Raw genomic sequence first — 49,710 nt, forward strand, 5'->3', positions numbered from 1 at the left:
GGAAACTCTTTGAATCTTTCAAGGTTATTCCACTGTTCAGTTGTCAAGGTCGTTTCGTTATCTCTCTTGCGCGACAACTTCTATATCTTATCACAGTCGTTTGCGTTTGTCAATAACTTTTTTACATTTTTTTGAAATAATTTTTATTTCCTTTTGTTTCCACCGCTTATCGCGCGGTGGAATTTAATAATATCACGTTCTTTTCCATATGTCAACATATTTTTACATTTTTTTATCTGGCTTTTCCCACACCCTGATTTTCAGCAGGAAGATGCCTGTGCAATCTATGATTTTTCTGCCTTTGGGCATATCTGCACAGAATAAGCTGTTGTTATACCTGCAAACCAGATGATTTGCCAACCGGTTCTTATTTATATCCGTGAACCAAATAGTATGCATTCTAACAACAGCTTTCCCGACTTTTAGAAAATTATTCCTCTTCTTTTTCCTTTTCCGGCTCAGAGAATTCCATTGTCACTTCTTCTGCCGCATTTTCTTCCATCTCTTCCTTCACAGACTCTGCCGTCTCTTCCTCAAAGATAGATTCGCATTTTGCACCGCATTGATTGCAGTATACGGCATCCTGTTCCACTACTGCTCCGCAGGAAGGGCATTTTTTCTTTCCTTTTAAGTCTGCAATTTCTGACTTCAACTGTTCTATCTGCATTAACGTCTCTGTGATCAGGTTTATTTCTTCAAACAGCGGTTCCTCATCCTCTTTGTGAAGTTCAAAATACTGTTTTCCAATCTCCATATACTGTTTGTCAATGAAATCTTCTTTCGCTTTCACCTCCAGATTCAGTTTGGCAAGCTCCGTGAGATCTTTTGCTTTCTGAGTTACATCTTTCCCTGTTGCCGAAATAGTTTCTCCTAACTTTGTAAAAAATGTCATATATTTTCCTCCTTACGCTGCCGCCTCACCTTAGCGTGTACAAATATATCCCATATATCCGGCATACATTGCAAGCATAAGCACTCCATGGAAGCGGCTGATTTGCTTTCTGCGCCATGCGAACATCCATACAACAGCACTCATTCCAATTAGAATTATATCATCAATCAGATTTTCCATCAAGACTTCCATAGGACTTACTGCACCGGCAATTCCAAGAACCAGCAGAATATTAAATATATTAGAGCCAATTACATTTCCAAGAGCCATATCTGTTTCCCCTTTTCTTGCCGCCACTAAAGATGTCACCAGTTCCGGCAGCGACGTGCCAAAGGCCACTATAGTAAGTCCGATTAATGTTGGGCTTAAGCCAAAGCTTGCTGCTATAGCAGAAGCGGAATCCACTACAAAATCGCCTCCTGCCACAATGGCCCCAAGTCCTACTATAATATAAAGCAGACACTGCCAGTCCTTCAATGCCGCTATTTCTTCTTCCTCGGCCTGATTTCTTGCTTTTTTTGCTTCCATAACCATCCAGACCAAAAATACGGCAAACACCCCAAGCAATATCAGCCCGTCTGTTCTTCCTATCAGCATACTCTGGTTTCCTATCACCCAGAGCAGCACGGCTGCAAGAATCGACAGAGGAAATTCCTGTTTCATCGTAGATTCTTTCACCGGCAAAGGCGCAAATGCGGCACAGGCTCCGCAGACCACCATCAGATTAAAGATATTCGAACCAACCACATTACTGATAGCCATAGTATTGCTCCCTTTTAAAGCCGCCGCCACACTGACGGCGCATTCCGGGGCGCTGGTTCCCATTGCCACAATCGTCATGCCGATAATCATTCCAGGAATCCGCAGCTTTCTGGCAACGCTGGCGCTGCCGTCCACAAAAAAATCGGCTCCCTTTATCAACAGTGCAAATCCAACTACAAGAAATACATAATCCAGCATTTTTCCTCCTAAACCCGGCAGTACAAAAGCAGCCGTACAAGATTTTTTACACAAACAGTTGCAATCATCTGAACAAACAGCTAAAACAGCACCTTTACTTCTGTTCCCACTCCCGGCTGACTTTCCAGCATAATCTCCGCCTTATGCTGCGCTACAATATGCTTTACAATGGCAAGCCCCAGGCCCGTTCCTCCATTTTGCCTGGAACGGCCTTTATCCACCCGGTAAAATCTTTCAAAAATTCTTTCCTGATGTTCTTTGGAAATACCGATTCCCGTATCTTTCACTGACAGCAGCCCTCTTCCATTTTCAGAAATTACTGTCACTGTCACTTTCCCTCCCCGGCAATTGTACCGCACCCCGTTGCTGCAAAGGTTATAAAGCAGCTCGTCAATAAGCTCCCGATTGGCTGAAATCATGCAGGATTTTCCTTTAAGTTCCAGCGTAATCCCCTGTTTTGCCGCCTGCATATCCATCATATCCAGACAATTTTCCGCCGCCTGATATAAATCCACCTGTTCAAAATCAAATTCCTGTTCTTTGGCATCCAATTCTGATAATTTCAAAATATCATTGATAAGCGCCAGCAGACGGTTAGAACAACTGTGAATCTCACCAGCAAAGCGTTTGGAATCCTTTTCTCCAGCCATTCCGCTCTCTATCAGCTCTGCATATCCGGAAATGGCTGTCAGCGGAGTTTTTAACTCATGGGACACATTGGCGGTAAATTCCTGACGCATTCTGGCATGATCCAGTATATTGAAATGCTGTTTCCGGATGGTTTGGATAAAGGGCTGAATTTCTTCATAAACCGATTCCTGATGCCCTCCGTCCAGATTTGACGCAAGCTTCTCAATCGGAGACAGCAGGCGTTTCGTCAAATATCTGGACAAAATTCCGCACAGCAGCACACTGAACAAAGACAACACCGCAATCAGTACTCCTGTATGCTTCAACATCTGAAAGATATTTTCCGAGTCTTTCCCAATTCTTATAATATCGCCGTTTTCCAGCCGTTTTGCATAATAGAACGTATGAACGGAGTTCGTTGCAGACCGGCGGACTGCCGTTCCCTCCCCAAAGTCTCCTGCTTCTTTAATTTCCGGACGGTCTTTATGATTTTCCATTTCCTGCTGATTGACGCTGCTGTCATACTCCACACTTCCGTCTTTTCTGATTAATGTAATTCTCAGCCCGCTTTCTTCCAAAAAAAGCCGGTTTTTCTCCCATTCCTGCGTTTCCTGATGAAATGCCTGTATTATATGAGTATAATCTTTGATGTCGTCATATACCTGATTTTTAAAAATATTATAAAATAACATCATGGAAACAACAGCCGTAATCACAACCGCAAAAGATGACGCCATGATAAACTGCAGGTTTAGCCTTTTCTTCATATTATCTGCCCATCACATATCCTACATTCCGAACGGTTTGTATTGCACTGCCTTCCTCTCCCAGCTTCTGACGCAGCGTCTTAATGTGCATATCCACTGTGCGGCTTTCTCCTTCATAGTCAAATCCCCAGACCTGATCCATGATTTTGTCTCTGGACAAGACGATTCCCTGATTAATCAACAGCATTTTCAGCAATTCAAATTCTTTGAATGTCAGTTGGCAGATTTCGCCCTTTACCGTAACAATCCGTTTCTCTGTATCCACCTCAATGCAGCCGCTGGTAAGAACAGATACTTCCTCCATGCTCTTTGTCCGCCGCAGGAGGGCTTTGACCCTGGAAATCAGTTCCATTATGCCGAAAGGCTTTGTCATATAGTCATCCGCCCCAAGATCCAGCCCCTTAACCTTATCCAATTCTGTAGATTTGGCTGTCACCATAATAATGGGAATTTGAGAAGTTGCACTGTTATGCCGCAAAGCCGACAGGATTTCCAGTCCGTCTCCGTCCGGCAGCATAATGTCAAGCAGTATGAGTCCGGGAATTTTATGTTCCAGGGCCTGACGCAGACTTTTTCCGCAGGAAAATTCCTGCACGTCAAAACCGCTGTTTTTCAGGGCAAACCGTTGGATTTCACGGATATTTTCATCATCTTCTACAATATATATCAGAGGCATATTTATTCCTTTCCTCCAAGCTGGTACTTACTATGAAAAAATTCCTGCATTTCTTCAAAACGCATCCGCGTCGTTCCGGAAAGATTGTTTACATAGTCATGGGCTTCCACGGTATTATCCTCCATCTGAATCATGTACACGGCAAGATTGGAACAGTGATCCGCCACTCTCTCATAGTTCACTGCAATATCAGATAACGCCAGCCCCAACTCTATGGTGCACTTCCCTTTCTTCAGACGCTTGATATGATGCTTTTTCACTTCTTTATTCAGATTGTCGATTACCTCTTCCAGAGGTTCCACCGTCAATGCAAGCTTTGTATCGTTATGAATAAACGCCTGGATAGAACGGTTTAGAATATCTTTTACCGCTCCGCCGAACACTTCCATTTCGTGTTTTGCTTTTCTGGAAAATTCCAGCTCTTTTTTCTTCATGGAACCGGCAATTTCCATCAAGTTCAAAGCATGGTCGCCGATCCGCTCCAAATCACTGATGCTCTGCAGCAAAACAGAGACATTCTGCCCGTCTTTTTCCGTCAGATCCTGACTGCTTAACCGGGTCAGATAGGCGCTGAGCTTATCTTCATATTTATCCAGCATATCCTCCTGCTCCTGCACCAGTTCCGCCTGCTGCACAGAAAAATTATCAAACAGACCTATGGCTTCCTGAATTACAGTTTCCGATAATTCCGCCATTTTCTTTGCCAGGGCAATACACTGCTCAATGGCATACCCGGGGGTTGACAGAAAACGCTCATCCAATACCTTAAATTCATCTTCTCTGCCGGAGCTTTTCAGTTCTTCTTCCGACACCGGAATTGTCAGATAAGCCAGCTTCTCCAGCCCCTTCGTAAAGGGCAGCAGCACCAATGTTGCAAATATGTTAAAAACACTGTGGATTGCGGCAATTCCGGCGGCTCCCACCCTTTCACCGGTAAATCCAAACTGGAAGATTGTATCTGCAATACTGTAGGCCGCCAGAAACACCACCGACCCTATCACATTAAAATAAAGGTGTACAAAGGCCGTCCGTCTGGCCCCCTTATTGGCGCCTACTGCCGAAATCATAGCTGTCACGCAGGTTCCGATATTCTGCCCCATGATAATCGGAATCACGGAACCATAAGTAAAGGCTCCAGTCACAGACAACGCCTGGAGAATACCCACCGAAGCAGAGGAACTTTGTATCACTGCCGTAAGCAAAGCTCCAACCAGAATTCCCAACAGGGGATTGCTGAATTTGGTAAGAATGCCAGTGAATTCTGGTACATCTGCCAGAGGCTTTACCGCACCGCTCATGGTCTCCATTCCAAACATCAGCACTGCAAATCCCAAAAGGATTTCTGAAATATCCTTTTTGCGGCTGCTTTTGGCTCCCATCAGAAGAATAATACCCAGCAATGCCAAAATCGGCGAAAAAGAAGACGGCTTCAGCATACGGACAAAGAAATTTCCTCCTTCAATTCCCGTCAGGCTTAACAGCCAGGAAGTTAAGGTGGTGCCGATATTTGCTCCCATAATAATTCCGATGGCCTGGGACAACTTCATAATCCCGGAATTCACAAATCCTACCAGCATTACTGTGGTGGCGGATGAGGACTGTATGACTGCCGTCACGCCTGCTCCAAGCAGAACTGCTTTCAGCGGATTTGAGGTTAATTTTTCCAAAATACGTTCCAGTTTGCCGCCGGAAAGTTTTTCCAGGCCTCCGCCCATCACATGCATGCCGTACAGAAACAGGGCAAGACCGCCAATCAGCGACAAAAATCCAAATATATCCATTTTTATCCTCCTGCGTAAGTTCATTTTTGTCTTAACGTAGGATTATTCTATACGGTTTCTGTAAATGGAATACATAATCTGTGTAAAATCTGTGTAAAATTTCAAATGCCGGAATGTGTACTTTATCATTTGGATATGTCCAAAATTCAGGGATTTTCCTTCTGGGCCGCAGTTATTTTTTCTTCCGGGCGAAAGAAGCATCTTTTATTCTCTGGTTTACCCAGTCCCGGAACAGCGCATAAATTACAGACATCAGAGGAATAAAAATCAGCATTCCCGCAATTCCCATCAGCTTGCCGCCCACTGTCACTGCAAACAATACCCAAATGGAAGGCAGACCCACGGAATTGCCCACTACATGAGGATAAATCAGATTTCCCTCAATTTGCTGCAGCACCAAAAACAATATCACGAAAAATACTGCCTGCATGGGATTTACCATAAGGATCAGAAATGCTCCCACAACGCATCCGATAAAAGCTCCCACCATGGGAATCAATGCCGTAAATGCAATGAGCACTCCCACCAGCAGCGCATAGGGCATACGGAAAATCGTCATGCTGACCAGAAACATCATGCCCAGAATCAAGGCTTCCAGACACTGCCCTGTAATGAAATTTGAAAAAATCCTGTGGGACAGACTGCAGATATGGCTGATTTTCTCTACTGCCTTTTGAGGAAACAGCGCACAAATCACTTTATTGCACTGTCTGCCCAAAGTTTCCTTCTGAATCAAAAGATACAATGAAAAAACAAATGAGATAAAGAAGGTCACTACGCCATTAATCACTGTCATGGTTGCAGACATGGTATAAGAGACTACACTTCCCGCACCGCTTAAAGCAAAATCCTTCACGCCGTTCAGCCAGCTCATCCAGTCGAATTCCAAAGATTCAATATAAGCTTCTACCACATCCCAGTCACGGAACAGCTCTTCCAGCCATTTCTGCATTTGAGGCAGAAATGTGACCATTCCTGCGCTGATGCTGTCGAAGGTTTTTCCAAGCTGGGGAATCACTACCACAATTACAATTGTAATAACGGCTAATACGCCTGCAAGGGACAGAACCAGACTGAGTGAACGAGCAATTTTTCCATTCTGCGGGAATAATTTCTTTTCTATGGCGGTCATTGGAATATTCAGAATAAAGGCTATTGCACCTCCCAATACAAAAGGAAACAAAATTCCCCACAAGAAGGACAGGAAGGACAGAACCCTGCCCATATTCATCAGCAACGATAAAAGAACCAGCGTAAAAGTGATGATTCCAAGTATTTTCTTGATATTACTTTTGTTCAAATCCATACGTTTTCCTTTCTGCAACTTTCTACCATACGAAAGCATAATATAATTGGTATGTATCATACCATAAGAGGATTCCCTTCCGCAATATAAATGTAGATTTTGCTCTGGTTTTATGCGCTTTACACAATTCCATCTTGACAAATTCCCATCTCCCTCATATAATGGCATAAAATAAAGAGATTTTAAAAGCTGTGACGGGAAGAAGTAGCATGCCGGAATCCTACAGAGAGCTGCCGGAAGCTGAGAGGCGCAGGAAGAACGCAATGTGAATACATCCTTGAGCTGCACACCGAATGGGAAAATCCCGGCGAAAAGCTTTGCCGGATCTCTCACTAGTAGGCTGTGACGGTATGCAACCGTTAATTTGCAAAAGCGCTGTATGGCGCTTAGTAAGGCGGGCTGTGTGAGCAGTCTGTGAATTAAGGTGGTAACACGGGTAGTAACCTCGTCCTTTTTGGGGACGGGGTATTTTTTTATGATTCAGGAGGTAACATTATGACAGTATATGACGAACTGGTTGCCAGAGGGCTGATTGCCCAGGTAACAGACGAAGAAGAAATCAAGGAACTGGTGAACACCGGAAAGGCTGTGTTTTATATCGGTTTTGACCCTACCGCTGACAGTCTCCATGTGGGACATTTCATGGCTCTATGCCTGATGAAGCGTCTGCAAATGGCCGGAAACAAGCCGATTGCGTTAATTGGCGGCGGCACTGCAATGATAGGGGACCCTTCCGGCCGAAGCGATATGCGCCAGATGATGACAAAAGAAACGATCCAGCACAACTGCGACTGTTTTAAAGCACAGATGAGTAAGTTTATCGACTTTTCCGAAGAAAAAGCCATAATGGTAAACAACGCAGACTGGCTGTTAGATCTGAATTACGTCGATGTACTGCGGGAAGTGGGGGCCCATTTCTCTGTAAACCGGATGCTGACGGCAGAATGCTACAAACAGCGGATGGAAAAAGGCCTGAGCTTTCTGGAATTTAATTATATGATTATGCAGAGTTACGATTTCTACGCTTTATTCCAGAAATATGGCTGTAATATGCAGTTCGGCGGCGACGACCAATGGAGCAATATGTTAGGCGGCACCGAATTAATTCGGCGTAAACTGGGCAAGAATGCTTACGCCATGACAATTAACCTGCTTCTGAACTCCGAGGGAAAGAAAATGGGCAAAACCCAGTCCGGAGCTGTCTGGCTTGACCCGGACAAAACCTCGCCCTTTGACTTCTATCAGTACTGGCGAAACGTATCCGATGACGATGTATTGAAATGTATCCGTATGCTGACCTTCCTTCCTCTGGAAGAAATTGACAAAATGGACGCCTGGGAAGGCGCACAGTTGAATACCGCAAAAGAAATTCTGGCCTTTGAACTTACAAACATGATACATGGAGAAGAGGAAGCCAGAAAAGCCCAGGATGCGGCCAGGGCTTTATTTTCCAGCGGCAATGCGGCAGACATGCCGGCTGTGACTTTAACTGATGATGATTTCACGGAAGGCGCCATAGACATTCTGGGACTTCTGGTAAAATCCTCTCTTACCTCCTCCCGTTCAGAAGCCCGCCGGGCTGTGGAACAGGGCGGCGTCTCTGTAGACGGGGAAAAAGTGACGGATATTAAAACAGTATATCCGGCAGATACATTTACAAAGGGCGTGGTACTGAAAAAAGGAAAGAAAAATTTCCGGAAGATTTTGAAATAATAGATAGATGGCATTGCCATCTGCGCCAAGCGCAGCTGCTTGCGGCATCTACTTTTTCGCACGACTGCGCATCCTCCAGCAGGGCCCTTCTGGCAGCCAAGCATTAAATCATATAATTTAAGGGGCTTCCAGAAGGGCCCTGCTAATCCCTGAGCATGGAATTTACAGTTCTTTCATCAATTCCCGCAGTTCTTCTTCAGCCTCCATAAAAACATCCAGCAATTGCGGCTCAAAGCTTCTGCCTCTTTCTTTTTCCATAATTTCAAAGGCCTGTTCCAAGGACATGCCCTTCTTATATTGACGTTCCGACACCAGTGCGTCAAATACATCTGCGATTGCAAGGATTCTGGCAGCAAGCGGGATATCTTCCCCTTTTAAATCATGGGGATATCCGCCGCCGCTCCATTTCTCATGATGGCACGCCGCCATATCTCTTGCAATTTCTACAAATTCTCTGTCTACGATACGATCCATATTGTCCTGGATCAGCCTGCCGCCCTCCTCTGCATGGAGCTGGATCAATTCATATTCTTCCTTTGTCAGAGCTCCCGGTTTCTGCAGAATACGATCAGGAACCGTAAGTTTTCCGATATCATGAAGGGGCGCTGCCTTCTGCATATAATCAATGTAAGTAGGCGTTAATATTTCTTTGTAAAGATCCTTTTCCTGCATTTTGTTTATCAGAAGATTCACATAGGCACTTGTCCGCTTCACGTGCTCTCCGGTAGTTCCATCCCGGCTTTCAATTAAATTTGCCATTGTTATAATAATATCCTGCTGCAATTGGGTAATTCTTTGTAATTGCTGCTCCACCATATGCTCCAGATTCTTCTTATATTCTTCCAGCTCCATGGTTCTTCGCACCCGCTGCAGCATAATCGCCGGCACAAAAGGCTTGCCGATATAATCAACTGCTCCCATCTGAAAGCAGGTCTCTTCTGTTTTCTCCGTACGGTCTGCAGTCAGAAAAATTACCGGAATCCCTTTCCAGTTCTCGCTTTCTTTCAACCTGCGCATAACCTCAATGCCGTCCATCCCCGGCATCTGGATATCCAAAAGCACCAGATCCGGTTCATTATCCTCCAGATAAAGCAACGCATTTTCTCCGGAATTTACCGTCTCTACACTATATTCTTCTGACAAAAGATCCCGCGCAATTGCAAGATTGAGCCTGCTGTCATCTACTACTAAAATTGTTTTTTTCATGAAACCTTCCCTGCTGCTCTGATTATTCCTGCGGTTTTCAATAATATTTTGCCCTGACTCATCTTATGTCTGCAAAAATCCTGAAAGAACCGCCTGATTCTTCATCATAGCCTAAATCTGTTATATCTGGTACCAGTGTATCTCATTTTCTTTTAAGCTTAAGGAAAAACTTTCCCCGTTTCCTTTGTAGACAATGGTTTCCTGAGGCTCATAGGTATTGTTTACCACGCAGAATTTGCCATTTGCAGGATACGCATGAACCTCTGCATTAAAATTACTGCTGAACCATCGGTAAAGATTTCCTTCCTCGTGGGCGCTCCACAGAATCGAACGGTACAGCATTCGGCTGTTTTCAAAGCTGTAAGGCAGACCGCTGATATAAACCGCCCGGCCCTTTCCGAATTCATTGACCGCAAGCTGGACTTCCTTTTCCTTTTCCACAAGAATCCGCGTTCCTTCTAAAGCATAGATATTCTTCTGGCCTTCTCCAAAGTCAATTTCCCCTTTGCAGTCCTCAGTGATAAAATGATCGTGGCTATCCCAGTTGTATTTATCGTAGCCCAGGGTAAAGCCCCGCTCTTCTTCCACCCCAAACACGCTGGCAAGCTGGAAAAACCGCCCGTTTGCCTGATGTCCGCTGGGTTCCCCCACTCCGATAACGCCGCCGCCCTCGTATACAAATTTCTTTACGGCCGTAACGATGGCCTCATCACACCACCATTCTCCGCCGGTATGGGCAGTGTCTGCACCGCCTACGTTGAGCAAAACATCAATGTCATTTAGGATAAAAGGATCTTTTTTGATATCTTCAAAACTAATAAAAGATACATCAAAAGGCGCACCGGATAAGGCTTCAATAACTCCTGCATAAGAATAATTCTGTTTCTGGTACAGGGCGTGGTGAACCATATGGCAGCCCCAGGCGCGCATCTTGCCCCAACAGTTCAAAACGGCAACCTTTTTCACACAATAGGGCACGCAGCCCTTTACATTCTCATACAACACCCGGAACTCCTCACAGACACTCTCTACATAATCCACAAATTCCGGAAAATCCAAAGCCAGCTTCAGATAGCCGCCATAACCGATACGGTCAATGGGCTTTCTTAAAATCGCCCGCCTTGCCGTTACCCAGTTGACCTTCGCTTCCTTTACCGGATCGCCGCCCTCGCAGAAGGTATCCGGAAAAAAATAAGGCAGTAAACGTCCTTCTGTATATTTCACCCCCTCAATATCACTGATCAATCGCAGCGTAGAACCGTTTCCCACACTTCCCACTACGGCATCCAGTCCGATGGAGGCAAATTCCTCCAAAAAAGGCTCTGTGCCAATCCAGTGATCTCCTAAAAACATCATGGCTTCCTTGCCGCATTCATGGGTGATATCTACCATTTCTCTGGCAATCTTCGACACCTCTCTGCGCTGAAACGCCTGGAAATCCCTGAATTCCCTGGTGGGAATCCGGTATTGCCCATTGTAATAGCCCTGATCAATAATATACTCAGGCCGGAATTTATATCCGCATTCCCGCTCAAACTGTTCCAGAATATAAGGGCTGACAGAAGCAGAATATCCGTACCAGTCCACGTATTTTTCCCTGGCCAGCTCATCAAAAATCAATGTAAACTGGTGGAAAAACGTGGTAAAACGCAGTACATTCACATAAGGGTGCTCTTCGATAAATTTCCGCAGCCGCTTCATGGTAAATTCATGGGTTTTCGGCTGGCGCACATCAAAAGTAATCTGATGCTCCACGTCCTTCCAGCCGTTGGTTACCGCATTATACATATGCACCGGGTCCCAGATAATATACGCCAGGAAGCTTACCGTATAATCATGAAAAGGAATGGACAAAACGGTAACTTCTCCTGTGCTTTCTTCATAGCTCCACTTCTCTGTTGACACAATCTGGCCGGTTGTACGGTCTATTACCTCCCACCAGCGCGTAATATCGTCCCGGCTGTTGGGCTTTAACATATCAGGATACAGGCCTTTCATCAAAGGTATGCGAAGCACATCCGTTTCTGACATATAAAAGGGGGTCATCACATACATCTGCTGAATTTCTTCCGGGTGGGCCTTTGCCCAGCCGTTATCTTTTCTGGTGGTGTAATACGTGGAATATATTTTACCATCCACATTTTGAAGCTCCCTGGGAAAATCCGTCCCGTCACAGTCGCGGACTGCGTCTGCGCCCCATTTTTCCATCAATTCCAGAGTCTGGGGAATTACATCTAAATCTGTGGGTATGGTTACCCGGCCTTTTGTGCTGCTCATAAAAACCTCCGTTCTGCCGCTATTCCAGAATATTACGGTAGATTTTATAATCCTCTTCCTGGAATACATTAAATATTACTTTTTCTATTTGGGAATCTGTATTTAAAAATTCCTGTACCGTTTCCACCGCAAGCTCCGCCGCCTGGTCATGGGGGAAATGATATTCCCCTGTGGATATACAGCAAAAAGCCACGCTTTTTAAACCTTTTTCCGCCGCAAGCTCCAGACAGGAGCGGTAACAGCTTTTTAACTGAGTGCAGTGGGTTTCTTTCAGACTGCCGGAAACAATGGGACCAACAGTATGCAGAACATAGCTGCAGGGCAGATTAAAGGCCGGCGTAATTTTGGCGCAGCCTGTAGGCTCCTCATGGCCCTGTTCTTTCATAATCTTATCGCAGGCCAGACGAAGCTGAATGCCGCTTGCGCTGTGGATCGCATTGTCAATACATCCGTGACAAGGCACATAGCAGCCCCGCAACGCACTGTTGGCCGCATTAACTATGGCATCTGCCTTGAGAATCGTAATATCCCCTTTCCAGAGCGCAAGGCGTCTGTCCAGCCGGGATACCGGCAAATCTTCACAATTTACAATGCCTTTTTCTTCTGCTTCTTCCCTTAAATACTGATCCTGCACCTGCTGGAATTCCTCGCTGATGGGGAGAGGCTCACGAATGTTCATAAGGCTTCGAAGCATCCGTTTCTGTTTTCCTGTGTCAGAGGGAATTTTCATCCCTCTATACTGGGATGATTCTGACAATAACTCCTGAATCAAAAATACTAATTTCTCGTTGTGTGTCATTTCCGGGAACCTCCTGTACTAAAACTTTATTCATCCTCCCAGTCTTCTTCCCAGTTCGGATACTGCTCCGGTGATTTTCCTTTGCTCTTAAGGATCATCGGCACTGGGGTATCTTCTTCCACAACCTTAAGAACCTTGCACTGAAACGTCCATTCATCTCCAAAATCAAAAAGGTACAAAAATTTCTTTCCTTTGCACAAACCCGCCTGATCCAGGGTGCATTTTCCTGCAGAACGATAGCCGTCGTCTGCTCCCGGGGAATAATAACAGTCCCAGTCGCTCCAACGTTTGTTATCCATAAAAAATCCATAGGCATGATCGTCGTCAAATTGAAAAGCATCCTGAATTGCGTTGTGAAGCTCCTGCAAAGTACTGTTACCGGAAATCTGAATATGACGGTAACACCCTGCATACACAGAAACGCTGAGCACATAGGACAGATTCGATTTCCTTTCTACCATTTTAAAGTCTGATTTCTTCAGGCCGCCCTGCTTCTTTCCGGAGTGGAGAAGTTCTTCCATCTTTCCTGCCACTTCCTCCGGCAGCAATCCCAACTGCAAGATCTTTTCCAGCTCTCCCGTCAATTCCGGCGGAAAATCATCCAGATCTATTCCTTCTTCTTCCATCAGAACACTCAGGAAATCCAGCATTTCTCCCACCTGTTCTTCCTCGCTCATAGAAAATCTTCTGAAAAATTCTTCTTCCACCTTATCCAAAACCGGAAGCTCTTCTTCGATACTGACAGGAATCTTCAGCTTGCTGCAGAAAATTTCTACAAAGTCACGTGTTCGTTCATCCCGCACTTTCATCTTCTTGGGACATAACTTTTCCCGCAAAAGAGCGTCAATAAAATTATTCAAAAGCTCTTCCGGATTCTGACGATAGCTTCCTACCGGATCTACCGGCAAAATATAATCTTTATCTGAATTTACCGCCATAAAAACCATAGGAAAATAAGGAGTTTCCTCCGGATGATTCCGTACAGGCTCTGTATATTGGATGATTTCGCATTCCCAGGTATCTGCTTTTTTTATTTTCTTTAACGCCGCCACGCCGATTTCATTACAGCTTAAAGGCTTGGGCCAGGAAACCGGCTTTGCTTCCGGCAGTTTCGTCCGCTTCAATACATATTCTCCGTTCTGCCGTTCCAGCATGGGAATCTCCTGTACGCCGGCATCAATTCTTTTCAATCCAAGTTCTGAGGGCATTTTCCCCTCTAAAAGCTGCGCCATCTTAATTGCCGCTTCCAACGCTTCACACAAATCCTCCTGCTCTTTTTCCCCAGACAGGGTCCAGGGATAAAAGCCGGGCTCATATTTTATAAAATGAGGATATGCATTCTTGCCGGATATCCGGAGCCCATGGGCGCGGGCATACGCTTTCGCCTCCTCCCGCTCCTCCTCAGACAAATCATCTTTCCCCTCAAACGCACATTGCAGGCAGTTTTGATTGACCACTCTTTCCTGAAACTCAAAGGGAGACATGTAAAATTCATGGGCATTCATCAGACTCCACAGACTGTTCAGCGCTTCCTCTCCCACATATAATCCAAGAGCGCAATGTTCTCCTAAACACCCCATAATACTGATATACCCAATTCTGCCATCGGAAAGCTTTACCGCAAACAATTCCGAATCCCATATAATCTTCCATAATTTTGTTTTCTTATATTCAAATGCCAATGCATACAATTTTTCTGAAATCATATTTCACCGCCGTTTCTCTTCCTACAGAAATTGTTCTCCGTATCCGTAATGCTCCACTACATAATCAATATCTTTATCTCCTCTGCCGCTTAAGCATACCAGTATGGAGCCCTGTCCCATTTCTTTTGCTTTCTTCATGGCATAGGCAACAGCGTGAGAACTTTCAATGGCAGGTATAATTCCTTCATAACGGGACAATTTGAAAAATGCTTCCATAGCTTCCTCATCCCCTACCGTCTCATATTGAATTCTGCCCATATCGTGCAAAAACGCATGCTCCGGGCCAACGGAAGGATAATCAAGGCCGCTGGCTATGGAATATACCGGAGCCGGTTCTCCCTGCTCATCTTTGAGCATAATACTTTCAAAGCCATGCATTACGCCTTTCTCTCCAAATTTCATAGACGCCGCATGATCTCCCAGCTTTTCTCCCCGGCCCAGGGGCTCTACCCCTACAATATCTACCGGATCATTCAAAAACGGAATAAACATTCCAATGGAGTTGCTTCCTCCTCCCACACAGGCGCATACCACTTCCGGATCAATTCCCATCATTTCATGGAATTGATCTCTTGCCTCATATCCTACTACGGACTGAAAATCACGCACCATCAGCGGAAAAGGATGGGGCCCCAAGGCAGAACCGATACAGTAAATCGAATCCTTATAATTTCTGGCATAGGATTCGAATGCGGAATCCACCGCCTCCTTCAAGGTTTTTAATCCATGGCTCACCGGCACTACTTTAGCTCCTAATATTTTCATCCGGGTTACATTGGGAGCCTGCTTTGCGATATCCACCTCTCCCATATGAATCTCACATTCCAATCCGAAATAAGCGGCTGCTGTTGCAAGAGCCACTCCGTGCTGTCCTGCGCCTGTCTCTGCAATCAGTCTTTTTTTGCCCATAAATTTGGCCAGGAGCCCTTCTCCCATACAGTGATTCAGTTTATGGGCCCCTGTGTGGTTCAAATCTTCTCTCTTCAAATAAATCTGACAGTTTCCAATTTGCCTGGAAAGCCGTTCACAGTGATATACCGGAGTGGGCCTTCCCTGAAATTCCCGCCGTATTCTCCGCAATTCGTGAATAAACTGGGAAGAATGGCAAATTGTCTGATAAGCCTCTGTAATTTCTTCAAAAGCCGGCAGCAGCTCCTCAGAAAGATAAGCGCCTCCGTATTCTCCAAAACGACCTTCCCTGTCAGGATAATTTCTTAAATATGTTCTGTAGTCCATTGATATTCTCCTTTATTCTATGGCGCAGGTCTTTTGCCCCACTATGTCATATTCATCCGCTGCCTGATTACAGGCAAAATGTGACGGCCATTTATTTTCCCTATCATATCATATTTTTTCTAATTATGATACCGATTCTAGAAAAAAGCCCGGGAATCGAAAAAAATACGACTCCCGGGCCATGGCGGATATATTTACGAATTATCGGTATTGTCTTCTTCCATATTTCGATTGAATTCCTCATTGATTTTCTTCAGAGAATCATCAATTTCTCCTGCTTTCGCAATAATTGCGGAATATTTCTCTGTAGCCATAGAGGACAATTTGCCCATCTCTCCCGCTACAATGTTGAATCCTCTTCCGGCTTCCCCGGCTCTTGCCGCTTCTATGGAAGCGTTCAGCGCAAGAATATTCTGCTTCCTGGAAACCTTCGTCAAATCCTGCACCATGCTTTCAATCTGTTCCACATTCTTAGTGGTTATATCAATTTCCTGATCGATCGTACCAATCTTATTCTTCTCCCGATAACGGGTACATTCGGAATTCACCAGCATATTAATCATCTCTTCCATTAAACTAGCTGATGCGCGGATAGATTCTTCAGTCTTGATGGGAACTTCCTTCAACGCTTCAATATATTCATCCGGGTCTACGCCGATCTCTTCCGCAACCTTGCGGAACTTGTCAAAGTCAGGCGGCGCTGGAAGCACCTGTCCGCCAAGGATCGTACCCAGCTTCTCCCCCTCCACTACAATGTCCGCTGCAAAATCCATCAATCCTGCGTGACAGAAATAAGTGCCCACGCCTTCCATATCGCATTTCTGACATCGCTTTAACCCAATTTCGCTTCCTCTTGTATATTTCATACAGAAATCCAGGAAATTACTGACCTCCGTTACATGCCTGCCTTCCATATCAATAATGCTGACAGCCACCCCCGTTGCCGTCGAAAATAAATCCTGAAGCCTCTGTAGCTTCTCTTTGTCAATTAAATCCAATATTTCCATTGCTTTCTTCTCCTTTTCCCCGGCGACTTAAGTAAATCTTTTCATTGCAGGCCTGTCCCTATGCTTGTGGCGCGCCTGTCTCCTGTCATATAAAAACCGCACTGTAATATCTGTAGACATTATAGCACGGTTTATCCTATAAAACAACAAAATTTGCTTTTTATTTAATTTATGCTGTTCTGCTTTTTATTTACAAAATCAATGATCAGCTCCACTGCGTCCTCAATACTTATCACGCTGCTGTCGATGGTAAGCTGGTAGCCGTCCGCTTCATTCCATCTCTCATCCGCATAATACGTGTGAAAACCTTCTCGCGCCTTATCTTCTTTTTCCACCAGCCTTCTGGCCTTCTCTGTGCTGATTTTCCGGTCTGCGGCAGTTTTGTCAATGCGGTACTCTTTTGGCGCATGGATAAATACGCTTGTCATATCCGGATGATCCTTCAGAATAAAATTCCCGCATCTTCCCACAATCACGCAATCCTCTTTCTCCGCTAGGTTTCGGATAAATTCAGAAGGAACCTTCCGCTGTCCCTGGGCTCTGCTGTCTGTGGCAATTACATACAACAGGCTGTTTACTGGCTGCTCTTCATAAAAATCACGCAGTTCTTCATAGTTCTCTGACTTTCTCGCTTCCTCTGCCAGTGACTCTTTATCGTAATATTTCACACCTAATTTTTGGGCCAGCTCGCGCCCAATGACATGACCGTAGCTTCCGAATTCTCTGCCGATTGTAATAATCATACGTTCCACTCCTCACTTAACTTTTTCAAACATGCTGTAGTATTATTATATCACTGTGATTTGAGATTGCAATTGGCTATTACAAAGAATTTTACGTCCAGAGCCATTGTCCGGCAAATAAAAAACAAGGATAACTTATGGCTGCAGTCCACAAATTATCCTTGTTTTCCTCTTATTCTTCTGTACGTCCATCCTCAGATACCTACATACTTCTTGACAGGCTCTTAAGCACTTCCGGATTCAGTTTTCCGCTCATCATCATATAGGATGCAGTAATCTGAGCGCCATATTTTTCAAAGTAATTTTTCAAAGCATTTTTAATTGTTTTCATAATATTATCTCTCCTTTTTGATTCATTTGTTGTTTCTTACATTGACTATCATACTATCCTGATAAAGAAAAATATAGGCAGTTTTTTGACATATTTAAAGTTGATATTGACTTTTCGACTGGTATTTTCTATAATTTCAATAACACGCAAAGGAGTGATTATTATGGTACAGCCCTATTATGAAGTTTTCCGCGAAATTAATGAACTCGGGTTACAATTGGCGTACCGCACCAGCCCCGGCGGTTACCAGCCCTTCCACTGGCATGAAGAACTGGAGCTTCTTTTTCCCTTAAACGGCGACGCCACGGTTACCATAGACGGAATCACATATCAATTAAGGCGCCGGCAGCTTCTGGTGATTGAATCCAGGCAGGTGCACAGCACCAATACCTACAGCGACAGACTGATGATACTCTGCATTCATATCTCAAAGCCGCTGCTGGAACGATATCTGCCGGATATTGAGCTGTTCCGGCTCCATTGCATTCCAGACGAAATCACAGACGCCCAGTTTCCGGAATATCTGAGCCTGTGCCAGATGGCAGAAGAGCTGACACGGCTCTATATTGAAGAGGCCCCTGCCGGATTTCTGGAATCTGAAGGAATTATTCTGCAGATTTTGGCCCGTCTCATCCGCTATTTTTCTGTTCGTTCCGCGCCGGAATTATCTTCTGCAGATATGCAGGCCCGCCAGAGGCTCCGAAATATTATCACTTATGTGGGGGAACATTTTCGGGAACCGATTTCCCTGCAGGAGGGTGCGGACCTATTGGGGCTGAATAAGGAATATTTCTGCCGGTTTTTTAAGAAACATATGGGGCTTTCGTTCCTGCAGTATATCAATGAGATACGAATTACTCATATTTATCAGGAGCTTCAGAATACAGACGCCTCCATAACCGAAATTATGGAGGCGAATGGATTTACCAATCAAAAATTATTCAATAAAACATTCAAAGAAATTTATGGGCGTACGCCTTCCGCGGTGCGGAAAGGACATAGGGAGGAACAGGAACAGCCTCTTACCGCTGCACCCTTGCCCCGGCGCCTCCCATAATAGCTTCTACTTCTTTCTTGCTTGCCATGGTGGTGTCACCCGGCGTTGTCATTGCCAGTGCGCCGTGAGCTGCGCCGTAATTTACGGCTGTCTCAGCGCTGCCTGTGGACATCAAGCCATAGATTAAGCCGGAAGCAAAGGAATCTCCGCCTCCTACCCTGTCCATAATTTCCAGCCCTTTGTAGTCTTTGGCTTTATAGATTTCTCCGTCTGCCCAGCAGATGGCGCTCCAGTCATTGACAGTGGCAGTTTTCACTTCACGTAAGGTGGTGGCCACTACTTTAAAGTTCGGGTAGGTTTCTGCTGCACGATTGATCATCTTCTTATACCCATCCAGGTTCAGTTCCTTCAGATTCTCGTCATTTCCTTCGATTTCAAATCCAAGGCAGGCGGTAAAGTCTTCCTCATTTCCAATCATAACGTCTACATATTCAGCAATTTCCTTATTCACTTCCTGTGCTTTGGAAAGACCGCCGATGGCGCTCCACATAGAAGGACGGTAATTCAGGTCATAAGAAACCACAGTGCCGTATTTTTTGGCAGTTTTAATAGCCGCAAGAACCGTCTCGCAGGCCTGTTCGGACAATGCCGCATAGATTCCGCCGGTATGGAGCCAACGCGCTCCCAGGGTTCCGAAAATGTACTCAAAATCAAAATCTTCCGGCGTCGCTTTGGAAATTGCCGTGTTGGCCCGGTCGGAACAGCCCACTGCACCCCTGATGCCAAATCCCCGTTCGGTAAAATTCAAGCCGTTTCTGCAGATTCTTCCGATTCCATCGGTTTTCATCCATTTAATCAGGGAAGTATCCACGCCACCCTGCAGGATAAAGTCTTCCATCAACATTCCCACTTCGTTATCCGCAAAAGCGGTAATTACGCCGGTTTTCATGCCGAAGCATCTTCTAAGGCCCCGGACAACATTGTACTCTCCGCCGCCTTCCCATGCCCGGAAGCTTCTTGCAGTACGAATCCTGCCTTCGCCTGGATCTAACCGCAGCATTACCTCACCTAACGACAATGCATCATATTTACATTCATTTTCTGGTCTTAAGTTTAAATCCATGATTTCCTCCTTCTATATTATTTACGAATGGACGCTGCCAGCTCTACAGCTTCCCTGGTAAGTTCGCGGATCTTGTCAAATTCACCGTTTTTAATCAAATCGCCCTTTACCATCCAGCTTCCGCCGCAGCAGAGAATTTTATCAAAGGAAAGATAATCCTTCAGGTTATTCACGCCGATTCCGCCTGTAGGCATAAACTCCATCATGGTATAAGGCGCAGCCATTGCTTTGATTCTGGCAATTCCCCCTGCCTGCTCTGCCGGGAAGAATTTGATTACTTTCATTCCCCGCTTTGCAGCCTGAGCTACCTCTGAGGGAGTAACGCATCCTGGAAATACAGGAATTTTCTTTTCCAGGCAATAGTCTACGATTTCCGGATCAAATCCCGGGCTCACAATAAATTTTGCGCCTGCCGCCACTGCGCGGTCCACCTGTTCTATGGTAAGGACGGTTCCTGCGCCCACAAGCATTTCCGGATATTTCTCACTCATTACCCGGATGGATTCTTCTGCCGCTTCTGTACGGAAGGTTACTTCTGCGCAGGGAAGGCCGCCTTCTGTCAGGGCTTCTGCCAGGGGAAGGGCGTCTTTTGCGTCCTCTAATACCACTACTGGAACTACTGCATACTCACGGAATTGTTCTTCAATTGTTTTCATAATAATTCTCCTTTACTGTTTGCTTATTTTATTGAATGCTTTATAATTTCATGGTTCTGGTAAACTGCTGCCTATCTTTTGATATCATAATTCATATTCATCAGATTCTGAATGGCCGCCGCATCATCTGTAATATTGGCGTCTCCCCGAATCGTATGTTTCAGCGCACTGCTTGCCACTGCAAAATTTACCATATCCATCGGTTTATTGCCCTTCATCATAGCGTAAATGAGGCCGCTGGCAAATGCATCTCCGCCGCCTACCCGATCCAGGATATTGAAGGTGAACAGTTTGCTTTCATACGTATGCCCCTGATACCACATATAGGCTTTCAGGCTGTTCTCACTGCCGTTGTGGGCATACCGCACATGTCTCGCAATACATTTCAGATTGGGATATCTTTCTACAAATTTCCAGAATACCTCATCCTGCTGCATAAAATCCGGCTGAAGGGGAAGACCGTCCTTCCAATCGCCTTTGCTGTGATCTCCTTCCTCTTTCCATAAATGGTAAGGCTCTATTCCAAACAACACGTCTACATAAGGCAGACATTTGGTACAGAATTCTCTTGCCTCCTCCCAGGTCCAGAGAGTGCTACGGAAATTGCCGTCAAAGCTGACAGTGAGCCCTTTTTCCTTTGCCGTTTTTAAACATTTCAGAATCATTTCCCGGCAGTTTTCCCCAAGGGCCGGCGTAATGCCGCTTAAGTGAAGCCAGGTAAAACCCTCTAAGAGATTGTCAAAATCATAGCTGCTGAAATCGTATTCGGTAATAGCGCTGTGTTTGCGGTCATAAATCACCTTGCTGGCGCGGATTCCATATCCGGTTTCCAGATAATAAGTTCCAAGGCGGTGGGAAGGGGTCTCTTCCGGCGTGGTTAAAATCACCGGAGTACAGTGCACATCATTGCTTCTTAAGAGCCGGACGGCGCTCTTTCCCAGGCTGTTATTGGGAACAGCAGTAAAAAAAGTGCTGTCTATCCCAAGATTTGCCAGGGCCAAGGCAATATTGGCCTCACTGCCGCCGTAGCTGGCCTCAAAAGCGGAAGCCATTCTGATTTTCTCATAATTGGGCGGCGTTAAGCGGAGCATAATTTCTCCTATGGTAATAAATTTGTGGGAATTGTGATTTTCCTTTAATAACGGGTTTGCATGTTCCATGAAATCCCTCCTGATTTGTTTCTGTTCCACAGTTTCTACAAAAAGTTCCATCCATTCCTGTTTCTATGCCTGTGAGCATAACATCTGACGTCTTATGTTATTGTGAGTTCATCATAAGGTTTCCACTGTTTTTTTTCAATACATCTGATGTATTTATTTTTCTTTCTCTTTTTTGTACAAAAAAAGATGGCATTTTCTAAATAAAAAAGCCATCTTTTTGTATATTTTATCTATATCATTTCAAAATGCGTCTGTTGAACTCCAAATACATCTGACGTCTTATTTATCCTGCTCCCGTTCCTCCAAAAGCTTTACAATGGTCTGACGATTATATGTCAGATGCATCATCATGGCACATCTTGCGCCTACAGAATCCCGTTTCAGAATTGCATCTGTCACTGCCCGATGGGTTTTCAGCGTCTCTTCAATAAGCAAGCGGTGGGTCAGGCTGGCAAAGGTATAGTCCGCCGTATTAATCACCGGAATCAGCGTTTCCGCCACCTGGTTTTTACTGCAGTGGGCAATCCAGGTATGAAATTCAATATCCTTGCCAATATGGTTATGGCCGCCCCGGTAAAGCTGCTCTGTGGCGTCGCATAGCTTTTTTAATTGTTTCAAATCCTCTTCGGAAGCATTCCTGCAAGCCAGGGCGGCCAGCTCTGGCTCTATCATCAGGCGCATTTCAAATAAATCCAGCGCCATCTTATACTTGTCCTCTATCTTGCTTAACCCCAGAGGATCTTCTTCATAAGTGTTGGTATTAATCACATAAGTGCCGGAACCCCTGCGCACCTCCAGGATACCTCTGGACACCAGCCCCTTCACCGCTTCCCGAATGGTGCTGCGTCCAACGCCGAATTGTCTGGCAAGTTCAAATTCGTTGGGAATTTTCTGGCCTGGCTCTATAGATTCCTGCAGAATATATTTCATCAGTTTATCTTCCGTTTGGGCGCCCAAAGGCTTTTTGCTTATCTTATCAAAGGCGTACATTTTGGCTTTTCCTTTTATTCTTTCATAGTGGAAGGCGAATTATGCCTCTCATTTTATTATATCTCTCAGCATAGATGAATGTCAAAGCCTATATCGCCTTTCCTTCTCTCCATTTTTCTAACCCTTGACAGCCCCGCCTGTTAATCCTTCTACAATCTGTGAAGAAAACAGGAAATATACTACAATAATGGGAACCAGCGTAATCATTACTGCCGCCATAGACTCGCTCATATACCTCATAAACTGTCCGATACACCGGTAAATTGCCAATGTCAGCGTCGTCACATTTTTATTGCCCAGAATTACCATCGGCATATAGAAATCATTCCACTGTCCAATGGATGTAATCAATGCCATCGTAAACATTACCGGCTTGCAAATCGGAAGTATAATCTTAAAAAACACCCGCAAGTCACTGCAGCCGTCCAGCCTGGCCGATTCCTCCAAGGCCACAGGTATTGTGCGGAAGAATTTCTGGAAAATCAGGCATGACATGGATATGCCTGAAATATATACCAGAATCAGGCCTGCCAGATGGTTTAAAAGCCCCATATTCCTTTGCTTTAACAGAATAATCCTGAAGCTCTGCACTATATTCCGGATCATAGGCTGCCAGAATCGGTTCATAGGCAAACAGCATGCACCAGGAATCATAAGCCTGAGATAAAGGAGTGATTCCTTTCCCTTTTATCTCTGCCAGCAATGCTTCAAACTCACTGAAGGTACCAGGAATTTTCCAGCCATTTTCTTCAAACATGGCCTTATTATAGTAGCAGGTACGGGTATCCATGGTCATCCACGGTACGGCATAAACACCTCCGTCCACCTCTACCAACTCCATAGCGCTGTCAGGAATAAAACTAAAATCCACATCATCTTTCAAATCTGCCAGGGCTTGATTTTCAACCAGATCTGGAAGGGTTGATGTGGCTGTTCCATTTGTCCAAAACAAATCCGGGCCTTCTCCTGACTGAATTGCTGTTTTCAGCAATTTATCGTAATCCCCGTCTGCTTTAATTTCATAATCCACTTCAATTTCCGGGTATTTTTCGTTAAAAGCTTCAATGACTCCCACAACACTGTCCTCAAAACTATAATCGTGATACCAGACGGTCAAAGCTCCGGACGTTCCATCTCTGCCCTCATTTGCACCGGCATTTGAATTGGAATTGGAATCCGCTCCGTTCCCGCAGGCTGCCAGTGATAACGCCATACAACCTGCAAGCGCTGCTGCCGCTAACTTTTTCATTTTCTTTTTCACTCCTTTTTCCTCCTATTTCCTTCTTAATCTTTGTAACCTTTTCATAAATTATTATAAAAAAAGCCCTTTTCCCCAGCAAGGAAAGAGCTTCTTAAAATGATTCAAATTCTTAACAGCAGTATAACAGGCGGGTTCAAATTCTTCTTACAATTTCACATTCTTATTCCATTTCATCAATGCCGTAGCGTTTGCGGTACTCACCAACTGTTTTTCCCGTCCGCTTTTTGAACACGCGGATCAGATAGTTTGCATTGGAAAATCCCGTCAGCTCCGCCACCTGTTCCAGGGAATAGTTCTTGTTTTTTAACAGGGAGCATGCCCGTTCAATTCTTTTATCATTCAGATACTGCACCAGGCTCTGGCCGGTCCGTTCTTTAAATTTCTTCGAAAAAGACGGAACGCTCATGCAGCTTATCTCTGTCAAATCTGCCAGGGTAATCCGGTTTGGAAGATTCTTTTCAATATAGCGAAAGGTCTCCGCCAGATCATCCTTCTCCCATTCTTCGATCAATTCTGCGCGGAAGCAGCCCACCACCTTCAGAATGGAGGTCTTTAACATCTCTGCATTTTGCGCCGCTGTAATGGCAGACACCAGCGTAGTTGCCCCATTCCATTTCCTGGAAAAATCCTCCCGGAAACTGTAGCCGGCCAAAACCTGATGAATGAACATATTCAGGCTTTGCATCAACTGTTCCTTTAAGACATCTGCTTTTACTCTTTCAAATCTGCCCTTTGCCAGGGCCAGGGACAATTGCGTTTCAAACTTCGCCAGGCCGCCTTCCTCCAGCAACTCGTCCGGGCAAAAAGAAACAGGTTCCATTTCTTCTGATATTTCCGTATACCAAAAAACCCTGACGTCCTTTTCATAAAAATGCATGCTGACCGCATCCAGCGCCTCCTGGTATTTCGTTCTCATTTCCGCTAATTTCCCAAATTCGGAGCTGATGCCGAAGGTTAATTCCGTATTAATGTACTGCTGCATATTTTTTAAAATAACCGAAATATTCTCATCTATACGGCGCATTGTCTCCTCCTGGTTTTGCGCTGCATCCATCTGAAATACGATAAACATCTCTTTATTATACGGGGAAAACAACGTTCCCATCCCATGCCGATCCACAATTTCTTCCAACAGATGTGCCAGCATGGTGCTTTCCAGATGCATTTCCAATTCCTCTGTGCCAGATTCCCCCGTTCCCGCCCGCAATACTGCCAGCACATAACTTCCATTTTCCAGAAGTTCCCCCTCTTTTTTCAGGTCCGCAACGGCAGCAGTATGCTTCCGGTTCCGAGTCTGATTCTTCTGATATGCCTTTTTTATTTCCTGCATCAAACTTTCTTCTGTTACATTGTGCTTCAGCAGGTAACTGTCGGTTCCTTTGGAAATCGCTTCCTGGGCATAGGAAAACTTTTCGTGGCAGCTTAAAATAATAATTCCCTCTGCCAGATTTTTTTCCCGTATTACTTCAATAAACTCTAGGCCGTTCATGTCCAGCATTTCAATATCGGTAATCACAATATCCACAAAGACGTCTTCCAGAAATTTCAGCGCTTCTTCCGCGCTTCCAAAGGTTCCACATACCGTTACTTCCTCTTTTCCATCAATCAGAGACTGTATCCCGATTCTTGACAGTATCTTATCATCCACAATAATTGTTCGGATCATCTGCTTCTTTTTTCCTCCTGACCGGCAGCAAATACGTCACTGTAGTTCCCTGGCCCGGTATGCTTTCAATTTCCAGGCCGTACTGTCCGCCATACTCCAAACGGAGAATCTCTTCTACATTATGAAGCCCGATATTGGTATGTTCTCTGTTTTCATCTGGACAGCTTCTCCATTTTTCTACATCAACCCCCGCGCCTTCATCCTTTACTGTAAGGTGCAGATCTTCATCCGTCCATACACGAATCCAGATTTGGGCATTTTTAATTTTTCCACGCTTCAGTCCGTGTACAATGGCATTTTCCACAATGGGCTGGAGGATCAGCTTCCGTATCATACAGTCTAGGGCCTCTTTCTCCGCTTCTATCACAAGGTCAAAATTCATAAACCTGGCCTTTTGGATGACTGCATAATTTTTCACCAGTTCCAATTCATCCTGCAAGGTATAATTATCCTCGTCTGTACGGGCAGCATTCATAAAAATGTGTATCAGCGATTTTGTTAGCCGCTGAATATTCTCCTGATGGTTCAATACCGCCATCCATTTAATGGTGTTCAGGGCGTTATAAATAAAATGCGGCGTCAGCTGGGCAGCCAGCGCATTCATTTTCTGCCGGTTCTTTTCATCCACTTCCTCTTTATAATCCTTCACCAATTTATCAATGCGAACCGTCATGCTGTTAAAATGCTCCGACAAATCTTTGAATTCCCCCGCCCCCATCGGCTTCATGTCAGCAATCTCAAGATTTCCCCGGGCATATTGATCCATGGACTGCTTCAGCGTCCGTAAGGGATAAAACACATACTTATTCATGCTACGTAGCATAAGGGCCAAAAACGCCACATAGATAACCGCAATAATCACAAATGGGAACTCCAATCGATACACATTCCACATCACATCTTCCATGGATATTACGCTGATGCAATACCAGTCTGTGGCCGGAAGCCTTCTGGAGACAATTACGCTTCTTTCTCCCTTCCATTCCGCCCGGAGATAATTCGCCCGCACATTGGGATTAATTGCTGACAAATCCATGCGCTGCCCAAATGCTTCTCCATTGGAGGAATAATAAAGGCTCCCGGTTTCTGAAATCAAGTATTTGGTCAGATATTCCGCCTCCAGCTGTTCAAAAGCATCCGACACCATAGCATCATCCACCACCATATAAAAATAACCTGTATTTTTCTCCTTTGCGCTGTTCAAAGAGCGCGCAAGAATATATTTCGGCCGTCCCGCCTGTGTCCGTATTTCTTCCGTGGGATACCAGCAGACCGCTCCTCCTGCCGCGGCGATTTCTTCTAGATAAGGCTCCATTACCTCAGGCAGCTCCCGGTAATAGCTGCCTGCGAAGATTTCCTGATGCTCTGTCACTACCCAGGCAGAATGGACGCCCGTATTGGAAAAGCAGATCGCAGACAGCTCCGCCTCCAAAAGCTTCTGCTCTTCCTTAGTCAGTCTTTTTTCTTTTAAAATCCATTCCACATAACCATTATAATACAACGACATGGATTCTTCCTCAAAAAGTTTCAATGCATCTGAAATCTGCCTGCCCACAACCGACAAAGAATCCTGCGTTGCCTTTCCAATCTGGTTTACGGTATAGTTCCTAAAAAACACGAAGGTAATACACGCCAAAACCAGAAACGGCACAATTACCAGGCTTGCAAACAGCATTACAATCCTGGCAGTTATGCCGAAATAGGAATGATGAGTTTTTAACTTTTCTGCCATACTCTGCCTTCCTTATTCCTTCCAATCATTTCCTTCGTCAGAAAAAGAAGTAATAACCTCCAAACCTTTTGGCGCATGATAGTTCACATGAATCCCTTCAAAATCTCTGCTCCACGCAACGGACACCATTCCCCTGGGTGTAATCACCCTTCCGCTGGCGGACTCCAGATATCCAGGCTCCGGCTGAATCTCCACGGCCTGATATCCGGGACGAGCCGGACGGACGCCGAGTATCACTGCCGGCAGCTCATATAAAATCAGCGCACCCCAGGCATGGCATTCGCTTCGCTCCTGAACATCATCCTCAACGCAGGTTGAGGCATGCTTCTCTATCATTCTCTGCCAAACATCCCAACAATCCCTGGTATCTTCATATAACCCTACTTTCTGTAAGGCACGGAACAGATAAAATGACATAGCTACATCCCATGTATTCCGCTATTTTCGCAGCGCATTGAAGTCCCATCACATAGAGCAGGCTTTCCATGGTAATGGGACCCTGTAAGGTTGCGGGAGGAATTCCGCTGGTTTCTTTCCATGCCGGCGCCCAGTCCACAAAAGACCAAAATCTTGCTTTTCCATTGATTCCGCCTATTTTTCCCACATAGCCTTCTTCTGTTAAATTCCGGTGGAAAAAATTTAAAATCCTTTCCACCGTCGGCATATGGTCAAACAGCAGCTCCCGGTCGCCAAAATACATCATATGATCATACAGCATCAAAATATAATAAATGGAAAATCCCGGAATGATATTGGGCTCATAACATGGATGCGCAGAATTTAAGAGTCCGTCATATCTCTGGGACCTCTGCAAATCATCCATGCATTTTCTGGCAAGCCTGTCATCTGCGGCGATTGTATACGTAAAAAGAATCTGTGTCCTGGCATCCATACTGTACTGAAGCTGCTCATAAAAGGGACAGTCTTCGTATGTTTCATGCATGCAGCGCCTGAGGGTGCGTTCACTGATTTCCCAAATGCCGTCAAACCTGGGGTCTGATGCACAAGCCTGGGTTTTTACCTCCAGCGGATAACCTGTTTCTGTATAGTCAAAACGACTCAGTGTCAGCGGCTGCTCCTTGGTTTTGATGCTAAGGCGGAGAAACCGGAAGGTCCGAAACCAGAAGGGTTCATAAATTTCAGGAAATCCTTCCCGGCCATAGCCGGCACACCGGTACCTGTCTGTAAATCCATTTAAATATCCCGTTTTATAATCTTTCCGCTCCCCTTTATACGGCACTTTTAAATCTCCCTGTTCGCCGCCCAGCACATACGCTTCCGATTCCAGAATCACAATGTCCGCATCTGCGCCTTTCTCCATGGCAAGGTGCAGATAACCGGTCTGTTCGGCGTCTGCGCTGATTTCCACTGCCACATTGGAATGGGCCGGAATCGTAATGTTTTTTTCTCCTGCAATAAAATCTTCCCACTCTTTTTGTGAAACTACAGCATCCAGAGTCTGCACAATGCCCTCAAACTGCTTTTTCCTTATCCGCTGCTTCCCAGACATCCAGCCAAATCCAATTTATTTTTTCCATTTTCGCCTCCTGATTTCAACCCTGTCATCCCCTGTATCCTTCTATCATGCAGGTTGCCAGGGATTTTCCCAAAAGAAGGATTTCTCCCGCCATTCCCTGAATCCTGAAATTCACCGGAAGGGGCTGCTGGCTTTTATTTAGAAGAATCACTACAATTTTATCTTCCGGCGTACGGTATGCCACAGCATCCACTTGCTCTGTATATTTAGTGCTGGCAATCCGTACAGACCCAGGCACAATATGATGAGTAAAATGATAATACTGCTTCTGGGTTTTCTGGGGCTTTAGTTCACCTGTTTTTGTATCATACAAAAAGGGCGCATGGCAATAATTCCCTACATAGTTGGGTCCTCCCTTTTCATCCAGCAAAAGGTTCCAGTCATAAAAGGCGCACATGCCATGCTGCAAATCCCCAATCATTTCATGGCAAAGCTTACTGGTAATATTCTCAATATTTTTTTCATCGAACACACGGTATTCCAAGCAGCTTTCCGACATAATCAGTTTCATATAAGGATAAAGCTTCTTCACCAATTCCAGCGATTCAAAATGATCTCCGCTGTACCAGTGGAACGCCGCCCCTGTCACCATATGTTCTGTACTGTCATCTATGGTATCCCTGACCCGTTCATACAGCCGCTCTTTATTATGATCCCAGATAAAAACCTCAATATCCTCAAATCCATGGGCAGCCATGGCCGGATACATAAAATCCTTTAAAAATAGTTTCTCATCTTCTGCAGAAAATAAACAGGAATCCCATGTCTGTACCGCTTTCGGCTCATTTTGAAGGGAAATTCTCTGCACATGGTAGCCTCTGTCGGCAAACTCCTTTATGTATCTGCAGATATACTTTGCCCACATCTTTCTGTATTCCGGTTTCAGTTTTCCACCCTGCTGGCGGCAGCCGTTGGTTTTCATAAACTTTGGCGGAGACCAGGGGGTAAGCATAAGCTTCAGCTCATCACCGGCAATTTTTCTAATATCCTCCAGCATAGGCATGATATACCGCTGGGTCCTTTCGAAGGTAAAGCTCTGTAACTCTGCATCCTCTGGATTTGACATGGCTTCATAAGGCTCCAGGCAGAAATCACAGCTGTCCATAGGAATGCGTACCAGCCGGTAATTCATGTTGTCACTGGAAAAATAAGTTTCAATCACCTGCTTTTTCTGCTCTTCGTTCATCAGGGAATATACATACCCTGCCGCTTCTGTCACTGCGCCGCCAAAGCCTTCAAAGATTTCGTATGTCAGCTCTGGATACAGATTGATGACCTGATTCTCTACTTCATTTACATCCTCATGCAATTGCACGGTCTGGCAAAATTTATTATCATAGCCTGCGCCTTCCATATCTGTATAATAATGCAATACCATAATTTTTCTCTCCTTATCCTTTTCATTTTCTGACCGCTCTTCCATGCCTTCATTATAGTAAACGGCTGCGCTTCTTTATATAATAATTTTTGGCATTATATTATTTATTTTGGTAAATTTTTATGGTATACTGCCACTATCAACCATCCGAAAGCGAAGCCGTAACATTATGAAGAAAAAAATGCATCCAGTCATACCAGACGATATCCTGAAACAATTTTCCAATCTTCTCTTTACCAATCAGGAACTGGGAATTATTCACAATCCATATGACCAGGAACTCCGTGAGATGAGAAGCATTGAACAAGGAGATTTGGATGGGTTAAAGCAAAGCCTTGCAGAGAATTATTCTGGGAAAATCGGCAGACTTGCCAAAAACGATCTCCGCAACGCCCAGAATCTTGCCATTGTTAATACCACCCTATCCTGCAGGGCGGCCATCCGGGGCGGCGTTATGCCGGAGATTGCCTTTTCACTGAGCGACGCGCTGATCCAAAAAATAGAAGAATGTGAGGACAGCAGCAGGGTCAACCAGCTGATGACAGCTTTAAAGTACCAGTACGCATACATGGTTTCTGAAATTAGAGATTCCCGGAAAGGCAAGGCTTTCCGGAAAGGAAATTATCACGTTGAACGATGCAAGGATTATATTTTTGCACATCTGCATGGAAAACTGACCTTAAGCCAGATTGCAGAGGCCCTGTCTTTAAACGCCAGTTATCTCTCTGATTTATTCCGCCGCTGTGAAGGAATCTCTTTGACAGCCTTTATCCGGGAGCAAAAAATTAATCTGGCCAAAAATCTTCTGATTTATTCCGACTATTCCTACAGCGAAATTGCGGCCTATCTTGGATATGCATCCCAAAGCCATCTTGGAATGCAATTCAAAAATATTGTGGGCCTGACACTTCGCCAGTATAAAGAATTGTATGGGGTAAAATATTACATGCATGATAAGAAAGAAAAATAAAGCTGCAAACACGCAATTCAAACAGGAAGGAGCATTGACATTTATGTAAGACCGGAATAACACTTGTGATATACATTTCAGTCATACAGTCGTCATACAGTTTGCGCACAGCAGGATTGGATCTTTTCCTAATAAGACAAGATACCATCAATCCGGCTGCTGCCCGTCATGAGCTTTCCACTGGCATTCTGTCATCTGCAGATTGGAAAATACTGCCTTAAAAGAGGAATCCTCAGGAGAACATGCGTAAATGCCAAACCGTATCTTCCCGCCGCCCCAGTACATATGGCAGATCCGCATCTGGCTGAATGTAATTCCATCGGATGAACATTCGATGCAGTAATCATCCTCCCGCCTGCTGAAGCGATACCACATAGCTTTCACGGATGCATCTATTTCCGTGGTTGCCCAGTCAGAATATCCGTGATTGGTTACTACGCTTCCCAAATGCTGGTAGGTTTCATTCTCGTACTCAACAGAAGCCTTCAGCCAGTTCTCACTGTCCAGGTACATTACAATGCCGCACTGGTCGAATCTGTGATTGCTTTCCTGAAATTCCGTCTTCACAACAAAGCTGAAATATTTTTCATTTGTTTCCATCTGAAAAACTGGCGCATTGTCATTCTGAAAATGATAATATGTCCTCTGCCATAAATCGGTATGAGGCTTTGTGACAATCTCAACGGCATCCTGATTAATTGCATACTGTTTCGGTTCCCTGGTCCATACAAATTTTTTTAAATCCATGTTCTGCTGCCTCCTTATATTATTCTTCATCCTATCCTGTTTCAACAATTTTAAACATTCAGCATATCGGCAATTTCCGAGAAGTTGATAAACAAATCATCATAGATATTAACCTTGATTGTGGAATCAAAGGAATACTGGATGTTCAGCATGTTTCCGTCAAAATAATTCACCGTTACTGTCTTGCGGCGAGGATCCACAATCCAATACTCACGGACGCCGGCGTTTTTGTAGTAGTAGAGTTTGCGGATATAGTCATCTGCCGGATTGCTGGGGGAAATAATCTCAATAATGAAATCAGGGGCGCCGTTGCACCGCTTTCCATCCAGCTTATCTTTGTCACATACAATCATCAGATCCGGCTGAACAATGGTGAGGGGAGTATCCTGCAGTTTTACATCGAATGGAGCATGAAATACCCGGCATGGTCCATGTTTGCTTTTGAGATAAGTGTTGAGCATCGTCGAAAGTTCCATAGAAATGGTCTGATGATCCTGCGATGGACTGGCCATGTAATAAATTTGTCCGTCAAATACTTCGGCTCTGGCATCCTCCGGAAGAGCCTCATATTGCTCCAAAGTGATCATTTGAGGTTTCGACTGTAATACTGGCATGGATAACACTTCCTTTCCGGTGATTGTATGCAGCTCTGCTGATTCCGCGAAATTGGCAGCAGACGTTTGTGAAATATTGGGTTCATATATTTAGTATGCACGAAAATGTTCTAAGCGTCAATGAAAAATATTATAGCACAGCTTTGGCGCTTGAATTTACGGTTATTCTCTCAGAACAGGGGCTGTCGGAAAAGACAGCCCCTGAACATGATAAACTACATAAGTTTGCGGAATAACTCCTTCAAATCCTCCACGCTTGTATCCTTAGGATTTCCAGGCCGGCAGGCATCTGCATAAGCAGATTCGGCAAGGAAGTCCAGATCCTCTTCCTTCAATGCTTCAAGCTTTGCAGGAATTCCAACATCAGAAGATAATTTCTTTACCGCTTTAACTGCAGCCTGACGGTATTCTTCCTGACTCATCTTATCTACATCGGCTACATTCATCGCCCTGGCAATCTCCCGGTATTTCTCTCCGCTGCACTCTGCATTATACTCCATAACAATCGGCAGCATCATTGCGCATGCCACCCCATGGGGCGTATCATATACCGCGCCCAAAGTATGGGCCATAGAATGGGCAACTCCAAGCCCTACATTAGAAAATGCCATACCTGTCACATACTGTCCAAGAGCCATGCCCTCCCTGCCTTCCGGTTTATTTTCCACTGCATCCCGCAGGCTTTTTGCAATCAGGCGGATAGCTTCTAAGTTCAGGCAGTCAGCCAGATCCCAGGCTGCCTTTGTAGTATAACCCTCAATGGCATGGGTCAATGCGTCCATACCTGTAGCTGCTGTTAATCCTTTTGGCATGGTAGACATCATATCCGGATCTACAATTGCAATATTCGGGATATCATTGACGTCTACGCAGACGAATTTACGCTTTTTCTCTACATCTGTGATAACATAGTTGATTGTGGCCTCTGCGGCAGTCCCGGCAGTTGTCGGCACAGCAATTGTAAATACTGTAGGATTCTTCGTAGGCGCTACGCCCTCTAACGAGCGGACATCCTCAAATTCCGGATTATTGATAATGATTCCAATTGCTTTTCCGGTGTCCATAGAGGAACCGCCGCCAACCGTAATCATATAATCAGCTTCAGACGCCTTATATGCCGCAACGCCCGCTTTTACGTTCTCAATCGTTGGATTTGGCTTGATATCAGAGTATATCTCATAAGACATACCTTCAGCATCCAGCAGATCCGTGATTTTCTTCGTAACATTGAATTTCACCAAATCAGGGTCAGATGCAATAAATGCTTTCTGAAAACCCTTGCTCTTAATAATTCCCGGAATTTCCTTGATTGCACCTTTTCCATGATAGGAAATCCTATTCAACACAAAACGATTTACCATGTCCTTGTTCCTCCTTAACTGTGAAATGTTTTATAGCATATCTGCGGATTGCTCCGCATGGATATCCATTCTTGCTGCATTCTGCTACTTTTCGCATCATTTTTCATACAGAAATTTCTCCGGCAGTTCCACCTTAAAATCCACTGCCAGATCCCGAAAATTCTGCGGGGTAATGGTCTGCAGCTTATCCGGCCGCATAGACAGCATCTTCACAAGTATCTCTGCTGACTTTTCTACCGTGTGCATCAGCCCGAAGGTCAGATCGAAGTCCTCACCAGAGCAGAACATCCCGTGGTGCGCCCAAATCGCCACATCATACCGCTTCATCAGCTCGCTGGTTGCCACAGCGATATCCCGGCCCCCTGGAACCATCCAGCCTACCACGCCGATTCCTGACGGAAATACCACCGGACACTCGGTAGCCATCTCCCACAGCTCTCTTGTAAATACCTCGTCACTCAGAGGCAGCACAAAAGTAAGGGCAATCACATTGGTGGTATGTGCGTGATAGATCACCCGATGGGCTCCATTTGACGCCGCTTTTTTCACCTCATGATTCATCAAATGGCTTGGAAGCTCGCTGGTGGGCCTTCCTCCATTTACCAGCCCCCAGCGGATGCGGTAATTCTCTCCTTTCTCATCCAGTTCAATGATGCATATGCTGGCCGCCGGGTCCAAAATAACATTGCGGAAATATTTTCCGCTGCCGGTCACCATGAAATATTCTCCTGCAAGTTCTGGCACGCTGGTTCCGATTTCTTTCCACTCACCATCCATGCTGAAATATTCCCTGACCTCTTCCACTTCCTCTGCTTTCATACGGTAAGACAGGTTGCCGCCATTTCTTTCGTGCCATCCCTGCTCCCATCCATCGTTACACATACGGATAAATCCCTGTACAAATTTTACATCAGCAATACTCATTCTTCTTCTCCTTTTTCTTATAAAACACTTCCGTCTGTGGGGCTGCATCGCCGGACCTTGCTGGCCAGTGCAGCCGTACATCCAGAAAACATTTACCTTGTAACAATATCCACCGGCACATGAAAAATCTTTGCAACCTTTAAGATTGTGTCAATATGCCTGCCGCATGCTGCAGCCATATGGTGTGTGGGCCCTGCTTCGCTCCATCTGTTGCAGAATTCCCTTGCTCCGCAGGTAAAGCGCGTCCGCATATTGGTATCTCCGAAATTGAAGATTGGTCCAGGCTCATTGACTCCCTCAGCCACAACAAACCTGAAATTGCCGTCCCGATCCTGGGTAATGCCCAGGTAGGTAACCGGGCCCAAGTGCGGATAGAACTGGGTCAGATAACCGCCGCCGGTCTTTCCATGAAACACAGGCACGATCTTCATGGTGGGCTTCTTTGCTGAAATATCAGCATCGCCGGAGCCGCTGTGGCCGATGATGCAGACATCCTCCTCAAAATCAATGGAATACATCTCCGACAACTGGCCCATTCCAGAAATCGTCTTGAGAATACTCATAGCCATAGCAACCTTAATATCACCTTCCACCGCACAGGCAACCCCCTGCTTAATCAGCATGGAAAATGCAGGAATCAGCATGCTGTCAAGGACACCCGCCTTCCCCTGGGCAAAGCCGTCATAATGAGAAGCAATGAACGCAATCTGCTCCGTCTTAACCCACTGTTCAAAAGCCACTACATATTTTGCCATTTCCCAGACTTTTTCAATTGTGCCGCCGCCCTCGATGTCAAAGGTATCGAGAATGTCCTGGGCCTTTGCACGGACAATTTCTTCATCCGTTATATCATCAGCGATCGCCCACATTTTCTCCCAGTCAAACTGTTTGACGTAAAGAAACATCCTGTGATAGAGATTGGTTTCGTCAATATACAGATCCATCATACCGGGATAGGGACGTCCGATCTGTGCCAGATTCGTATCCCGGAACCGACGGCGCACCTGAGCGGCCCGGCACCAATCCTCAATCTCAGCCTGTACTGCCGGATCGCCACCTTCCACAACGCCTGTGATAACGGCATGGCTCTTACCGGCGCGTTCCAAATCCGCTACCATCTCGCCCACAGCGCCGCAGGCATACAGCTGGCCAAGCCATGTGGCAGTATCAGTATTTTCATAATCAGGCGCCTTTTTCTTCTGGACATTCACCAATACCACCGGCACATCCAGATCCCGGACTGCCGGAAGCATATTATAAGAAGTTGCGTAAGTAAGAAGCTGCAAAATCACAAGGTCAACGTCTGCCGCGCGGAACTTGTCACCGGCCGCCTGAGCCAGCTCTTTTGTGGTAACAATGCCTCCGTCCACGAGTTCCACTGTCTCTGGAAGCGTCTTTTTAAAAGCTTCATACTGTGATTCAAATTCCGGCACCAGTGATGGAAACTGGGGCAGATATGCGCCCAGAGCAATGGAAAAGACTCCAATTCTTGCCTTTGTCTCTACTAACATGATAAATCCTCCTTTTTCCATGATATAATTTCTATTGTCCTAAAACTCTGATCCTATCTTTTGACATCATCCAAACTTTTTGATTTCAAAGGACTTCTTCACACACGCTCTCGCTTCTTTTAAATCCCTGAATTTCTTATCGTAAAGCATCTGTACCAGCAGATTCCCAATGGCGGTAGCCTCCCCGGGGCCTGCACAGACGGTGCGCCCTGTATATTTTGCTGTAACCTGGTTCAGATACTCTGCGTTGGAGCCGCCGCCCACCACATAGATACAGTCATATTGCCTGCCCGTCATCTCTTCAATCTGCCCGATGGTATCTCCATAGCATTTGCCAAGGCTGTTATAAATGACCGCCGAAGTCTCCCATTCATCCTGCGGCGCCTGCTGCCCGGTCTTTTCACAATAAGCCCTCACAGCGTCTGTCATGCTCTCAGGCGCAAGAAACATGTCATCGTTACAGTCCACAATCGATGGAATCTTCTGTTTCTTTGCCTGCTCACAGATATATCCATAGGAGTACTCTTCTGCCAGTTCCTTTCGGACAGACTGGATCATCCAAAGCCCCATAATATTTTTCAGATACCGGAACCGGTACTCATAGCCGCCTTCATTTGTAAGGTTCCGGAGCCTGCTTTCCTCTGAGCAATCCGCCTCCAAACGCTCTGTTCCCATCAGAGACCATGTACCGGAGCTGATATACAGCGCATTGTCCTCTGTCGTCGGTATGGCAACTACGGCAGAGCCTGTATCATGGGTAGCAGGCAGAATTACCTGGCAGTCAAACCCTACTTCATCCTGAATCTCTTTGCTGAAATTTCCCACCAAAGCGCCCGGACGGCTGATGGTTCCGAATATTTCCCTGGGATATCCCAGCATATCAATCAATTCATAATCCCAATCCTTGGAAACAGGGCTTACCAGCTGTGTGGTGGTGGCATTGGTGTACTCAGTTCGCTTCTCCCCTGTCAAAAGAAAATTGAAATAATCCGGAATCAGCAGCATATTCTTTGCTTTCTCAAAAAGCTCCGGCTCCTTCTGCTTTACCGCCATTAACTGATAAATCGTATTAAATATCTGCTTCTGTATGCCGGTGCGTGCGTATAGATCCTTTAAGGAAATCTCCTCATACACTTTTGCATCCATCCCATTGGTTCTATCATCCCGGTATCCATAGGTTTTCCCAAGAATCCGGTCATTTTGATCCAGCAGCACGTAATCCACCGCCCAGGTATCAATCCCCAGAAAGGACGGTATCTTTCCCAGCTCCTTACATCGCTTCAGCCCTTCTTTGATTTCATAGAACAGCGCTTTTACATCCCAGCAAAGGCTCCCATCCACACGCTTCATGCCATTTGGAAAGCGGTAAATTTCCTCCAGCTTTAGCTTTCCATTCTCAAGGCTTCCCAGCATATGGCGGCCGCTGGATGCGCCGATATCTATAGCCAGATAATATGTACTCATCTTTTTTCTCTCCTTTTCATTTATCTTCCGGCTTCTCTGTTGCTAAGCTCATTTTAATCTGTTTCCATGTCAAAATAAAGGTCTTGATATTCTAAAAAAAGGGACTTTATTTGCACAGCATCATTACAATGGCAAATCATTCCTTTGCCTTGCAGATGAAAATTTATTCTGCGTAAAATCCATCGACATTTTACCTCTGGAGTAATATAATAGAAAAAGAGAAACCGAACGCATTTTCCAATACAGGAGAGGAATCCCTATGAACCATGCATTATTGGACAAACTACGGGAAATAACGCCCGAAGAACAGGCAATTCTCGACGGATGCTTTGACATCCAGAAAGATTTGTATACAGACAAAAAAGACTTTATCATAGACAGCCAGTTTCTGTTATCCAAAGGAAAACTGATTGACATCCGGCCCCACACCAGATTTGCACATTTTCCCAGGCACCGCCATAACTATGTGGAAATGGTCTATATGTGCAGCGGAAGCACCACCCACATCATTAATGATATGGACAAAATTGTACTGAACGAAGGGGATCTGTTATTTCTGAACCAAAATGTGACACAGGAGATAGAAGCTGCCGGAGAAACCGACATCGCAGTTAATTTTATCATTCTACCAGAATTTTTTGACCGTGCATTTAACATGATCGAGCAGGAGAATGTATTGCGGGATTTCCTGATTTCCACATTATCCCAGGACGCCTCTCTGACCAATTACCTGCATTTTAAGGCAAAAGACATTCTCCCCGTGCAGAATCTTCTGGAAAACATGATATGGACATTGATTGAGCAGAAAACCGGCACCAATACCATCAATCAGATCTCCATGGGGCTTTTGTTCATGAACCTGTCTGCATTTGCGGAAAATATCAACCAGAATTATCCGAACCAGTATGAGCAGACCCTGGTTTTTTCTGTATTGAAATATATTGAAACCCACTACAAAAATGGAACCCTTGCAAATATCGCAGATGAATTGAACCAGGAGACCTACTATATCAGCCGTCTTCTGAAAAAACATACCGGCGCTAACTTTAAAGAGCTCCTGCAGCAGAGAAAGCTCCAGCAGGCTGTTTACCTGCTGAAGCAGACTCCTCTTACGGTTGATTCTGTCATGGAAGCAATCGGGTATGATAACAGCAGTTATTTTTACCGGAAATTCAGGGAAAAATATCACTGCTCGCCGAAAGAATACCGCCGGAAGTGACCTTTGGCTTTCGGCTGACAGGCTTTTAAATTTCTTTATTTTATCGAAGTTCATATTTCACAACGTCTATATTCACGACGCCATCTGCAAAAAAAGAAATTCCGTCCGCTTCCTGCTCCGTATACATAGTCGCTGTCAGCACCTGCTCTCCATCATTTACAAAAACTTCCACACTAAAGCGGTCTAATATCATTCTCAATCTAAGTTCGCCATTCACAGTATTTACCAGACTGCGCCGCTGATGGATGATCGCTCTTCTGGAACCAGAAAACTTCCGATCCACTTTCAGAATAGATTCCTTCGGCCGGAAACTTAAAGCAGTATAATATCTGTCATTCTGGGCAAACCGGACAGCAAACTTATGATACAGTTCCTGCGTGTCACCGGCTCTAAGCACAAGCTCCATATCGACTCTTCTCCCTTTGATTCCATCAAGCTTAACTATTCCTGAAACTTCCACATCCGTATATTCCACTTTATTGCAGCGCATCTTATCTAATTCCCGAACCGGCTTTTGACAGAGCCTGCCATTCCTGATAAACAACTCCCTTGGCAGGCTCATCTGGCCAAGCCATGGCGCTTCCGGAGAACGGATGCTGCAGGAATCCCAGTTCTGCATCCACCCAATCATAACCCTGCGGCCGTCCGGCGTGAGCACTGTCTGAGGCGCATAAAAATCAATGCCATAGTCAATCGACTGATTATGTATCTCCTGAAAAACTCCTGTTTCTTCATCAAAATCACCCATTAAACAGAGTGTTCCATTTCCATTATGATATTCAAATCCTTCTGGAAGCATATCCTGAGGACTGGTAACCAGCACCCATGTTCCATCCAATTCAAAGAAATCTGGACATTCCCACATTTTCCCAAACCGATTATTGTTAGATGCTAATACACTCTTAAATTTCCATTGAAAACCATCTGCGCTGGTATACATAAGAATCTGTCCGCTTCCGTCAGAAGGACGGTTTCCAACCACACATGCATATGTCCCATCCGCTTTTTTCCATATTTTGGGATCACGAAAATCAAACCTGCTTGCGCCTTGCGGCAGATCCTTTTCATCCAACACAGGATTCTGTCCGTATTTCTGGTAATCTGTCCCGTCACCTATGGCAATACATTGGGTCTGCACTTCCTGGTAAACATCATTTCCCTGACATTCCTTCACCACTCCTGTATACATCAGAAGCTGCTTTCCATCCGCAAGTTCTATGGCGCTTCCGGAAAAACATCCGTCTTTGTCATAAATCTCATCTGGAGCCATAGCAGCCGGACAATATTTCCAATGCAGCAGATCATCGCTCACTGCATGTCCCCAGTGCATCGGTCCCCATTTTGACTCATACGGATAATACTGGTAAAACATATGGTACTGTCCTTTATAATAAGAAAATCCATTTGGATCATTCATCCAGCCTGTACGTGGAGATAAATGGAAATCCGGACGTTCCTCTTCTTTTATTAATTTTTCAAAAGCCTCTTCGTATTTTCGCGCTTCACGTAGAGTCTGACTTGTCATAATTCATGTCTTCCTTTCATAATTTCATAATAAATAGATGCAGGCCGTATTTTTCACACTTCTAAAAATACGGCCCAGCATATCGCTAAATCATTTAATTTCCTGCCGTTTCTGCATTGTATTTATCCAGGTAGGTCTGGAACAGTTCCAGATATTCACTTAAACCATATGCCTCTAAATCTTTCAGATATTTCTCCCAGTCAGCATCGGTAAATCCATTCATAATCCAGTCAGCCTTCCTTGCATTAATGGTTTTCTTGATATCTGCCTGCAGGTTAGAAAGCTTCTCTGTATCGTCACGGCTCATGAAGATATTCGGATACACATATTCGGTATGCATATCCGGCGTATAATATTCCTCAATCCAGTCCAGGCGGTACTGCGCATCATCCGGGCAGGTCACATACACGCCATAATACTCATCCAGCACGGCAAGGGGCCCGCCTACCGCCTCCGCCTCTCTTACCTCTACCGGTGAAGCATCGCCCAAAGGCGCATGCTTTAACATATCTTCACCCTTGTCATTCTTACCCATTTCAAAGATATCAAAATCATCATCTTCCCCATAGGTTCCCCAGTTATTCTGAGGCGACTGCATCGGCGCATACATCTGGTCAAGCCATGCGCATACCAACGCCGGATTCTCAGCTACCGAAGTAACGACACAGCGCCCACGGTCAAACCCGCTGGTAAAAGAACCATTCGTAGGAGTCAGGTTCCTCGTATCCGCCGTCAGCACTGGAAGCGGGACCCAGTCCTTCAAATTGTCAACATTTCCCACATCCCAGCTAAAGCATACCCCGTAACGTCCAGACTTTCCTTTGGATACGTAAGTAGACCACTCCTGTGTAAATGCTTCTGGATCAATCAGTTTTTCCTCGTACAGCTTATTCAGCCACTGGATTCCGGCCTTGTACCCTTCCTGGGTAGCGCTGCAGATCACTTTCTGATCATCAGTCACCGCAATATGCCTGTCTTTATCTGCATCGCCATATCCTTCGCCAAAACCATTGATCAGAATTGCAGGATCCTGACCGCCATCATTTACGATACAGGACATCGGAATAATACTGCCATCAATTCCGAATTTTTCCTGAAGCTCGGATGCATGATCTCGGAACGCAATCAGAACTTCTTCAAATTCATCAATATTTTCCGGTATTTCCAGATTCAGAAAATCCAGCCACTTCTTATTGATAAAGCTCATATTATCAATGGTCTGAATTGCAGTCTTGCCAGAACCAAGCTGTTCAATCCAGGGCAGCGACCAGATATGTCCATTTACATCTGTACTCATAATCCGGTACTCCGGATATCTGTCAAAGACAGATTTTAGATTCGGCATATAGGCGTCAATATATTCCTCCAACGGAATAATCGCACCATATTCTCCATATCTTAGCAGATTACTGTCTGTAAATCCAGCAGTAAAAATAAAATCCGTCAGTTTATTTGGATCTGACATGTTCAGGGAAATCTTATCCGGCCACTGGTCTGCCTGGATTGCCGTCCAGTTAATCTCCACATTTGTCTGTTCCTGAAGCCGCTTAAAGATCGTTCTGTTATTTGGTTCAGATTCTGTGTTGGCAGGATAACTGATCATTCCCGTCAAAATCTTCCTTTCCTTCAGCGGAAACTGAAGTTCCGCCTCATCTACCGGACGGAAAGTGCCGTCATTGATTTCTTTCTTTCCACCGCAGCCTGCAAGGGAACCTGCCACACAGACCGCTAATGCCGCCGCTATGATTTGCTTTCCATATCTAAATTTCATAGTTTGCCTCCTTCTTACGTTCCTGCTTAACCTTTTACAGCGCCAGCCATGATACCGCTGTCAAAATATTTCTGGAAAAACGGATACATGATCAGAAGCGGTAAACTGGAAATAATGATGGTTGCATATTTGAGGAGCTCTGCCAACTGCGCACGCGCCGCCGTACTCTGCATATCTGAGATCATGCCAGATTCCGGCTGATTCTGAATCAGGATGGAGCGTAAAACCAGCTGCAGGGGCTGTTTTGCAGAATCATTCAGGTAGATCATTGCATCAAAATAACTATTCCACATACCTACAAACTGCCATAAAGTAAGCACTGCAATGACAGGCGTACATACCGGAATCAGGATCTTAAAGAAAAATGTCAGTTCGCTTGCACCGTCTACATCCGCCGCCTCTCGAAGCTCCTGGGGAACTCCTCTGTAATAGGTTCTTGCAATAGTCATATTCCAGACACTGAACGCCCCTGGAAGAATCACGGCCCACATGCTGTCAACAAGGCCTAAGTTACTTACTATCAAGTATGTAGGAATCAGTCCGCCGCCAAAGAACATGGTAATCATAAAAACAATATTGAAAAACCCTTTTCCTTTGAAATCCGCCCTGGACAAGGGATATGCTGCCAGAAGCGTAACTGCTACGGAAACAACGGTAAACAATACAGAATAGATAACCGCATTCTTAAACCCTATCCAAATCTGGGCGTTTGTCATAACACGTTCATAAGCTGTCGTTGTCCATTTGCTGAAATCAAATGTAATTCCTTTGTTCTGCAGTGTAATAGGATCCATGAAAGACGCCACGATAATATAAACCATCGGTATCACAATTGCAATTACAAATAACCCAAGCAGTATATATCCAATTGTCAGCAGCAGCTTATCCTGCTTTGAATATCTCGTAAACAGACTCTTTTTCTTCACTTTACATCCACCTCCTTACAGCCCCTGTCCGTCATTCATCTTCGCCACAATCTTATTCACAACAAGCAAGAGGATAACATTAATTACCGTATTGAACAGACCGACCGCTGTTGAAAAGCTGTAATCTCCATCAATCAGACCCTTGCGGTATACATAAGTAGCAATGATTTCAGAAGCCGGAAGGTTTAAGTCTGTCTGCAGCGCATATGCCTTTTCAAATCCAATGCTCATAATATTACCTGCCTGCAGGATGAACTGGATCACTACCATATCCTTGATGGCAGGCCATTCCACAGTCTGGATCTGCTGCAGGATGTTTGCTCCGTCTATGATTGCCGCTTCCCTTAACTCCTGGCTTGCATTGGACAGGGAAGCCGTATACATAATGGAGGCCCATCCTGCTCCCTGCCAGATACCGCTGATAATATAGATAGAGCGGAATGCTTCCGGCATTGTCATAAAATTAATATCACTTCCCAATAAAAGGTTTACAGGGCCAGTTACAGAGAGAAAGATCCGCACGATACCGCAAAGCACGATAACTGACACAAAATTTGGAAGATAAAGCACCAGCTGTATCTTTTTCTTAATGGCAGTGCTCTGAATTCTGTTTAACAGAAGCGCCAATATAATCGGAACTGGGAATCCCCATAATAAACTGTACACACTCAGCTTTAATGTATTTGCCAGATAGCCCATAAAATCAGGCGATGACAAAAACCTTGTAAAATGCTTAAAACCTACCCATGCGCTGCCTGAGACCCCTTTAAATGGATTATAATCCTGAAATGCAATCAAAATCCCGCTCATAGGCGCATACTTAAAAATCAATGTCAGCAATAATGCCGGCATTAAGAAAATCAAATAAAGCTGCCAGTGCTGCCTGATATATACCAGCGTATTGTGCAATCCGGTATCTGTGTTACTCTGTTTTCCATTTGAAACCGTTTTCGTAGTAGTTCTCATAATTTCCTCCTTTCTTCCAAATCCCTCCATTTTGCATCCTCCTACTCCTATTTCTCCTTTCTCCCTTCCGCAGGTTAGATTTGTGCATTTGTAAAAACCTTATTGAGATTTGTATACAAATTTTATAACATTAATTTTACATTTAGTCAATAAATTATATTGTATTTGACTAAATTATTTTTTACATTTTCATTTATCTGTGCAAATTGACGTAAATTATGTTGCATTATTCATTAAAACATTTTATTATAAATTTTCTATTTTTACATTTGACACATTTACATTTGTACATTATAATATAACCAATATTACAAACCATAAATCAATTGACATCATGTATTTTCAACATAAGGAGGTCTGTATGAGCGCTAGAGTTACCATTCAAGATATCGCAGACGAACTTGGCATTTCCCGCAATACCGTCTCGAAAGCTATTAATAATACTGGCATTTTAGCCGATGCAACACGGGAAAAAGTATTAAAAAAAGCGGCAGAAATGGGTTACAAACAATTTTCATATGTAAAAGTAGTCGATTCTGGCATGCCTGTATTGACCCTCTCAACGCCGAAAGAAAACACTGAGATTGCCTTATTCATAACTAATTTACTGGGAAACTCCCATTTTGCAACCGTTATGCTGGATAAATTTCAGAAAGAGCTTTCCGGGCTGGGATATACCCTTACCATGCATCGTATCCTTTCTGAAGAAATTGATTCCCTGACACTTCCTGCATCCTTTTCCAGAGATCGAACTGCTGGTATTATTTGTATTGAAATGTTTAATTATGAATACGACAAAATGATTTGTAATCTAGGCCTTCCGGTTTTACTTATAGACGCTCCGGCGCCTTGCTTCAAAGAACCATTGGAAGCAGATATCTTACTCATGGATAATCAGTCCAACATCTATCTGTTCATTCAGGAAATGATCCGACGTGGGAAGACAAACATTGGATTCGTCGGCAACCATCTGCATTGCCAGTCCTTTTTTGAACGGTACGCCGCCTACCGGCAGGCACTGTACCTGTCAGGACTTCCCTGCCCCGACAAGTATTGCATCACAGGCAATTCGGCAGAAAACCAGGATTTTGATTCCGCAGTTTATCAGGATTATCTGGCAGAATGCCTGCAAAAAATAAGACGCATCCCAGACGTATTACTATGCGCCAATGATTTTGTTGCAATTGACACAATGCAGGCACTGAAAAAACTGGGGTATTCTGTTCCGCAGGATATCTATTTGTGTGGATTTGACGATTCGCCGGACGCAAAGATTGTTACGCCTGCGCTTACTTCTATCCATATACATAGCCAGATTATGGGGTACTACGCCATAAACCTTCTGATGTCCCGTATCAATGAACCTTCCTTGAATTATTGTACGGTACACACAGAAACGACTCTGATTTACAGAGAATCTACGGAAAACTAAAAACATTTTACAAAAAACAAGGAGGAAAACATGAATAATTTATTGAATCTGGATGGGCCGATTATGCGCCTTATCAACAAAATTGTTTACAGTGTTTATCTGAACATTCTGTGGTTCATCTGCTGCATTCCCATCGTAACCATCGGCGCATCAACCACTGCGCTTTTCTATGTTACATTAAAAATATCTAAAAATGAAGAAGGCAATCTCACGAAAGCTTTCTTCCACTCTTTTAAAGAGAACTTCAAGCAGGGCACCATCATCTGGCTTATCCTTCTCATTCTTGGGATAATCCTCGGCATTGATGGGTATGTCGTATATCATATGCGGTTTGAAAATGCACTCTGGACTCTTTGCACTGCGTTTCTTATTGTAGCTGCTATTGCCTATGCCGTTGTCCTGATGTATATCTTCCCCCTTTTGGCAAGATTTGACAATACAATTGGCGCCATGTTTAAAAACGCGCTTTTTATGGGTATCCGCTTTTTATTCTGCACCATATCAATGGCTGCCATTTATTTTATGATGCTGCTGGTTGTGATTCGTTTCTTTACCCCGGCTGTCATTTTTGGGGAAGGGCTGTGCGCATTGCTCTGCTCTCACCTGCTATCCAATATTCTGCTGCTCTGCCAGGAAAAGACGGAAGTCAACCAAGAGTCCACTTCCGAATTGTTATAAATTAAGCCAAAGGAATATACTTATGAGACTTAGAGAAACTTCATCCACCAAAAAGGAAAAATGGAAACAACTTCACGGAATGCAGAAAGTATGCTATATCTGGGACTATTATAAATTTCCAATTTTCATCTGCCTGCTCTTCTTCTATATCATCATATACACGGTTTATGGGCATTTCAGCAAGAAAACTGCGGTGCTCTATACCGGTCTCATCAATGTGTCTGTCGATGGGCAGTTAAACGCCCAGCTAAGCGATGGCTTTCTGGATTTTGCAGATGAAGATGCTGGCAAAAAAGAGGTTCCATTATATACCGGGCTGTACCTGACCAATGACCAGAATAACCCCCACCACGAATATACCTATGCCTCCCGCATAAAAATACTCGCCTCGATAGACGGCGAGCAGCTGGATGTAGTTCTGATGAACAAAGAAGCGTTCGATGCATTCTCACAGAACGGATATCTATGCAACCTGGAAAAACTGTTTCAGGAATCTGCCCCTGATACTCTTCATGAAATAGAGCCATATCTTGTCACCAACATATCTATCCTGGAGGATAATGCTGATGATCTGTCTTTGGATAGTTCCCTGTCTTATCAGGCTGTTACGGAAGAATATCCTATGGGGCTCAATGTGTCACAAAAAGGCATCTTCAAACAGGCTGGTTTTGAAGATGACGTATATCTTGGCATAATCAAAAATTCGCCGCGTACAGATATGGCAATAAAATATATTGATTATCTGTATTCAGAGAACAAACCATAGCCCTTTGGAAAATATTTCTGGATGAGCATGCAAGCGCGCCTGGTTCCGAGACTTTTGAACCTTTCGCTCCCCTGACCGCCCAGCACATACGTTTCCGTTCTTTCCCCATACATTCATACTTCTTGAAATCCCTTCTGGCTTATGCTAAGATATTTCTATAAAAATGACATTCTATCCGCAAATATTAGTTCAAAACATTCAATTCAATCGGGAAGGGGCATCGACATCCATGTACAGAACATTCAATACCAATGGATACTGTAATCCAAAGCTGCATTATATGGTGGATCTATCCAGCCGTCTGAATGATATAAAATCCATGATTGATGATGGGAAATATTTCACCATAACCAGAGCCAGGCAGTTCGGTAAGACGACCATCCTGACTGCTCTTGCAGACTTTTTATCAGAAGATTACGAAGTAATCAGCCTGGATTTCCAGGCAATCAGTTCTGCCGATTTTGAGTCTGAGCAGCGATTTGTGGCCGCTTTTTCAAACGAATTTCTGTTTTCCGCCAAACACATGCATCCAGAAATACAGGAAAATCTGGAACGATATACATCGGATCCATCTCAACGGGCAACTCTGTCTGTATTATTCCGAACTCTCTCTCAGATGTGCCGGATATCCGATAAAAAAATTGTCCTGATCATTGATGAAGCCGATTCCACCGCCAACAATCAAGTATTTATTGATTTCCTTGCACAGCTTCGGGCATATTATCTGAAACGGATGAAAATATCTGTTTTCCAGTCTGTCATTCTGGCCGGCGTTTATGATATAAGGAATATTCCCCGAAAGATCCGCCCTGAAGAAAAACACAAAGAAAACAGTCCCTGGAATATTGCAGCTGATTTCCTGGTGGATATGAGCTTCTCTTCTGAAGAAATAGCGGATATGCTTCAGGATTATCAATCCGACCATCATACTGAAATGGATCTCTGCCAAATGGCCCAGCTCCTATATGACTATACCTCCGGATATCCCTATCTGGTATCCAGGCTCTGTATGTTTATGGATGAGAGAGTCGCAGAACATGCATGGACAAAAGAAGGCTTTCTATCTGCCGTGAAAATGCTCCTGGAAGATGATAACCCCCTATTTCAGTCCCTAATGAATAAATTAAATGACTTTCCTGAACTGAACCATGTAATTTCACAGCTTCTGTTCCAGGGGAAAAGCATTGCATATAACGCAGATGATCCTGCGGTTCAGAATGCAAAAATGTTTGGGTTTGTAAAAATAATCAATTCCAACGTCCTGCTTGCAAACAGGATTTTTGAAATGCGCCTGTACAATAAGCTTCTTCTGGATTTTAAGGAACAGAACAACGAGATTTTTACAGAAAGCATGCGGCACAAAAATCAGTTTGTAATAGATGGGCATTTAGATGTCAGAAGAATACTCGAAAAATTCGTTGAAGTTTTTGACTATTTATTCGGTGATGAACATGAATCATTTCTGGAAGATACAGGCAGGAAATATTTTATGCTATTTTTGCGCCCTATTATTAATGGCACTGGGAATTGCTACGTAGAGGCCCGGACAAGAAACCAAGAACGGATGGATCTAGTGATTGATTACCTGGGAGAACAAAGTATTATCGAAATGAAGGTTTGGCATGGAAATGCTTATCTTGAACGGGGAGAAGAGCAGCTTGCCGCCTATCTTGATTATTATCATTTGAAAAAAGGGTATCTGCTCAGCTTCAATTTCAATAAGAAAAAAGATATTGGCATAAAAGAAATTGTCTTTGGTGATAAATTAATCATTGAAGCGGTTGTATAAAAGATTCCATATACAGCTGGAAAGCCGGGAATCAAGTTACAGAAAAAGCAGCGAATCGTTTTCTTGATTGAAAATCGTGTTCACTGCTTTACCCTCTGTGCTAAGTCAGCAAGGGGCTGTCGGGAAATAGCGATTTTGCCCCTGATAAGTAAGAAGGAGACAGTCCGGTAAATACTCAGGCTTTTTTCAAGGACCTGGATTTCTACCGGACTGTCTCCTTCCTTTTGCAGTATCTATTTTAGGGCGCAAAATCCCCTTGTTTGGATTTTGAGATGCGCTCCTTTGTCCTAAGCTGCTTTCTGCTCTTTTTTTCCTTCATATTTTTCGATTTCATGATGTAGAAACCGGTGGTATTTCATGATATTCCGGCCGATCGCATACAGCATAAACTCTTTATATACTTTTTCTGCCGAACGGTAGTTGAACCTCCGAAAGTCCTCGTTTTCCTTTATATCCCCGAAATGATGTTGTATCATAATACTTGACACTTCCACTTCACGGGTTTATAAAAAAAGAA

43 protein-coding genes, 1 pseudogene and 1 other annotated feature are annotated in these 49,710 nt (G+C 44.5%); of the genes and pseudogenes, 8 read left to right on the forward strand and 36 right to left on the reverse strand.

The features are described from left to right. Positions 1-430: 430 nt before the first annotated feature. The 6 genes from E5329_RS16495 to E5329_RS16520 all read right to left on the reverse strand — a co-directional run bounded on the left by E5329_RS16495 (position 431) and on the right by E5329_RS16520 (position 7,012). A complete protein-coding gene (locus E5329_RS16495) occupies positions 431-892 on the reverse strand; it encodes a zinc ribbon domain-containing protein (RefSeq protein WP_135990572.1) in 462 nt (153 codons plus the stop codon). Positions 893-922: 30 nt separating this feature from the next. Then, positions 923-1,852, reverse strand: coding sequence for a calcium/sodium antiporter (locus E5329_RS16500; RefSeq protein WP_135990573.1), 930 nt, complete (start codon positions 1,850-1,852; stop codon positions 923-925). Positions 1,853-1,932: 80 nt separating this feature from the next. Then, complete coding sequence (locus tag E5329_RS16505; protein WP_135990574.1) at positions 1,933-3,249, reverse strand: sensor histidine kinase; 1,317 nt, start codon at positions 3,247-3,249, stop codon at positions 1,933-1,935. Position 3,250: 1 nt separating this feature from the next. Beyond that, the gene (locus E5329_RS16510; protein WP_135990575.1) at positions 3,251-3,925 is read right to left on the reverse strand and encodes a response regulator transcription factor; all 675 of its coding nucleotides are present in this window, start codon (positions 3,923-3,925) and stop codon (positions 3,251-3,253) included. Between the two features lie 2 nt (positions 3,926-3,927). Beyond that, a complete protein-coding gene (locus tag E5329_RS16515) occupies positions 3,928-5,706 on the reverse strand; it encodes a Na/Pi cotransporter family protein (protein WP_135990576.1) in 1,779 nt (592 codons plus the stop codon). A gap of 172 nt (positions 5,707-5,878) precedes the next feature. Next, a complete protein-coding gene (locus tag E5329_RS16520; protein ID WP_135990577.1) occupies positions 5,879-7,012 on the reverse strand; it encodes an AI-2E family transporter in 1,134 nt (377 codons plus the stop codon). A 182-nt stretch (positions 7,013-7,194) separates the two neighbouring features. Continuing rightward, positions 7,195-7,468: a binding site (T-box leader), on the forward strand. 39 nt (positions 7,469-7,507) lie between these two features. On the opposite strand from E5329_RS16520, the gene tyrS reads away from it, so the two are divergent. Continuing rightward, the gene (gene tyrS / locus E5329_RS16525; protein ID WP_135990578.1) at positions 7,508-8,725 is read left to right on the forward strand and encodes a tyrosine--tRNA ligase; all 1,218 of its coding nucleotides are present in this window, start codon (positions 7,508-7,510) and stop codon (positions 8,723-8,725) included. Positions 8,726-8,887: 162 nt separating this feature from the next. On the opposite strand, the gene E5329_RS16530 is transcribed toward tyrS, so the two are convergent. The 8 genes from E5329_RS16530 to E5329_RS30755 form a co-directional block, all read right to left on the reverse strand. After that, the gene (locus E5329_RS16530) at positions 8,888-9,931 is read right to left on the reverse strand and encodes an HD domain-containing phosphohydrolase (RefSeq protein ID WP_135990579.1); all 1,044 of its coding nucleotides are present in this window, start codon (positions 9,929-9,931) and stop codon (positions 8,888-8,890) included. A 120-nt stretch (positions 9,932-10,051) separates the two neighbouring features. Then, positions 10,052-12,208, reverse strand: a complete 2,157-nt coding sequence (gene gnpA / locus E5329_RS16535; protein ID WP_135990580.1) for a 1,3-beta-galactosyl-N-acetylhexosamine phosphorylase — start codon at positions 12,206-12,208, stop codon at positions 10,052-10,054. A 19-nt stretch (positions 12,209-12,227) separates the two neighbouring features. Next, positions 12,228-13,007, reverse strand: coding sequence for a protein-ADP-ribose hydrolase (locus E5329_RS16540; RefSeq protein ID WP_135990581.1), 780 nt, complete (start codon positions 13,005-13,007; stop codon positions 12,228-12,230). A 26-nt stretch (positions 13,008-13,033) separates the two neighbouring features. Next, on the reverse strand, positions 13,034-14,713 hold the full coding sequence (locus E5329_RS16545) for a DUF7309 domain-containing protein (protein WP_135990582.1): 1,680 nt from the start codon (positions 14,711-14,713) through the stop codon (positions 13,034-13,036). Positions 14,714-14,734: 21 nt separating this feature from the next. Further along, positions 14,735-15,949, reverse strand: a complete 1,215-nt coding sequence (trpB, locus tag E5329_RS16550; protein ID WP_135990583.1) for a tryptophan synthase subunit beta — start codon at positions 15,947-15,949, stop codon at positions 14,735-14,737. 194 nt (positions 15,950-16,143) lie between these two features. Beyond that, a complete protein-coding gene (locus tag E5329_RS16555; protein ID WP_135990584.1) occupies positions 16,144-16,956 on the reverse strand; it encodes a PocR ligand-binding domain-containing protein in 813 nt (270 codons plus the stop codon). A gap of 164 nt (positions 16,957-17,120) precedes the next feature. Further along, the gene (locus E5329_RS16560) at positions 17,121-17,699 is read right to left on the reverse strand and encodes a cytidylate kinase-like family protein (RefSeq protein ID WP_135990585.1); all 579 of its coding nucleotides are present in this window, start codon (positions 17,697-17,699) and stop codon (positions 17,121-17,123) included. Between the two features lie 202 nt (positions 17,700-17,901). After that, positions 17,902-18,030 (reverse strand): hypothetical protein, encoded by a 129-nt coding sequence (locus tag E5329_RS30755; protein ID WP_275443372.1) that lies wholly within the window; start codon positions 18,028-18,030, stop codon positions 17,902-17,904. A gap of 163 nt (positions 18,031-18,193) precedes the next feature. On the opposite strand from E5329_RS30755, the gene E5329_RS16565 reads away from it, so the two are divergent. After that, on the forward strand, positions 18,194-19,087 hold the full coding sequence (locus E5329_RS16565; RefSeq protein ID WP_135990586.1) for a helix-turn-helix transcriptional regulator: 894 nt from the start codon (positions 18,194-18,196) through the stop codon (positions 19,085-19,087). On the opposite strand, the gene E5329_RS16570 is transcribed toward E5329_RS16565, so the two are convergent. From E5329_RS16570 to E5329_RS16620, 11 genes are all read right to left on the reverse strand, one after another. Further along, complete coding sequence (locus E5329_RS16570) at positions 19,053-20,150, reverse strand: sugar kinase (protein ID WP_135990587.1); 1,098 nt, start codon at positions 20,148-20,150, stop codon at positions 19,053-19,055. The genes E5329_RS16565 and E5329_RS16570 overlap by 35 nt on opposite strands. 17 nt (positions 20,151-20,167) lie before the next feature. Beyond that, on the reverse strand, positions 20,168-20,806 hold the full coding sequence (locus E5329_RS16575) for a bifunctional 4-hydroxy-2-oxoglutarate aldolase/2-dehydro-3-deoxy-phosphogluconate aldolase (protein ID WP_135990588.1): 639 nt from the start codon (positions 20,804-20,806) through the stop codon (positions 20,168-20,170). Between the two features lie 71 nt (positions 20,807-20,877). After that, positions 20,878-21,966: a sugar kinase gene (locus E5329_RS16580; RefSeq protein ID WP_135990589.1), complete on the reverse strand. Its 1,089-nt coding sequence runs from the start codon at positions 21,964-21,966 to the stop codon at positions 20,878-20,880. Positions 21,967-22,245: 279 nt separating this feature from the next. Then, complete coding sequence (locus E5329_RS16585; RefSeq protein WP_135990590.1) at positions 22,246-22,956, reverse strand: FadR/GntR family transcriptional regulator; 711 nt, start codon at positions 22,954-22,956, stop codon at positions 22,246-22,248. Between the two features lie 117 nt (positions 22,957-23,073). Beyond that, positions 23,074-23,451, reverse strand: coding sequence for a carbohydrate ABC transporter permease (locus E5329_RS29840; protein ID WP_275443373.1), 378 nt, complete (start codon positions 23,449-23,451; stop codon positions 23,074-23,076). Beyond that, a complete protein-coding gene (locus tag E5329_RS16595; RefSeq protein WP_135990592.1) occupies positions 23,369-24,217 on the reverse strand; it encodes an ABC transporter substrate-binding protein in 849 nt (282 codons plus the stop codon). Before E5329_RS16595 ends, E5329_RS29840 begins: the two co-directional genes overlap by 83 nt. Before the next feature lie 160 nt (positions 24,218-24,377). Next, the gene (locus E5329_RS16600; RefSeq protein WP_135990593.1) at positions 24,378-25,883 is read right to left on the reverse strand and encodes a response regulator; all 1,506 of its coding nucleotides are present in this window, start codon (positions 25,881-25,883) and stop codon (positions 24,378-24,380) included. Beyond that, complete coding sequence (locus tag E5329_RS16605; protein WP_135990594.1) at positions 25,858-27,615, reverse strand: cache domain-containing sensor histidine kinase; 1,758 nt, start codon at positions 27,613-27,615, stop codon at positions 25,858-25,860. The genes E5329_RS16600 and E5329_RS16605 overlap by 26 nt, the downstream gene beginning before the upstream one ends. 12 nt (positions 27,616-27,627) lie before the next feature. Then, complete coding sequence (locus tag E5329_RS16610; protein ID WP_135990595.1) at positions 27,628-28,032, reverse strand: alpha-L-rhamnosidase C-terminal domain-containing protein; 405 nt, start codon at positions 28,030-28,032, stop codon at positions 27,628-27,630. Continuing rightward, a complete protein-coding gene (locus E5329_RS16615; RefSeq protein ID WP_135990596.1) occupies positions 27,986-29,125 on the reverse strand; it encodes an alpha-L-rhamnosidase-related protein in 1,140 nt (379 codons plus the stop codon). Before E5329_RS16615 ends, E5329_RS16610 begins: the two co-directional genes overlap by 47 nt. Positions 29,126-29,177: 52 nt before the next feature. Further along, positions 29,178-30,530 (reverse strand): glycoside hydrolase family 30 protein, encoded by a 1,353-nt coding sequence (locus E5329_RS16620; protein WP_135990597.1) that lies wholly within the window; start codon positions 30,528-30,530, stop codon positions 29,178-29,180. A 169-nt stretch (positions 30,531-30,699) separates the two neighbouring features. On the opposite strand from E5329_RS16620, the gene E5329_RS16625 reads away from it, so the two are divergent. Continuing rightward, on the forward strand, positions 30,700-31,500 hold the full coding sequence (locus E5329_RS16625; RefSeq protein WP_135990598.1) for a helix-turn-helix domain-containing protein: 801 nt from the start codon (positions 30,700-30,702) through the stop codon (positions 31,498-31,500). Between the two features lie 147 nt (positions 31,501-31,647). Here E5329_RS16625 and E5329_RS16630 read toward each other — a convergent pair whose 3' ends face one another. The 6 genes from E5329_RS16630 to rhaB form a co-directional block, all read right to left on the reverse strand. Next, entirely contained in the window at positions 31,648-32,247 is a 600-nt protein-coding gene (locus E5329_RS16630; RefSeq protein WP_135990599.1) for a DUF1349 domain-containing protein, read from the reverse strand. Between the two features lie 50 nt (positions 32,248-32,297). Continuing rightward, positions 32,298-32,861, reverse strand: a complete 564-nt coding sequence (locus E5329_RS16635) for a Uma2 family endonuclease (protein ID WP_135990600.1) — start codon at positions 32,859-32,861, stop codon at positions 32,298-32,300. A gap of 215 nt (positions 32,862-33,076) precedes the next feature. Beyond that, positions 33,077-34,222 (reverse strand): lactaldehyde reductase, encoded by a 1,146-nt coding sequence (gene fucO / locus E5329_RS16640; RefSeq protein WP_135990601.1) that lies wholly within the window; start codon positions 34,220-34,222, stop codon positions 33,077-33,079. A 96-nt stretch (positions 34,223-34,318) separates the two neighbouring features. Next, positions 34,319-35,146 carry a rhamnulose-1-phosphate aldolase gene (gene rhaD, locus E5329_RS16645; RefSeq protein ID WP_135990602.1) on the reverse strand — a complete coding sequence of 276 codons (828 nt, stop codon included), beginning with the start codon at positions 35,144-35,146 and terminating at the stop codon, positions 34,319-34,321. Positions 35,147-35,238: 92 nt separating this feature from the next. Next, the gene (locus E5329_RS16650) at positions 35,239-36,657 is read right to left on the reverse strand and encodes an arabinose isomerase (RefSeq protein WP_135990603.1); all 1,419 of its coding nucleotides are present in this window, start codon (positions 36,655-36,657) and stop codon (positions 35,239-35,241) included. Positions 36,658-36,723: 66 nt separating this feature from the next. Beyond that, on the reverse strand, positions 36,724-38,121 hold the full coding sequence (gene rhaB / locus E5329_RS16655) for a rhamnulokinase (RefSeq protein WP_135990604.1): 1,398 nt from the start codon (positions 38,119-38,121) through the stop codon (positions 36,724-36,726). A 259-nt stretch (positions 38,122-38,380) separates the two neighbouring features. Here rhaB and E5329_RS16660 point away from each other — a divergent pair, with 259 nt between their 5' ends. Continuing rightward, the gene (locus tag E5329_RS16660) at positions 38,381-39,340 is read left to right on the forward strand and encodes an AraC family transcriptional regulator (RefSeq protein ID WP_135990605.1); all 960 of its coding nucleotides are present in this window, start codon (positions 38,381-38,383) and stop codon (positions 39,338-39,340) included. Between the two features lie 40 nt (positions 39,341-39,380). Here the strand turns inward: E5329_RS16660 and E5329_RS16665 are convergent, their stop codons facing one another. The 4 genes from E5329_RS16665 to E5329_RS16680 all read right to left on the reverse strand — a co-directional run bounded on the left by E5329_RS16665 (position 39,381) and on the right by E5329_RS16680 (position 44,528). After that, on the reverse strand, positions 39,381-40,865 hold the full coding sequence (locus E5329_RS16665) for a glycoside hydrolase family 32 protein (protein WP_135990606.1): 1,485 nt from the start codon (positions 40,863-40,865) through the stop codon (positions 39,381-39,383). A gap of 94 nt (positions 40,866-40,959) precedes the next feature. Beyond that, on the reverse strand, positions 40,960-42,636 hold the full coding sequence (locus E5329_RS16670; protein WP_135990607.1) for an extracellular solute-binding protein: 1,677 nt from the start codon (positions 42,634-42,636) through the stop codon (positions 40,960-40,962). A gap of 26 nt (positions 42,637-42,662) precedes the next feature. After that, positions 42,663-43,562, reverse strand: coding sequence for a carbohydrate ABC transporter permease (locus tag E5329_RS16675; RefSeq protein ID WP_135990608.1), 900 nt, complete (start codon positions 43,560-43,562; stop codon positions 42,663-42,665). A gap of 15 nt (positions 43,563-43,577) precedes the next feature. Then, on the reverse strand, positions 43,578-44,528 hold the full coding sequence (locus E5329_RS16680) for an ABC transporter permease (protein ID WP_135990613.1): 951 nt from the start codon (positions 44,526-44,528) through the stop codon (positions 43,578-43,580). A gap of 361 nt (positions 44,529-44,889) precedes the next feature. Here E5329_RS16680 and E5329_RS16685 point away from each other — a divergent pair, with 361 nt between their 5' ends. From E5329_RS16685 to E5329_RS16700, 4 genes are all read left to right on the forward strand, one after another. Then, the gene (locus tag E5329_RS16685; protein WP_135990609.1) at positions 44,890-45,960 is read left to right on the forward strand and encodes a LacI family DNA-binding transcriptional regulator; all 1,071 of its coding nucleotides are present in this window, start codon (positions 44,890-44,892) and stop codon (positions 45,958-45,960) included. Positions 45,961-45,990: 30 nt separating this feature from the next. Next, positions 45,991-46,638: a YesL family protein gene (locus tag E5329_RS16690; protein ID WP_135990610.1), complete on the forward strand. Its 648-nt coding sequence runs from the start codon at positions 45,991-45,993 to the stop codon at positions 46,636-46,638. A 22-nt stretch (positions 46,639-46,660) separates the two neighbouring features. Next, entirely contained in the window at positions 46,661-47,404 is a 744-nt protein-coding gene (locus E5329_RS16695) for a hypothetical protein (RefSeq protein WP_135990611.1), read from the forward strand. A gap of 229 nt (positions 47,405-47,633) precedes the next feature. Further along, complete coding sequence (locus tag E5329_RS16700) at positions 47,634-49,193, forward strand: AAA-like domain-containing protein (protein ID WP_135990612.1); 1,560 nt, start codon at positions 47,634-47,636, stop codon at positions 49,191-49,193. 287 nt (positions 49,194-49,480) lie between these two features. On the opposite strand, the pseudogene E5329_RS16705 reads toward E5329_RS16700, so the two are convergent. Then, positions 49,481-49,666: pseudogene (locus E5329_RS16705) on the reverse strand (transposase); the annotation flags it as partial. Positions 49,667-49,710: the final 44 nt, after the last annotated feature.

This window comes from Petralouisia muris (genome assembly GCF_004793545.1).
Taxonomy (GTDB): Bacteria; Bacillota; Clostridia; order Lachnospirales; family Lachnospiraceae; genus Petralouisia; species Petralouisia muris.

What these genes read in the sequence shown, in the direction of transcription:
- E5329_RS16515 (WP_135990576.1), bottom strand. Translation starts at nt 5,706, where the DNA reads ATGGATATATTTGGATTTTTGTCGCTGATTGGCGGTCTTGCCCTGTTT.
- E5329_RS16555 (WP_135990584.1), bottom strand. Translation starts at nt 16,956, where the DNA reads ATGGAAATATTGGATTTAATTGACAAAGAGAAGCTACAGAGGCTTCAG.
- E5329_RS16540 (WP_135990581.1), bottom strand. Translation starts at nt 13,007, where the DNA reads ATGACACACAACGAGAAATTAGTATTTTTGATTCAGGAGTTATTGTCA.
- E5329_RS16685 (WP_135990609.1), top strand. Translation starts at nt 44,890, where the DNA reads ATGAGCGCTAGAGTTACCATTCAAGATATCGCAGACGAACTTGGCATT.
- E5329_RS16600 (WP_135990593.1), bottom strand. Translation starts at nt 25,883, where the DNA reads ATGATCCGAACAATTATTGTGGATGATAAGATACTGTCAAGAATCGGG.
- E5329_RS16625 (WP_135990598.1), top strand. Translation starts at nt 30,700, where the DNA reads ATGAAGAAAAAAATGCATCCAGTCATACCAGACGATATCCTGAAACAA.
- E5329_RS16665 (WP_135990606.1), bottom strand. Translation starts at nt 40,865, where the DNA reads ATGACAAGTCAGACTCTACGTGAAGCGCGAAAATACGAAGAGGCTTTT.
- gnpA (WP_135990580.1), bottom strand. Translation starts at nt 12,208, where the DNA reads ATGAGCAGCACAAAAGGCCGGGTAACCATACCCACAGATTTAGATGTA.
- E5329_RS16560 (WP_135990585.1), bottom strand. Translation starts at nt 17,699, where the DNA reads ATGATTATTACAATCGGCAGAGAATTCGGAAGCTACGGTCATGTCATT.
- E5329_RS16610 (WP_135990595.1), bottom strand. Translation starts at nt 28,032, where the DNA reads ATGTCATTTTATCTGTTCCGTGCCTTACAGAAAGTAGGGTTATATGAA.
- E5329_RS16545 (WP_135990582.1), bottom strand. Translation starts at nt 14,713, where the DNA reads ATGATTTCAGAAAAATTGTATGCATTGGCATTTGAATATAAGAAAACA.
- E5329_RS16660 (WP_135990605.1), top strand. Translation starts at nt 38,381, where the DNA reads ATGAACCATGCATTATTGGACAAACTACGGGAAATAACGCCCGAAGAA.
- E5329_RS29840 (WP_275443373.1), bottom strand. Translation starts at nt 23,451, where the DNA reads ATGTCATGCCTGATTTTCCAGAAATTCTTCCGCACAATACCTGTGGCC.
- rhaD (WP_135990602.1), bottom strand. Translation starts at nt 35,146, where the DNA reads ATGAGTATTGCTGATGTAAAATTTGTACAGGGATTTATCCGTATGTGT.
- E5329_RS16500 (WP_135990573.1), bottom strand. Translation starts at nt 1,852, where the DNA reads ATGCTGGATTATGTATTTCTTGTAGTTGGATTTGCACTGTTGATAAAG.
- E5329_RS16510 (WP_135990575.1), bottom strand. Translation starts at nt 3,925, where the DNA reads ATGCCTCTGATATATATTGTAGAAGATGATGAAAATATCCGTGAAATC.
- E5329_RS16530 (WP_135990579.1), bottom strand. Translation starts at nt 9,931, where the DNA reads ATGAAAAAAACAATTTTAGTAGTAGATGACAGCAGGCTCAATCTTGCA.
- E5329_RS16620 (WP_135990597.1), bottom strand. Translation starts at nt 30,530, where the DNA reads ATGGTATTGCATTATTATACAGATATGGAAGGCGCAGGCTATGATAAT.
- E5329_RS16520 (WP_135990577.1), bottom strand. Translation starts at nt 7,012, where the DNA reads ATGGATTTGAACAAAAGTAATATCAAGAAAATACTTGGAATCATCACT.
- E5329_RS16670 (WP_135990607.1), bottom strand. Translation starts at nt 42,636, where the DNA reads ATGAAATTTAGATATGGAAAGCAAATCATAGCGGCGGCATTAGCGGTC.
- E5329_RS16495 (WP_135990572.1), bottom strand. Translation starts at nt 892, where the DNA reads ATGACATTTTTTACAAAGTTAGGAGAAACTATTTCGGCAACAGGGAAA.
- E5329_RS16695 (WP_135990611.1), top strand. Translation starts at nt 46,661, where the DNA reads ATGAGACTTAGAGAAACTTCATCCACCAAAAAGGAAAAATGGAAACAA.
- E5329_RS16575 (WP_135990588.1), bottom strand. Translation starts at nt 20,806, where the DNA reads ATGAAAACAATTGAAGAACAATTCCGTGAGTATGCAGTAGTTCCAGTA.
- tyrS (WP_135990578.1), top strand. Translation starts at nt 7,508, where the DNA reads ATGACAGTATATGACGAACTGGTTGCCAGAGGGCTGATTGCCCAGGTA.
- E5329_RS16680 (WP_135990613.1), bottom strand. Translation starts at nt 44,528, where the DNA reads ATGAGAACTACTACGAAAACGGTTTCAAATGGAAAACAGAGTAACACA.
- E5329_RS16585 (WP_135990590.1), bottom strand. Translation starts at nt 22,956, where the DNA reads ATGTACGCCTTTGATAAGATAAGCAAAAAGCCTTTGGGCGCCCAAACG.
- rhaB (WP_135990604.1), bottom strand. Translation starts at nt 38,121, where the DNA reads ATGAGTACATATTATCTGGCTATAGATATCGGCGCATCCAGCGGCCGC.
- E5329_RS16605 (WP_135990594.1), bottom strand. Translation starts at nt 27,615, where the DNA reads ATGGCAGAAAAGTTAAAAACTCATCATTCCTATTTCGGCATAACTGCC.
- E5329_RS16635 (WP_135990600.1), bottom strand. Translation starts at nt 32,861, where the DNA reads ATGCCAGTATTACAGTCGAAACCTCAAATGATCACTTTGGAGCAATAT.
- E5329_RS16690 (WP_135990610.1), top strand. Translation starts at nt 45,991, where the DNA reads ATGAATAATTTATTGAATCTGGATGGGCCGATTATGCGCCTTATCAAC.
- E5329_RS16615 (WP_135990596.1), bottom strand. Translation starts at nt 29,125, where the DNA reads ATGTCTGGGAAGCAGCGGATAAGGAAAAAGCAGTTTGAGGGCATTGTG.
- trpB (WP_135990583.1), bottom strand. Translation starts at nt 15,949, where the DNA reads ATGGACTACAGAACATATTTAAGAAATTATCCTGACAGGGAAGGTCGT.
- E5329_RS16565 (WP_135990586.1), top strand. Translation starts at nt 18,194, where the DNA reads ATGGTACAGCCCTATTATGAAGTTTTCCGCGAAATTAATGAACTCGGG.
- E5329_RS16630 (WP_135990599.1), bottom strand. Translation starts at nt 32,247, where the DNA reads ATGGATTTAAAAAAATTTGTATGGACCAGGGAACCGAAACAGTATGCA.
- E5329_RS30755 (WP_275443372.1), bottom strand. Translation starts at nt 18,030, where the DNA reads ATGAAAACAATTAAAAATGCTTTGAAAAATTACTTTGAAAAATATGGC.
- fucO (WP_135990601.1), bottom strand. Translation starts at nt 34,222, where the DNA reads ATGGTAAATCGTTTTGTGTTGAATAGGATTTCCTATCATGGAAAAGGT.
- E5329_RS16580 (WP_135990589.1), bottom strand. Translation starts at nt 21,966, where the DNA reads ATGGAACATGCAAACCCGTTATTAAAGGAAAATCACAATTCCCACAAA.
- E5329_RS16650 (WP_135990603.1), bottom strand. Translation starts at nt 36,657, where the DNA reads ATGTTAGTAGAGACAAAGGCAAGAATTGGAGTCTTTTCCATTGCTCTG.
- E5329_RS16505 (WP_135990574.1), bottom strand. Translation starts at nt 3,249, where the DNA reads ATGAAGAAAAGGCTAAACCTGCAGTTTATCATGGCGTCATCTTTTGCG.
- E5329_RS16570 (WP_135990587.1), bottom strand. Translation starts at nt 20,150, where the DNA reads ATGGATTTAAACTTAAGACCAGAAAATGAATGTAAATATGATGCATTG.
- E5329_RS16700 (WP_135990612.1), top strand. Translation starts at nt 47,634, where the DNA reads ATGTACAGAACATTCAATACCAATGGATACTGTAATCCAAAGCTGCAT.